Raw genomic sequence first — 55966 nt, 5'->3', positions numbered from 1 at the left:
GCCAGGCGGTCGTGGGGCGGGGCGCGGTGAGCACGGGCGCATCTTGTCCGGACGACCTGGCGAGACGGTTAACGAGGCTTCACGTGCCGTTCATCTCCGCGGGGCCGGCGCGTCGTCGCGCGCTCCCAGACTCCTGTCCGGCGCCGGGATCGGCGCCCCCGCCGCCCGCCATCGACCGGAGACGACATGAAGACCACCAGGACGACCCTCGCCGCCGTGGCGCTCGCCGGCGCCGCGGCCCTGACACTGTCCGGCTGCGGTGCCCTGGGCACGGCGTCCGCCGGCGGCGGCACCACCGACCAGGGCTTCCCGGAGGTGCTGCGCCTCGGCGCCATCCCGGCGGAGAACTCGACCAACCTCGCCGAGGGCTACGACCCGATCATCGCGATGCTCGAGGACGAGACCGGCGCGACGGTCGAGGTCAGCCAGGCCTCCGACTACGCGGGCGTCATCGAGGGGCTCATCGCCGACAAGGTGGACCTCGCCTTCCTCGGGTCGTTCGGGTACGTGCTCGCGACCCACAACGACGCCGCGATCACGCCGCTGGCCTCCGTCATCGCGGAGAAGGGCGCCGAGCCGGGCTACTACTCGCTCGGCATCACGCAGGGCGACAACGACGCCGTGGACGGCCTGGAGGACTTCGCGGGGAAGTCGGTGTGCTTCGTCGACCCGGGGTCCACGTCCGGCTTCCTGTACCCGAGCGCCGGCCTGATCGACGCGGGCGTCATCGCCTCCGGCACGGAGAAGGACGTCGCCGCGGGCGTGGAGCCGGTGTACGCGGGCGGGCACGACGCGTCCGCGCTGGCCGTCGCGTCCGGCGACTGCGAGGTCGGCTTCGCGATGCAGTCGATGGTGGAGGAGACGCTGCCCGCCGCCGGCGACCTGAAGGAGGGCGACCTCAAGGAGGTCTGGAAGTCGGAGACCATCTCGGGCTCCCTCTTCGTCGGCAACGACGCCCTCGGCGCCGACGTCAACGAGAAGCTGCGCACCCTGCTCACCGAGAAGGCCAACGCCGACTACCTCAAGGAGCACGGCTACTGCGACGGCGACTGCCTGCTTACCGACGAGGACGCGTGGGGCTTCGTGCCCGCCGAGGACGCGGACTACGACGGCACCCGCGAGGTCTGCACCATCACCAAGTCCGACAAGTGCCAGGAGGGCTGACCGTGCACGCCGGCGACGAGCCCCTGGTGCGGGTCCGCGGCCTCCGCAAGGAGTTCGACGGGACGACGGCGCTCGCGGGGGTGGACCTGGACGTGGCGCGCGGCGAGCTCGTCGTGCTGCTGGGGCTGTCCGGCTCCGGCAAGTCGACGCTGCTGCGCTGCCTCAACGGGCTGCACCGGCCCAGCGAGGGCGAGGTGACGGTGGCGGGCACGCGCGTCGACCGGGCGTCGGCCCGGGAGCTGCGGCACCTGCGCACCGACGTCGGCTTCGTGTTCCAGCAGTTCAACCTGGTGGGCCGGCTCACCTGCCTGGAGAACGTGCTGATCGGGGGCCTGGGCCGCGTCCGCGGGCCCCGCTACGGCGTCTCGACGTACTCGCGGCGGATGCGCGCGGAGGCGATGGCGCACATCGAGCGGGTCGGGCTGGCCGACCAGGCCTACCAGCGCGCCGACACGCTGTCCGGGGGCCAGCAGCAGCGCGTCGCCCTCGCCCGGACGCTGATGCAGCGGCCCCAGCTGGTGCTCGCGGACGAGCCGGTCGCGTCCCTCGACCCCGAGAACGCCGGCACCGTGATGGACCTGCTCGTGCGCGTCTGCGCCGAGGAGGGCCTGACCGTGCTGTGCACCCTGCACCAGGTGGACCTCGCGCTCGGCTGGGCCGACCGGCTCGTGGGCCTGCGGCAGGGCGAGAAGGTGCTGGACCGGCCCGCGGCGGGCCTCACCAAGGACGAGGCGATGGCGATCTACCGGCGGGTCGAGCCCGCGGCGGTGGCGGCATGACGGCGGCCCCGGTGGCGCCCGCGCAGTCCAGGACGGCGCCCGCCCGGCGCGACGGCGGCCCCGCGGGCACCGACGGGCCGGGCGGTCCGGGGCGGCGCCGCGACCCGCTCCGCCCGCCGGCGGACCCCGGCCGGCGGGTGATCCGCTGGCTGGCCGGCGGGTCCGTCGTGCTGGCGCTGGTGGCGTCGTCGGCCATCGGCCTGGACCTCCCGACGCTCGTCGCGGGCGGGGAGGACGTGGCGAACCTGCTCGGGCGGATGGTGCCGCCGGAGCTGTCCGACCCGGCCCGCATCGCGACCCTCGCGCTCGACACCGTGCTCATGGCGTTCCTCGGCACCGTGCTCGCGACGGTGCTGTCCGTGCCGCTGGCCTTCCTCGCGGCCCGCACGACGACGCCGCACCCCGCGGTGGCGGCCGTCGCCCGAGGGATCATCACGTTCTGCCGCGCCGTGCCCGACCTGGTCTTCGCCGTGCTGTTCGTCCGGGCGCTGGGGCTCGGCGTGCTGCCCGGCGTGCTCGCCCTGGCGCTGCACTCCGTGGGCATGCTGGGCAAGCTGTTCGCCGACGCCGTCGAGGGCGCCGACCCCGGCCCGCGCGAGGCCGTGCGCGCCGTCGGCGTGGGGCGGGTGCGCGAGCTGCTGAACGGCGTCGTGCCGCAGGTCGTGCCCGCGTGGGTGTCCGCGTTCGTCTACCGCGTCGACATCAACCTGCGCACCTCCGTGGTGCTCGGCTTCGTCGGCGCGGGCGGCATCGGCTTCGCCCTGCAGGACGCGCTGCGCGGCCTCGTCTACCCCAAGGCCATGGGCATCGTGCTGGTGATCCTCGTGCTGGTGGCGGGCATGGAGCTGCTGTCGGTGGCGATCCGCCGCACGCTGCTCGCGCCGAAGCACCCCCGGTACGCGCGGGACCGTGCGGTCCGGTTCGTCTCGGCGACGGCGGCCGCCGCGCTGCTCGTCGTGTCGTTCGTGCGCCTCGACATCGACCCGCTCGCGCTGGTCACGTCGATCCCCGACCTGCTCGCGGTGGCCGGGCGCACCGTCCCGCCCGACCTCACCACGCTGGGGCCGGCGCTGTGGGAGGCGCTGCTGCAGACGCTCGCCATCGGCCTGTCCGCCACGGGCATCGGCGTGCTGCTGTCCCTGCCGCTCGGCCTGCTCGCCGCGCGCACCGTGGCGCCCCACCCGCTCGTGTACGCGGCGGCCCGCACCGTGATCCTCGTGGTGCGCGCCATCCCGGAGCTGATCCTCGCCGTCGTCTTCGTCGCCGCCGTCGGGCTCGGGCCCGTCGCGGGCGCCGTCGCGCTCGGCATCGGGTCGATCGGCTTCCTCGGCAAGCTCGTCGCGGACGCCGTCGAGGAGATCCCGCCCGGCCCGGCCGAGGCCGTCCGCTCCGTGGGCGGCGGCTGGTGGAAGGTCCTGTTCTCCGCCGTCCTGCCCCAGGGGATGCCCGCGATCGTCGGGTCGGGGCTGTACCTGCTGGACGTCAACATCCGCACGTCGACGATCCTCGGGATCGTCGGCGCCGGCGGCGTCGGCTTCCTGCTCTTCGAGGCCGTCCGCACCCTGCACTTCCAGGTGGCGGGCGGGATCGTGCTGCTCGTCTTCGTCGTCGTCCTGCTCATCGAGAGGCTCTCCGGGTGGATCCGCGCTCAGCTGTCCTGACCACCGTCGCGCTGTGGGAGGGCGGCGACGCCGTCCGCCTCGTCGACGTGCCGCTCCCCGCGCCCGGGCCGGGCGAGGTGCTCGTCCGCGTGCTCCTCGCCACCGTGTGCGGCAGCGACCGGCACACCGTCTCCGGGCGGCGGTCGTCGCCGTCGCCCTCCGTGCTGGGCCACGAGGCCGTGGGCGAGATCGTCGAGGTCGGTCCCGGCGGCGCCGTGGGCGACGACGGCGGCGCGCTCGCCGCGGGCGACCGCGTCGTGTGGGGCGTCACCGTGGCGTGCGGCGCGTGCGACCGCTGCCGGGACGGCCGGACCGCCAAGTGCCGGTCGGTGCGCAAGGTGGGGCACGAGGCCTTCGACTCGGGCTGGCCGCTGTCCGGCACGTACGCGCGGCACGTGGTGCTGCCGGCCGGGGCGACGGTCGCCCGCGTGCCGGTGACCGTGCCCGACTCCCTCGCCGCCCCCGCCGGGTGCGCCACCGCGACCGTCATGGCGGCGGTCGAGGCAGCAGGCCCGCTGGCCGGCCGCCGCGTGCTCGTCAGCGGCGCCGGGATGCTCGGCGTGGCGGCCGTCGTCGCGGCCCGCGACGCCGGGGCGGCGGAGGTCGTCGTCACGGACCCGGAGCCCGGCCGTCGTGCGCTCGCCGCGCGGTTCGGTGCCACCGTGGCGCTGGGTCTCGACGATGACGTCGCTTCCGTCGACGTCGCGATCGAGCTGTCCGGGGCGAGCCCGGCCGTGGCCCGCTGCCTCGACGCGCTCGACGTCGGCGGGCGCCTCGTGCTCGTCGGTTCGGTCGCGCCGTCGCCCGCCGTGCCGCTCGACCCGGAGCGCGTCGTGCGGGGCTGGCTCACCGTGACCGGCGTCCACAACTACGAGCCGCGGCACCTGCGGGCGGCGCTCGACCTCCTGGACCGCACGCGCGACGCCGTCCCGTGGGGCGAGCTCGTGACGCCCGCCGCACCGCTCGCCGAGGTGGGCGCCCTGCTCACCGGCCCCGCCGGGACGGCGCCGCGCGCGGCGGTGGTGCCGTGAGGACCGCGTCAGGCGTCGCGGGCGGTCCCCAGCTCCAGCACGACGCGCACCGCGTCGGCGCGCACCCACCGCTCGGTGAACAGCAGCGGCCGGCCGTCGGCGCCGTCGCGCGCCAGGCTCACCATGAGCCACGCGGGGTCGCCCGGACGGCAGCCCAGGCCGTCGCTGGCCTCCTCGGGCGCCGGCTCCATGCTCGCCCGCGTCCACGCCCGCTCGGGCCGCGCCCCGGCGGTCTGCCGCAGGATCGCGTCCAGCGACTCCTCGAGGCGCAGCGCGGCGGCGAGCTCCGGCACGAGGTCGTGGGTCAGCCACTCGACCCCCCACGCGGCGGGCATCTCGTCGATGTGCGACCGGCGCACCAGCCGGAACCCGCGGGTGCCGGGAGCGGCCTCGAGCGACGCGGCGACGTCGTCCGGCAGCGGGACGTCGTCGCAGGCCAGGACGACGGTGCGCGGCGAGGCGCCCGCCTCCCGCAGGGTCCGGCTCCACGACGGCGCGCGGCCGGGCGCGACCAGGTAGTCGACGCGACGGCGCGTGAACGTGCCGAGGCCCTGGATGCGGCTCACGAGCATGCGGCGCTCCAGCTCGCCCAGGGCCGCACGCGCCGCGGCGCGGCCGACGCCGAAGCGCCGGCCGACCTCGGCCTCGGACGCGACGCGCGTGCCCGACGGCAGGCCCGCGAGCTCGTCCGCGAGCACCCGCACGATCTGCGCCGACGGCCCCGTCTCCCTGCTCACGCCCGGACCGTACCGGCCCCAGGTGGCCGTCCGGTGAACGACCCCGCACCCGCCCCGGCCGCACCCCAGGAGGGACCCCAATGACCGGCTCCGCCACGACCACCCCGACCGCCCCGACCGTCACCCCCGACCGCACGACCGGGCGCCGCGTCGTCGTGGTGGGCGCGGGCGTCGTCGGGCTCGGCGCCGCCGCCGAGGCGCACCGGCGCGGGCACCAGGTGACGGTGGTCGAGCAGGCGTCCGGGGTGGTGGGGTCCTCGGTGCAGAACTTCGGGCACGTCTGCACGACCCCGCAGGCCGGTGACGCACGTCGGTACGCGCTCGCGGCCCGCGAGCGCTGGCTGTCCCTCGGCTCCGCGGCGGGGTTCGACGTCGCCCCGGTGGGCACGCACGTCGTCGCGCGGACCGCCGCCGAGCAGCGGCTGCTCGGCGAGCTCGCGGCCGAGCGGGGGCCCGACGAGGTGCGGCTCCTCGACGCGGCGGAGACGCGGGAGGCCGTGCCCGTCCGCCCGGGCCCGGTGGTCGGGGGAGCGCACCTGCCGCTCGACCTGCTCGTCGACCCCCGCGCGGCCGCGCCCGCCCTGGCCCGGTGGCTGGAGAGCCGGGGCGTGACGTTCCGGTGGCGGACGGCGGCCCGTGCCGTGGCGCCCGGCCGGGTCGAGACCACGCGCGGCGTGCTCGAGGCCGACGTCGTCGTGGTCGCCGCGCATCACGACCTCGACCGCCTGCTGCCGGACCTCGCCGAGGAGGTGGGGCTGCGGCGCTGCCGGCTGCACATGCTGCGGGTGGCGCCCGCGACGCCGCACGGCCTCGCGACCCCGCTGCTCACCGGCTGGTCGATGGTGCGGTACGCGGCGTTCGCCGCCTGCCCGTCGGCCACCGACGTCGCGGCCGAGCTCGCCGCCGGCGACCCCGCCGCCGCGGCCTGGGACGTCAACCTCATGGCCACCCCGCAGGGCGGCACGCTGATCCTCGGCGACACCCACGCGCGCGCCGACGACGCCCCCGTGTTCCAGGACGAGGAGGGCTTCGACGTGCTCCTGCGCCTGGGCCGCGACCTGTTCCGGGACGACCTCCTCGGCCCGGCACCGCGCGTCGTCGAGCGCTGGCAGGGCACCTACGCCACCGCGCCCGGCCGGGAGTTCCTCCTCGCCGAGCCCGCGCCCGGCGTGCACGTCGCCACCGTGACCACCGGCATCGGCATGACCACCGGCCTCGGCCTGGCCGCCGACGTCCTCGACCGCGCCGGGCTCGCCGCCTGAGCGCAGCGCGCACCCACCGACCCCGCTCGACCCACCGGAAGGACTCCCATGATCGACCTCGCCGCCCTGGACATCGCCGGCACCACCGTGGAGGAGGGCAGCGCCGTCTACCGCGCGCTGCACGACGCCGTGCGCCGGCACGGCAGCACCGCCGATGTCGCGGACGTCGCCCGGTGGATGGGCGCGGACAAGCGCACCGCCATCCGCGCCCTGCTGGCGCTGGGCGGCGACCCGTCCGCCGTCGAGCCCGCGTTCGCCGACTTCGAGCGCCTGCTGCGCGAGGCCTACGACGCCACCCCGCCCACCGCGATGCCGGGCGTGCTCGACGCGTTCGCCGACCTGCGCGACCGGGGCGCGCGCATCGCTCTGACCACGGGCTTCTCCGCCGACGTCACCGGCCTGCTGCTCGAGCGGCTGGGCTGGGCCGACGGGGTCGTGGACGCCGTCGTGACCACCGACGACGTGCCCGCCGGCCGCCCCGCGCCGTACATGGTGCACCGGGCGATGGAGCGCACCGGCGTCACGGACGTCGCCCGGGTGCTCACCGTCGGCGACACGGTGCTCGACCTCGAGGCCGGGACGAACGCCGGCGCCCGGCTCGTCGTCGGGGTGCTCAGCGGGGGAGCGCCGCGGGCCGTGCTCGAGGCCGCGCCGCACACGCACGTCGTCGACAGCGTCGCCGACCTGCCGTCGGTCCTGGCCGGCGCCGAGCCGCCGGCCGCGGTCACGGCCTGACGGGCTCGACCACCATCGCCGCGCCGCCGCCGCGGCGCCGCGGCTCGGAGACCGCGGTGAGCAGGCCGCCGTCGCCGATCTGCACCGCCGTGGCGGCGCCGATCTCCGCGGCGGACGTGAACGCGTCGCCCGCCGGCACCAGCGTGTGGCCGTACTCCTCGAGCGCGGGGCCGTAGGCGGCGATGAACTCGGGCTCCGCGGTGACGGTCGCGGTGTTGCGCTGCGCGGCCCGCGGTGCGGAAAGCGCGTCGTCGATCGGCATCCCGCGGTCGAGGTGGTTGGTGAGGGTCTGCAGCACGGTCGTGATGATCGTGGAGCCGCCGGGCGACCCGAGCGCGAGCACCGGCTCGCCGTCGCGCAGCACGATCGTCGGCGCCATCGACGACCGGGGCCGCTTGCCCGGCTCGATGCGGTTGGGGTCGTCCGCCGCCCACACGGTGGAGAAGTCGGTGAGCTCGTTGTTCAGCAGGAAGCCGCGGCCCGGCACGAGCATCCCGGAGCCGCCGGTCTGCTCGATCGTCAGCGTGTACTCGACGACGTTCCCGTCCTTGTCGACCACGGTGAGGTTCGTCGTCGAGACGTTCTCCGTGTCCGAGTCGGCGGGGGCGATCGTCTCGCCGCACGCCGCGTCGTCGGCGTCGACGTCGCCGGGGGCGACGGGCTTCGTCGCGGCCGTCTCCGGGTCGAGCAGGCACGCCCGCTCGGCGGCGAAGTCGTCCGACAGCAGGGTGTCGAGCGGGACGTCGACGAACGCCGGGTCGCCCACGTACGCGCCGCGGTCGGCGAACGCCAGCGCGCTCGCCTCGAGGTAGTGGTGCAGGTAGGCGGCGTCGTCCATGCCCGCGAGGTCGAACGTCTCGAGGATGTTCAGCGCCTCGCCCACCGTGGACCCGCCGCTGGAGGACGGCGCCATGCCGTAGACGTCGTAGTCGCGGTAGTCGGACACGGCCGGGTCCTGCACCAGCGCCTCGTACCCGGTCAGGTCGTCGAGGTCCAGGTACCCGGGCGGCACGGGCAGGTCGGTGTCGGGGGAGGTCTGCGGGCGCTGCACGACGTCCACCATCTCGGCCGCCAGGTCGCCGCCGTAGAACGCGTCCGTGCCGTGCTTCGCCAGCAGGTCGTACGTGTCCGCCAGGTCGCGGTTGCGGAACGTGCTGCCCACGGCGGGCGGCTCGCCGCCCGGCAGGTACAGCTCCGCCGTGGCGGGGAAGGCGGCGAACCGCTCGGCGTTGTCCGCCGTCTGGTCGTGGAACGTCTGGTCGACGACGAACCCCCGCCGCGCCAGCTGCGTCGCCGGCTTCAGCGCCTTCTTCAGGGAGTAGGTGCCCCACTCGTCCAGCGCCGTCTGCCACGTGGCGGGCGTGCCGGGGGTGCCGACCGAGACGCCGCTGGTCACCAGCTCCGGGGTGAACGGGTACGGCTCGCCCGTGGCCGGGTCGACGAACGCGTCGTTCGGCATGTCCGCCGGCGCCGTCTCGCGGCCGTCGATCGTCTGCACCTCGCCGCTCGACGCGTCGTAGTACACGAAGTACCCGCCGCCGCCGACCCCGGCGCTGTACGGCTCGGTGACGCCGAGCGCGGCCGCCGCGGCCACCGCCGCGTCGACCGCGTTGCCGCCCCGGCGCAGCACGTCGAGGCCGACGCGGCTCGCCTCCGGGTCCACCGTGCTGATCGCGCCGTCGTACCCGACGGCGGTGGGCACCTTGACGTCGTCGCGCGGGTCGGCGCTCGCTGTCGTGGTCGTGGCCGCGGCCGTCCCGACGACGGCGGTCGTGGCGGCGAGGACCCCGGCGGCCACCGCCGCGGCGGTGCGGGTGGGACGACGGTGGTCCATGGCTGCCTCCCGAGGCGGATCGCAGGGTCACGCTCCGTCCACACTGGCCGAGATCGGTCGTGGCCGCCCGTCGAACCGCCGGGACGCCGCCGTGCGGCACCCGTGTTGCGCAGACGGGCGCCGACTGGCGACGGTATGCCCATGACGACACCGGTCGCGGGCTTCGCGCTCCGCACCACGGACGCCCAGGAGGCCGAGCAGGCGCTCGCGGCGGTCTTCCCCCGCGTGCACCTGCGCGCGCCTCGGGAGGCGTTCCAGTTCTCCATCCGTTCCGCGGCGGTCGAGCACGTCGCCTGGACCGACCACACGCTCCCCATGGCCGGCACGTCGGCGCTGGACGAGCCGGAGCCGATCGTCGTGCTGCAGCTGCGCGGCGACATCCGGCTGGAGCACGCCGGGCAGGCGTTCGGCCCGGGGCCCGTGCTGCTCGACGCGCCGCAGCGCGCGACCGCGGCCTGGGAGACGGCGCGGACCAGCGGGTTCGCGATCGACCGGGAGTACGTGCGGGCGGTGGCGACGCGGCGGACCGGGCGGAACCAGCCGAGCCACCTGTTCCGCTCCGGCCGTCCGCAGGGCCCGGCGGAGGCGCGCGCGTGGAAGGCGGCGTCGCGGTACGCCGCGCAGTCGCTGACGGAGGGCAGCGAGGCGCTGTCGTCGGAGGCGCTGCAGCGCTCCCTCGTGCACCATCTCGTGCTCACCCTGCTGCACGCGTTCCCCAACACGGCCCTCGACGACCTCCGCCGCGGCACCGAGCGGGTGCTGCCGCCCGTCGTCCGCCGGGCGACGGCGTACATCGACGAGCACGCCCACGAGCCGCTGACGGTCGACGACGTGGCGGCCGCCGTGCACGTCTCCACCCGGGGGCTGCAGGCGGCGTTCCGGCGGTCGCTGGGGGTCACCCCCGGGGAGGCGCTGCGCCGGGCGCGCCTGGACGGGGTGCGCCGGGAGCTGCTCGCCGCCGACCCGGGCGAGACCACCGTCGCGGCGGTGGCGCACCGGTGGGGCTTCCTGCACCTCGGCCACCTCGCCGACGCCTACCGGCGGGCGCACGGCGAGCTGCCGTCCCAGACGCTGCGACGGTGACGCCGACTGCGGTCAGGACCCCACGGGGGGACGGTCCGCCGCCGGCCGGTCGAGGACGAGCAGGTCGTCGAGGACCTGCCGCGCCGCGGCGCCGTGGCGGCCCACGGCGTCCAGGACGGCGGCGGCGAGGTCGCGCACTTTGACGTTGCGCACGTTCGACGTGGTCCGCAGGGCCGTGAAGGCGTCGTCGTCCGCGAGGCCGTAGAGCACCCTCAGCGCCCCCTTGGCCTGGTCGATGGCGGCGCGGCTCCGCGCGGCGTCGGCCACCTGGCGCGAGGCCTCCCGCGACGCCCGCTCGCCGATCCCGGAGGTCACGTCCGTGACGAACCCGCGCAGCTCCTCGGCCGCGGTCCCGTCCTGCGGGCGCGCGACCTGGCCGGTGAGCACCACCGTGCGCTCGTGCCCTCGCGCGTCCATGATGCGGTGCAGGCTGGCGAAGGGGGCACGCGAGCGCCGGGCCCCGGCCAGGAGCTGCCGCACCCGTTCACGGTCCTCGGGGTGCTTGTGCGCGAGCACCAGCGCGGTCGTGGGCACGACGTCCCCGGGCTCGAACCCGTGGATCAGGTACGTCTCGTCCGACCACCACCACGCCTCGTCGGGCAGGCGGCAGCGGAACGACCCGGTGAGCTGGTGCGCCGGGGCGGCCAGGTCGCCAGGAACGGGGTCGACAGGGGTGGCGTCGACACGGGCGGCGTCGAGGAAAGAGCGGTGGGTGTCCACAGGCACCTCCTGGGCATGCGTGGCCCCGGGACACCGGACCACGGTCTGCTCCGGACCGCTTCTCGATGCCGGTGAACCACCACATCACGCCCGCGCAGCGGCACGGGACGCGCGTGCGGGTCAGGGACGTGGGTGTGCGCCCGGGGGACAGGCCGCCCGCCCGCCGGGGCCGTTCGCCCTGTCCGCCGGGGGCGGCCTATCCTCGGACCATGAGCGACTTCCAGGTCAACCCGCGCGTCAAGTCCGAGCCCACCGGTGCCGTCCTCGGCCGCTTCCTCGGCGCGCTGGTGCTCTTCGTGGGCGGCCTGGTGCTGCTCGGCTCCGGCGCCTCCGGCGGGAACCCCGCCATCGACCCGTACATGGTCGTCGGCGGTATCCTCGCCGTCGCGCTGGCCTTCGGCCTTCCGATGATCGGCGCGCACGAGCGCGGCTGACCACCGTACGCACTGCCGAACAGGCGGTTGGCACCGGTATCGGGCGATATTGCGTCCCATACCGGTGCCAACCGCCTGTTCGGCGTCCGGGCTACCGCGTCACGGAGAGGATCTCCGAGACGTTGCCGGCCCGGTCGGTGGCGCGCGCCTCGACGCGGTCGCGCGGACCGATCCGCACCGCCTCGCGATAGGGGGCCCAGTCGCCGCCGCCGACCCGGTACTCCAGGAGCGCGACGCCGGACGCGTCGTCCGTCGCGTCGAGCGTCAGGGACTTCCGGTTCGGGTGCGCCCACGCTGACGTGACGACGGGGGCGGTGACGTCCGGCAGCAGGTAGGCGCCGACGCCCTGGGCCGCCGTCCGGGTCGTGTCCTCCAGCAGCCACCGGGTCGCGTCGGCGGGGTCGGACAGCGTGAGCGAGACGCCGGAGGTCGTCCGGCCGTCGACGTCGAGCGCGCCGCCGGTGGCCGCGTTGACCAGCCGTCCGTCGTACGGCTCGTCCGCGGTGGAGGCGTCCGGCACGAACGTCCAGCGCTGCCGCGCGTCCTCCGGGTCCGGGGTGATGCCCGCGTACCGGACCTCGGTGTCGGAGACGGCCGCGAGCGCCCCCGAGCCGTCGGACGCGGCGATCGTGTACGCGCCGCCGCCGGCCGGGGCGAGCGACCAGACGCCGTCGCCCCACCGGGACCACACGACCACGTCGCGCTCGGGGTGGTCGCCGTCGCCCGCGTACCGGTCCACCTGGTACTCGGTGCCGATCCCGTCCGTGACGATGCGGAAGGCGTCGGCGGCGAAGTCGACGTCCTCGGCGGTGGCACGCTCGGGCCGCTCCGGCACCTGGGTGTAGTCGCCGTGGTGGACGTCGGGCGCCGGCTCGTCCCACGGCGCGGGGAGCGTCAGGTCGGCGGGGTACACCTTCGCGAGGAGCTCGTACGCCTGCGGGTCGTACTCCTTGAGCTCCGCCCGGGTGTTGATCGGGCTGCGCACGCCGTCGCTCCAGTCCGGCTTCTCGGCCATGACGTCGAACCAGATCGCCGACAGCGTCGCGAAGTACTCGTCGATGTTGCTGATCGCGTAGGTGTTCGGCCACCGGCCGGTCGCCCAGGAGTTCTCGTACGCGTCGTAGAGCTCGTCCGAGAGGCTCGGGTCCGCCAGCGTCTCGATGCCCACGAGCCGCACGGCGTGGCCGAACTCGTGCACCAGGATGTTCTCGTTCGGGTAGCCCGTGTTGAGGAACGCGTTCTCGTCGCCGCGCGTGCGCAGCACGTTGCGCTCGGAGATCGACGACACGCACCCGTTCCACTCGCTGCCGCCGTAGCCCTCGACGTCGTACATCTCCGGGTCGTAGCCGGCCCGGTGCTCGGGCACGAGGTAGGCGTTCTCGCGCGCCGCGTACACGGCGAGCGAGCACCCGAAGTCGGCCATGCGGGCCGCGATCCCGTTGTCGGCCTTGCCGAGCTGCACGTCCACCTGGGCCGCGGCCAGGTCCAGCGTGGCCGGGTCCACGCGCGGGTTCGCCTTGACGACGATGCCCGTCTTCGTGGTCACCGACTGCGTGTAGTAGTCGAGCCGCGGGACGCCGGTGTACGTGACGTCGCGAGCGGGGCGCCCCTCGGCGTCGGCGATCTGCGACCCGTCGACCGTGACGGTGAGCGGCTCGTCCGGGTCCAGCTCGCCGGTGTAGGCGATGCTCGCCAGGTGCAGGTCGGCGGGCAGGCGTTCCATGCTGTTCGCGTCCGAGGCCGCGATCTGCTGGTTGTCCTTGTCGAAGAAGATCGTGTCGGTGGGCCCGGTGGCGGGCTTCGGGGTGAGCTCCACGGTCGTGTCGCCCTGCGTGAGCGTGACGTTCTCGGGGCTGACGGCGGCGGTCTCGTCCACGTACCGGTCCCAGGAGATCTCGAGGAACTTTCCCTCGTTGATCACGCGGACCTCGGTGACCTGCGGGCCGTCGAAGCCCGGGTCCGTGGCGACGGACCCGTCGGCCGCGACCGGGACGGTGCCCGTCTCCTCGGCCGTGGCGGGCGCCGCCCCCGCGAGCAGCGCCACGGCCGTCGCCGTCGCGGTGAGCGCGGCGGCCGCTGCCGTCCGGCCCGATCGTTCTCGGATGGTCTTCACACCAGTGTTCCCTTCGTCTGCGGAGGTCCTGCCTGACGTTGGTCGTGCGGTGGTGCAGACCCCACCCGGGGCGGGGCGTCCCTCAGGCGCCGGCGGGCAGCCGGGCCGCGGTCCAGGCCTCGACGCCGGCGGCGTCGATGGGCAGCGCGTCGGACAGCACCTCGTGCCCGTCCGCGGTGACGAGCAGGTCGTCCTCCAGCCGCACGCCGATGCCGCGCAGCTCCGGCGGCACGGTGAGGTCGTGGGCGTGGAAGTACAGGCCCGGCTCGACGGTCATGACGACGCCCGGCTCGAGGTCGGCGCCCATGTAGTCCTGCCAGTCGCTGTGCGCGCAGTCGTGCACGTCGAGGCCCAGGTGGTGGCCGATGCCGCACACGAGCCAGCGGCGGTGGTGCTGCCCCTGCGGCGACAGCGCCTCGTCGACGGACACGGGCAGCAGCCCCCAGTCGTGCAGGCCCTGCGCCAGCACCTCCATGGCCGCGAAGTGGAAGTCGAGGTAGTTCACCCCCGGCCGCACGTGCGCCATGCCGGCGCGGTGGCTCTGCTCCACGAGGTCGTGCACGGCGCGCTGCTCGGCGCTGAACCGGCCCGACGGCGGCACGGTGCGCGTGACGTCGGCGGTGTAGAGGGTGGTCGTCTCGACGCCCATGTCGAGCAGCAGGGCGGCGTCGAGCAGCACCGGGCCGTCGCAGCGCACCCAGTGCAGCGTGGGCGCGTGCGGGCCGCTGCCGACGATGCTCGCGTAGCCGGGGCCGTTGCCCGCGGTGCGGGCATGGCGGTCGAACGTGCCCTGCAGCCAGCGCTCGCCGCCGGAGCGCACGGCGGCGGGGATCTCGCGGGCCACCGCCTCGAAGCCGCTCACGGTGTGGTCGACGGCGGCGCGCAGCTGCGCCACCTCCCACGCGTCCTTGACCATGCGCAGGTCGGAGCAGGCGCGGGCGAGCTCCGCGGACGGCTCCAGGCCGTGCCGCGTCACGACGTCCGCCGGCACGGCCCGCCCGGCCCACCAGCCGGAGCCGTGGGCGAGGGCCTCGTCCAGCTCCGCGAGCGGGCGCACCGGGACGCCCAGCGCCCGCTCCCACTCGCCGAGCCCGGGGGAGGCGCCCACCCACAGCTCGCCGTGCATCGCGTCGGAGAAGAACGCGGGGTCGCCGGGGCGGGCGGGCGGCGGCAGGTAGAGGACGGCGTCGGCCCCGTGCAGCACGAGGACGCCGTCCTCCACCTGGCAGCCCGTGAGCCAGACGAAGTCGCTGTCGGCGCGGAAGTCGTACGACGTGTCGTTGCTGCGCACGGGCGCGCGACCGGCGCCGACGACGACGGTGCGGCCGCCGACCCGCTCGGCCAGCCGCGCCCGGTGCGCCGCGGCGGCCTCGGCCGCGCCGTCGGCCACGCGGGCCTCGACGACGTCGGTGCCCCAGCCCTCGGCGATCATCGCGCCGAACGCGGGCACCTCCGTGAGGCGCGGCGGGCGGGTGCCCGCGTGGGGCGGGCGGTGGAGGTGGTCGGGGGCCTGCGTCATCGTCGTTCTCCTCCCGCGTCCCGCATGAGCTCCCGCAGGCGCCGCAGCACCCGGGGGTCGCCGAGTCCGTCGTGCTCGTACTCGTTGGTCACCCAGGCGTGCGAGCTCCCCAGCCTGGACAGGGTGTCGAGCTGCAGGCCCGAGTCCACGTACATGTCGTCGAAGTAGACGGCGGCGGCCAGCGGCACGTCGTTCGCGGCGAGGCGCGCGACGTCGTACAGCGGGCTCCACTCCGTGCGGGCGGCCAGCTCGTGCACGGCGGGCGCGAACGGCCGCAGCAGCCGCACCTCGTCGAACATCCACGGGAACGCCATCTCGCCGGTGAGGAGCAGGGGCCGCTCGTCGGGCCCGAATTGCGGGCGCTCGTCGCGGGCGCGCTGGGCGGCCCACGCCGTCGGGCCGTTCGCCCCGTCGCCGTAGATCGACTCCTGCAGCGTCCAGAACAGCGGGTTCGACGCCGACGAGGAGCGCACCATGACCTGCTCGAGGAAGCCGTGCGACAGCCGGCCGGGGCGCACGAACGCCTCGTCGACCAGCCAGTGCATCCGCTCCGACCCGGGCTTCATCCCCAGGTCGATCCCCAGGGACTGGAACCGGTGCACGGTGAGCGCGTCCCCGTCAGGGAGCCGGACGTCGCCCTCGGCGAGCCGGTCGGCGATCGCGGCCACCGCGTCGACGTCCTGCGGGTACAGGTCGTAGAACCGCCGCGTCTTGGCCTCGGCGCGCGCGAACGTGCGCCGGTACACCTCGTCGGCGCTCGCGGGGGTGCCGGGGATGCCGCCGGTGACGTAGCAGGCCGCCAGCCCCTCGGGCGCCGTCGACAGGTAGGCGAGCGTGATCCAGCCGCCGAACGACTGGCCCAGGCTCGCCCACCGGCGCCCGTCGTACCGGGTGCGGCGCACGTGCTCGAGGTCGGCCACGATCGAGTCCGCCCGGAAGCACGCCAGGTAGTCGGCACCCGCGACGCCGTCCCCGCGTGCGGCGACCTCCTCGCCGTCGAGCGGCGTGCTGCGGCCGGTGCCGCGCTGGTCCGGGAGGATCACGCGGTAGGTCGCGAGGGCCTCGTCGAGCCAGCCGTCCCGCTTCAGCGGGCGCGGCGACGCGCCGCCCGGCCCGCCCTGGAGGTACACGAGCAGCGGCAGGTCGTCGCCGCGCCGCTCCGGGTCGACGACCTCGCGCCAGAACACGGAGATCTGCTCGCCGTCAGGCCGCGACCAGTCGAGCGGCACGGTCGTGCTCCGCTCGGTGACGTGCAGCCCGGGCAGGTGGTAGGTGGTCACGCGGTCGTCCCCTCCTCGGGGTTCGCAGGCTCGGGGTTCGCAGGCCCGGGGTTCGCGGCCCGGGCCGCGGCGGCCTCGCGGCGCGCCCGCTCCCACTCGGGGCGGATGCGCGGCACGGCGGACAGCAGGGTGCGGGTGTACTCGTGCTGCGGGGCGTCGAAGACGGCGTCGCGCTCGCCCTGCTCGACGATGCGCCCCTTCGACATCACGGCGACGCGGTCGGCGATCTGCCGCACGACGGCGAGGTCGTGGGCGATGAAGAGGTAGCTGAACCCCTCCTCGCGCTGCAACCGGCGCAGCAGGTTGATGATCTGCGCCTGCACGGACACGTCGAGCGCGGACACCGCCTCGTCGCAGACCACCAGCCGCGGCGACACGGCGAGCGCGCGGGCGATGCCGATGCGCTGCGCCTGCCCGCCGGAGAACTGCGACGGGTAGCGGCGGTGGTGGTCCGGGTCCAGGCCCACGCGCTCCATGAGCTGCTGCGTGAACGCCGTCGTGCCGCCGGGGACCTTGCGCCCCTGGTAGACCAGCGGCGCCGTGACGATCCGCTCCACCGTGTGCCGCGGGTTGAGCGACGAGTACGGGTCCTGGAACACGACCTGCACGTCGCTGCGGAACCGCCGCAGCCGTTCGCCCTTCGCGTGCGTGACCGGCTCGCCGTCGAAGACGATCTCGCCGGACGTCGCGTCCATGAGGCGCGCGACGATCCGCGCGGTCGTCGACTTGCCGGACCCCGACTCGCCGACGAGCGCCAGCGTCTCCCGGGCGCGCACCTCGAGGCTCACGCCGTCGACGGCCCGGAACGTGTCGGCCCGGCCCAGCAGGCCGCCGGTGCCGGGCACCGCGAACTCCTTGACCAGGTCGGTGGCGTGCAGCAGCGGCTCGGCGGACGGCGTCGTCGCGGCCGCGGGGGCGCCCGCGGTGGCGGTGCTCAGCGTGCTCATCGTGCTCATGCCTTCCCTCCCACGCCGGCGGCGCTGTCGAGGCTGTCGATGCCGCGCAGCTCGCCGATCTCGTCGTCGATCCTCGGGACGGCGTCGAGCAGGGCCCGCGTGTACGGGTGGCGCGGGTCGGAGAACAGGCGCTCGGCGGGGGCCTGCTCCACCGCGACGCCGTGCCGCATGACGACCACGTCCTCGGCGATCTCGGACACGACGGCGAGGTCGTGCGAGATGAGGATCAGCGCCGTCCCGGTCTCGCGCCGCACCTCCTGCAGCAGGTCGAGGATCTGGGCCTGCACGGTGACGTCGAGGGCCGTCGTCGGCTCGTCGGCGATGAGCAGGTCCGGCTCGGTGGACAGCGCCATCGCGATCATCACGCGCTGTCGCATGCCCCCGGAGAACTGGTGCGGGTAGTGGTCCACGCGCCGGGCGGCGTCGGCGATGTGCACCCGCTCCATCGACTCGACCGCGACCTTCCGGGCCTGGCGTCGGGTGACGCCGGGACGGTGGGCGCGGTAGGCCTCCTCGATCTGCATCCCCACCGTGTAGTAGGGGTTCAGCGAGGACAGCGGGTCCTGGAAGATCATCGCCATGCGGTCGCCGCGCAGGCGCCGCACCTTGGACTCCGGCAGCGCGGTGAGCTCGGCGCCGTCCAGCGACACCCGCCCGGTCAGGCTCGCCGTCGGGGGCAGCAGCCCCATGACGGCGAGCGACGTCATCGACTTGCCGGAGCCCGACTCGCCGACGATCCCGAGCGACGCGCCTCGCTCCAGCGTGAACGAGAGCCGGTCGACGACGTCGACCGGTCCCTGCGCGGTCCGGAAGGTGATGGTGAGGTCCTCGACCTCGAGCAGCGCGCTCATGCTGTCCCCCTCATGCCCTGGCTCCGATCCGGACGCGCGGGTCGATGGTCGTGTAGACGATGTCCACGATCACGTTCCCGACGATCACGAGGAACGCCGCGACGAGGGTGACGCCCATGATGACCGGCTGGTCGTTCTTGGTGATGGAGTCGGACGCCATCTTGCCGACGCCGTTGAGGCCGAAGACGGTCTCGATGATGATCGCGCCCCCGAGCAGGCCGGCGAAGTCCATGCCGAACAGCGTCACGACCGGGGTCAGCGCGGGCCGCAGCGCGTGCCGCCGCCACACGAGCCGCGGCGCGAGGCCCTTGGCGCGGGCCGTGCGGACGAAGTTCTCGTCGAGGGTGTCGAGCACGTTCGCCCGGGTGAGCCGCTGGTACATCGACGCGTACGTGAACGCGAGCACCAGCCACGGCATGACGAAGTTGAGGAACCACTGCCCGGGGTCGGCGCCGAACGGCACCGCCTGCGGGAACGGCAGCCAGCCGAGCTTCACCACCAGCACGTACTGCAGCACCAGGGCGAGCACGTAGTTGGGGATCGAGACGCCGCCCAGCGCGGCGCCGGTGGCGGCCCGGTCGAACCACGTGCCCTTCTTGATGGCCGCGAGCATGCCGCCGGCCACGCCCATGAGCAGCCACAGCACGGCCGCGCCCACGGCGAGGGTGGCCGAGACGCCGAAGCGCTGCTCGAACATCTCGAGCACGGGCTGCCCGGTCTGGAACGAGTAGCCCAGGCACGGGGCCGCGCAGTCGATCGCGTTGGCGCCGGTGCCGTACGTCGTCCCGACGAACAGCCCGGACAGGAACCCGAGGAACTGCTCGTAGAACGGCCGGTCCAGGCCCAGGTTGGTGCGGATCTGGTCGATCAGCTCCGGGGTGCAGTTCTTGCCGCAGATCTGCACCGCGGGGTCGGGGGAGAGCGCGAAGAAGATCGCGTACGTGAACAGGACGACGAGGAACAGCACGCCCACCATGCCGGCGAGCCTCGTCACGAGAAAGCGGACCATCAGCGCCTCTCCCCCGCGTCGACGACGTCCTTGAGCCGGTCGCCGAGGACCGTGAAGGACAGTACGAGCAGGAACAGGAAGGTTCCGGGGATCAGGAAGTACATCGGGTCGACGGCGTACCAGCCCATCGACTGCGCGATCATCTGCCCCCACGACGGGGTCGGCGGGACGACGCCCACGCCGAGGAAGCTCAGCCCGGCCTCGGTGCCGATGTACCCGGGCACGGCGAGCGTGGTCATGACGATGATCGTGGAGCGCAGGTTCGGCAGGATCTCGAGGAACACGATCCGCCAGCCCGACGCCCCGGAGGCCCGGGCCGCCTCGACGAACTCCCGCTGCGTGAGCGTCATCGTCTGCCCCCGCACGACGCGCGCCAGGTACGGCCAGCCGAACACCGAGATGACGAGCACCAGCAGCGGCGCGCGGTTGCTCGCGGGCAGCGCCGACAGGATCGCGATCATGAAGATCAGGGCGGGGAACGCCATGAGGAAGTCCATGACGCGCGACACGACCTGGTCGACCTTGCCCCCGTGGTACCCGGCCAGGAGCCCGAAGAGGACGCCGAGCAGGGTGGTGAGCGTCGTCGCGGCGAGCGCGATGAGCATGGACGTGCGCGCGCCGTAGACGATGCGCGCGAACAGGTCGCGGCCCGTGCCCGGCTCGACCCCGAACCAGTGCTCGGCACTGATCCCGCCGAGCGGGCCGACGGGCAGGCCGCCCAGGTTCGGGTCGATGGCCGCCTGGTCGAAGTCGTACGGGCCCCAGCCCGAGAGCTTGACGACGAGCGGCGCGGCGACGGCCAGGAGGGCGACGAGCGCGATGTAGGACAGGGCCAGCACCGCTCCGCGGCTGCGGAGCAGGTGGTGCCAGACGCCCTGCCGGGGCGCCGGGGGCGCGACGCCGACGGACGGCGCGCCCCCGGTCTCAGCCTCGAGCGTGGTCATGCTGATGGTCATGGATCAGCCCTTGCTCGGGTCCTTGAGCCCGACGCCGGTGTAGTCGAGGCCGCCGGTCGCGACGCCGGGGCTGGAGTACACCCCGGTGACGTTCTCGCCGGGCAGCAGCACGACCTTCTCCACCAGCAGCGGCACGATCGGCGCCTGCTCGAGCACCTGCTCGTCGAGGTTCCCCCACGCCTCGTTGGCGGCGGTCGGGTCGGTGATGGCGAGCGCGTCGTCGATGGCGGAGTTGATCTTCGGGTCGTCGATCTGCGCGAGGTTCGAGTTGCCCTTCGCGGTGATGCGGCGCCCGTCGAACAGCGGCGGGATCACGGTGCTCGCCGACGACGCCCAGTCCGGGCACCAGCCGGTGATCGCGGCGTCGTTCTGCAGCTTCGGCGTGCCGATCGTCTCGTAGAACTTCGAGGTGTCGATCGGGTTGAAGGTGACCTTGATGCCCACCCGGGCCAGCGACTGCTGCACGGCCTCGGCCTGCGCCTGCAGCTTGGGCTGGGTGCGCATGTCGAGGGTCATCTCGAACCCGTCGGCGTAGCCGGCCTCGGCGAGCAGCTTCTTGGCCTTCTCGACGTCGCCCGTGCTGCCCTCGCTGGGGTAGAGGTCGAAGTCCTTGTGCCCGGCCACGGCCGCAGGGATGGTCGTGTTCGCGATGTCGGCGAGCATGGTGCCGCCGGTGCCGTTCTGCACGGCCGCCTTGTCCACCGCGTACGAGATCGCCTGCCGCACCTTGACGTCGCTCAGCGGCTTCTTCGTGGTGTTGAGGCCCATGTACGTGGTGCAGACGCCGGGCCAGTCGACCAGGCGGTCCTTGTACCTCGGGTCCTGCAGCCGCGCGAGCGTGGCCGGCTGGAGGTTGCCCGCGATCGCGTTCACGTCCGAGCCCTGGCCGGCGAGCAGGCGCTCGTCGATGGTGGCGGGGTCGAGGCCGAGCTGGAAGTGCCAGCCGTCCGGCTTGGCCGTGCGGACCTCGTCCGTGGCCGGGTCCCAGTTCTCGTTGCGGACCAGGTTGATGACGCTGCCGGGGGTGTACTCGTCGAGCGTGTACGGGCCGGAGGCGACGATGTCGTTGAGGAACTCGTCGCCGGCGCCGGAGCCGACGGGGAACGGCGCGAAGTTCGGCTGGGACGCCACGGCCGGGAAGTCGGGGAACGGCGCCTTGAGGTGGAAGACGATCGTCTTGTCGTCGGGGGTCTCGATGGTCGGCAGGTCGCCGGAGACGTACGGGCCCTGGTAGTCCTTCGGCGCGTCGATGACCTGCTTGGCGTACGGCGAGCCGATGCCGATCTCGGGGTCCCAGGCGCGCGAGACGCCGAACTCGACCTCCGCCGATGTGATCGGGTCCCCGTTGTCGAACTTCAGCCCGTCCTTGAGCGTGAACGTCCAGGTGAGGCCGTCGTCGGACACCGTGCCGGTGTCGGTGGCGAGGTCCGGCACGATCTCGTTCGGGTCGTCCGCGCTGCCGGGCGCCGGCGTCGTGAGCGTGCGGTACACGAGCCGGTAGAAGTTGTTGACGCCGCCGTCCCAGCCCTTGGCCGGGTCGAGGTAGGAGAAGTCGGCGTTCTGCAGCACCTGGACGACGCCGCCCTCGGCGGGCTCGCCCTCGAGCCCGCTGGTGCTGCTCGCCGTCGAGGTCGAGCCGCCGCCCCCGCCGGAGCAGGCGGCGAGCAGGAGGACGGTCGCCGTGCCGAACGCGGCGGCACGGAGGGCGGGGCTGGTCACGCGTCTGGTCACTCGTCGTGTCATGGGAGGCCTCCCGGGGTGTGGGTGGTGCGGAGTGGGGAGCAGAGCGGTGGATCCGGTCAGGACAGCCGGAGGAAGACGCGCATGGCGCCCACCTCGCGGTTGCCCCACAGCGCGTAGGGCACGAGGGCCACCGGCGCGCGGTGCGTGGCGGGCGCCGTGGCGCCCAGCGGGGGGTAGGGGTCGTCGCCCGTCGGCGGCGCGACGGCGAGCTCGCCGCGCAGCACCCGCCACGGGTGGGTGTCGTCGACCCTCAGGCGGGCCACGTCGTCGGCCGCGAGGAGCAGGTCGTCCACCGGCGCGGGGGAGTCCTGCTGCTCCACGCAGTACACGAGCGGCCCGCGCAGGACGGCGGCGGTGCCGCGGGCGGCGTCCAGGTGCGGGTGGGCGGTCACGGCGCGCACCGGCATCGGCAGGTCGAGCACCACCGTCTGCCCGGGCGCCCAGTCGCGGGTCACGCGGAGCCAGCCGTCGGCCGGGCGCTCGGCGAGGGGCTCGCCGTCCAGCGTGGCCGACGCGCCGTCCGCCCAGGCGGGCACGCGCAGCGCCAGCGTGGCGGGGCCGGCGGACGCCCGGCGCACGCGCACCGCGACCCGGCCGTCCCACGGCAGGTCCGTCGTGACGTCGACGTCGAGCGCGGGGGAGTCGATCGCGGCGCTCGCGTACAGGGCCAGGGTGAGGGAGTCGTCGTCGGCCACCGCGAGGTGGTCCTGGAGCTCGGACATCCACCGCACCACGTTGGGCGGGCAGCACGGGCAGCCGAACCACGCCCGGCGCAGCAGCTCGCCGTCCTTCTCGGCGCCCGAGCGCTGCTCGTGGTCGGGGCGGCGCTGGAGCGGGTTGTCGTAGAAGAAGGCGGCGCCGTCCTCCGACAGCCCCACGGCGTACGCGTTGTGCAGCACCCGCTCGACGTGGTCGAGCACGTCGGCGCGGCCGGTGGCGAGGAAGAGGCGCCAGCCCCACTGCGCCGTGCCGATCGCGGCGCACGTCTCGGCGTACGCGCGCTCGGCGGGCAGCTCGAACCGGTCGCCGAACGCCTCGTCGGAGTGCCGGGAGCCGATCCCACCGGTCAGGTACGACTTGCGGGCCACCATGTCGTCCCACAGCCGCTCGAGGTGGGCGACGAGCGCGTCGTCGCCCGTCTCCTGGGCGACGTCGGTCGCGCCGGCGGCGAGGTAGACCATGCGCACGGCGTGCCCGGTGACGGACCCGAGCTCGCGCAGCGGCACGGCGTCCTGGAAGTAGTCCGCGGGGAAGATCGTGTGCTCGAGCGTCCCCGCCCCGCGGCGGTCGACGAACAGCCGGGCCTGCTCCAGGTAGCGACGGTCCCCGGTCTCGCGGGCGAGCTCCACGAGCGCCATCTCCACCTCGGGGTGGCCGCAGTACGCGGCCTCGCCGTCGGGGCCGTACCGCTCGACCACGAGGTCGGCGAACCGCGTCGCGACGTCGAGCAGGCGCCGGTCGCCGAGCTGGCGGGAGGCGGCGACGGCGGCCTGGGCCAGGTGGCCGAGGTTGTACATCTCGTGGCCCCAGGACAGGTCCTGCCAGGGCTCCTTGGGGCTCTGCGGCGACTGGTAGAACGTGCCGAGGTAGCCGTCGGCGCGCTGGGCCCGCTCGATCAGGGCCACCGACTCCTCGTAGAAGTCGCGGGCGGCGGCCAGCGCGGCGGCCTCGTCGTCGTCGGCCGGCTCCCGCGCGAGCTCGTAGGCGATGCCCTCGAGCGTCTTGTAGACGTCGGTGTCCAGGAACGGGTAGCGACCGCGGTAGTCGCCGACCGACGGGTCCTCGAGGCGGCGGAAGTTGTCGAGGTTGCCGGCGCGGCGCACCTCGCGCACCACGTGCGGCACGGTGACGACGCGGTTGCGCCGCTGCCAGTCGTGCAGCAGCCCGGCGGTGAGCCGCACGCGGTCCGCGCCGAGCGGCGAGCCGACGCGCCCGGTGGCCGCGGCGACGGCGGCCGCGCGGGTCGGCGGGGGAGTCAGGTGCGGGGCGATGGCCACGGAATCTCCTCGGTGGTATATCACATTGCATATGGACGCCTGCGTCGCCCAGGGGCGACCGGCGTGACGTCGTCGTCCGCCTGTGCTGCTGGCGCCCGCGTCGTCGCGTCCGTCAGGTCGGCCGGGTTCCGGAACTTCCCCAAAACCGCGCTGTTCCTGCAGGTGGGCCCGGGTGCCGGGTCGCGGTCCCTGTGCCCTCGCCGGGCGGGTCGTCTTGACCTGCCTGCCGATGTGGGCGGTAACATATCACGCAGTACTGTGATGTCCACCACCCCCGGAACAGCTCCTTGAGGAAGTGCCCATGTCGGAAGCCGTCGCGTCCTTTCGCCGCATCGAGGCGCCGGTGAGCCTGCGCGAGACCGTGTCGCGCGCCCTCACCGCGGCGATCGTCTCGGGCGACCTCGCCCCGGGCACGCTGGTGTCCGTGCCGTCCCTCACCGCGCGCTTCGCCGTGTCGGCGACGCCGGTGCGCGAGGCGATGCTGGACCTCGAGAAGCGCGGCTTCGTCACCGCGGTCCGCAACAAGGGCTTCCGCGTCACCGAGGTGTCCCCGGAGATGCTCAGCCACATCGCCGAGGTGCGGGCGCTGCTCGAGCCGCCGGCGATGGAGAAGCTGGCCGGCCGCTTCCCGCAGGGCGCGCTGCCCGCGCTCCGCGAGCAGGCCGACGCCATCGTCACCGGTGCGCGGTCGGGCGACCTGGTCACGTACCTCGAGGCCGACCGCGCCTTCCACCTGCGGCTCACGACGCTGGCGGGCAACCCCCTGCTGGTGGACGTCGTCGCCGACCTGCGCAGCCGGGCCCGCCTGCTGGGGCTGTCGCAGATGGTGGCCACGGACCGCCTGGAGCAGTCGGCGGCGGAGCACCACGAGCTGCTCGACCTGCTCGCGGCCGGCGACGCCGCCGGCGCGCGCGACCTCATGCACCGCCACATCGGCCACACCACGGGCTGGTGGGCGGGGCGCCCGGAAGAGGACTGACCCGGCGGGCGCTCGGCGACGTGGCCGACCCGCACCCTGTGCTGGTATGTGACATATTACGGAAGGAGCTGCATGACCGTCGACGTCGTGGTCGTGGGGGCGGGGATCGTGGGCGCCGCGTGCGCCCGTGCGCTCGCCCGGCGCGGTCTCGCGGTGACCGTGCTCGACCGCCGGGGCGCCGCCTCGGGCACCACCGCCCACGGGGAGGGCAACCTCCTCGTCTCGGACAAGGAGCCGGGCCCCGAGCTCGTGCTCGCGCAGCACGCGGCGCGGCGCTGGCCGTCGCTCGTCGCTGAGCTGGACGAGGAGCTGGACGACGAGCTGGAGGAGGAGCGGGGCGGCGAGCGGGGCCGCCCCGGCCGCGGGTTCCCGCCGCTCGAGTACGACCCCAAGGGCGGCCTCGTGGCCGCGACCACGGCCGCGGGCGCGCAGCCGCTGCGGGACTTCGCCGCCCGGCAGCGGGGCGCCGGGGTGGACGCGCAGGAGATCGACGTCGCGAGCGCGCTCGAGCTCGAGCCCGCGCTCAACCCGGCGCTCACCGCCGCCGTCTGGTACCCGGAGGACGCGCAGGTGCAGCCCGTGGCCGCGGCCGAGGCGCTGCTCGCCTCCGCCCGGCGCGCGGGGGCCACGGTGCGCACCGGCGTGGAGGTCGTGGGCGCGCTGCGCGACGGCGACCGGCTCGTAGGGCTGCGGACCACCGGCGGCGACGTGCCGGCGGGGGCCGTCGTGCTCGCCGCGGGGCCGTGGTCCGGCGTGGTCGCCGCACGGCTCGGCGTCTCGTTGCCCGTGCGGCCGCGCCGCGGCATGGTGCTGGTGACCACGCGCATGCCGCACGTCGTGCGGCACAAGGTGTACGACGGCGACTACGTGGGCGCCACCCAGTCCGGCGACGCGGCCCTGCAGACCTCGAGCGTGGTCGAGTCGACCGCGGCCGGCACGGTGCTCATCGGCTCCAGCCGCGAGCAGGTCGGGTTCGACGAGCGGCTGCGCGTCGCGGTGCTGCGGGAGATGGCCGCCCGCGCGGTGCGGCTGTTCCCGTTCCTCGCCGACGCCAGCGTCATGCGCTCCTACCTGGGCTTCCGCCCCTTCGTGCCCGATCACCTGCCGATCGTCGGGCCTGACCCGCGCACCCCGGGGCTGTGGGTCGCGACCGGCCACGAGGGCGCCGGCATCGGGCTGGGACCCGTGAGCGGCGAGCTGCTCGCCGACCTGTTCACCGGCGCGGCGCCCGCCGTCGACCCCGCGCCGTTCCGCGTCGACCGGCCGGCGGTGCTCGCCGGCGACGTCGAGACCACCGAGGAGGCCTCATGACCACGCACCGGCAGGACGCCGGACCGCGGCCGCTGACCATCACGCTTGACGGCGAGCCGTTCGCGGGCACGGAGGGGCAGACGATCGCCGGGATGCTGCTGGCCGCCCGGCGCCGGTCGTGGCGCACCACCAGCGCCGAGGGCGCGCCGCGCGGCGTGTTCTGCGGCATCGGGGTGTGCTTCGACTGCCTTGTGACGGTCAACGGCGCGCGCGACGTGCGGGCCTGCCTGCGGCGGGCCGCCGACGGTGACGTCGTCGAGACGCAGCACGACCCGCTGCCGGGGGTGACGTCGTGAGCCGGCGCACCGTGGTGGTGGTCGGCGCGGGGCCGGCCGGGCTCTCCGCCGCGCGCGCCGCGGCCCGCGCCGGGGCCGAGGTGACGCTGCTCGACGCGTCCGACCAGGTGGGCGGGCAGTTCTGGCGCCACGGCGTCCGGCCCGCGCCCGACGAGCACCGCTACCACCACGGCTGGAGCACGTTCACGGCGCTGCGCGACGTCGTCGCCGGGCACCCGCGGGTCACGCTGCTGACGTCCGCCCAGGTGTGGGCGCTCGAGCGGCTCGACGACGGCGTGCGGCTACGCGTGCTGGTCGGGCCCGCCGACGCCGGCGGCCGCGAGCACCTCACCCTGACCCCCGACGCCCTCGTCCTCGCCACGGGCGCGCACGACCGCACGCTTCCGTTCCCCGGCTGGCAGCTGCCCGGCGTCACGACGGCCGGCGCGGCCCAGGCCCTCGCCAAGGCCGAGCGTGTGGCCGTCGGCGACCGCGTCGTCGTCGCCGGGGCGGGGCCGTTCCTGCTGCCCGTCGCGACGTCGCTGCTGCGCACCGGCGCACGAGTGCTGTCCGTGCACGAGGCGGCGACGCCGGCGTCCCTGGCGCGCGGCTGGGGCTCCCGGCCGGCGGGCCTGCTCGGTGCCGCGCACAAGACGGGCGAGCTCGGCGGGTACGTCGCGACGCTCGCGCGGCACCGCGTGGCGTACCGGCTCGGCGAGGCGGTGGTCGCCGCCCGCGGCGACGGCCGGGTCGAGGAGGTGACCGTCGCGAGGGTCGACGCGCGGTGGGCGCCCGTCCCGGGCACCGAGCGCACCGTCGCGGCCGACGCCGTGTGCGTCTCGCACGGCTTCACCCCTCGTCTGGAGCTCCCCGTCGCCGCCGCGTGCGCGATCTCGCCGGACCGGTTCGTCGTCGTGGACGACCGGCAGCGCACCACCGCGCCCGGCGTGTGGGCCGCCGGCGAGCTCACCGGCATCGGCGGCGCCGAGGCCGCGCTCGCCGAGGGCTGGGTCGCCGGGCACGACGCGGCGTCCGGGGCGGTCGACGACGCCGGCCTGGCCCGCGCGGTGCGCCGCCGCGACCGGTCGGCCGACTTCGCCCGCCGGCTCGAGGCGGCGCACGGCATCCGGGGCGGCTGGACCGGGTGGCTGCGCGACGACACCCTCGTCTGCCGCTGCGAGGAGGTGGACGCCGGCACCCTGCGTGCCGCGGCGTGCGCCACCGGCTCGAGCGACCTGCGGTCCGTGCGGCTCACCAGCCGCGCCGGCCTCGGGCCGTGCCAGGCCCGGATCTGCGGCCGCACGGTCGCGGACCTCGTCGGCGCCGAGACCGCGGCGACGCCCGGCGCCGAGGCGCCGCCCGCCGTCCCCGACCGCCGGCCGCTCGTCGTGCCCGTCCGGCTCGGCGACCTCGCCGCGCTGCCGGCGGACCCCGACCCGACCTGACCCGACCATTCCCGACCATCCCGTCCCGACCCCCACGCGTCCCGAGCCCGTGACGCGCGAACCGAGAGGAACCACCCGCATGAGCTCCCAGAAGATCGACCTCGGCGGCGTCGTCGTCGCCACGACGCTGCCGTTCACCGCCGACCCCGCCGCTCCCGCCGGGCTCGCCGTCGACTACGAGGGCTACGCCGCGCACGTCGACCACCTGATGGGCGCGGGCTGCCGCGGCGTCGGCCCCAACGGCTCCCTCGGCGAGTACTCGTCGCTCACCGACGACGAGCGCCGCAAGGTGGTGCAGACCGCCGTCGAGGCCGTCGCCGGCCGCGGCATCGTCATCGCCGGCGTGCACGGCGTGGGCTGGCACCAGGCCAAGCACTGGGCCGAGCTCGCGGCGGAGGACGGCGCCGACGCCGTCCTGCTGCTGCCCCCGACGATCTACCGGGCCAACCGGCGCGAGATCGTCGAGCACTACACCCGCGTGAACGAGGTCGGCCTGCCGATCATGGTGTACAACAACCCGTTCGACACCAAGGTCGACCTCACGCCCGACCTCGTGGCGGAGCTCGCGCAGCTCGAGAACGTCGTGGCGATCAAGGAGTTCTCCGGCGACGTGCGCCGCATCTCCGAGCTGCGCGAGGTGGCGGACATCGACGTCATCGCGGGCGCGGACGACCTGCTGTTCGAGTCGCTCGTCATGGGCGCGACCGGCTGGTTCGCCGGCTACCCGAACGCGATCCCGGAGGTCGCCGTCGAGCTGTACGAGCTGGTGCGGGCCGGCAAGATCGCCGAGGCGCGCGACCTGTACGAGAACGTGGTCGCCATGTTCCGCTGGGACTCGCGCACCGAGTTCGTGCAGGCCATCAAGCTGTCCACGCAGATCGCCGGGCGCCCGTTCGGCATCGAGACGCGCCCGCCGCGCGGCCCGCTGTCGCCCGAGCAGGAGGCCGCCGTCCGCCGCGACACCGAGAAGGCGCTGGCGTACATCGCCAACCGCTGACCCTGTACATCACGTCCGTCACCACCGGGCCCCGCCGGGCCGTCATCCAGGGAGGCCGACCATGCGATCGTCCCGGACCTACACCGCCGTCGACTCGCACACCGAGGGGATGCCCACCCGGGTCGTCACCTCGGGCGTGGGGGTGATCCCCGGCGCCACCATGAACGACAAGCGGCTGCACTTCATCGAGCACCTCGACGACGTGCGGAAGCTGCTCGTCAACGAGCCGCGGGGGCACGCCGCGATGAGCGGCGCCATCCTGCAGCCGTCCACGCGCGACGACTGCGACTGGGGCGTCGTGTACATCGAGGTGTCCGGCTGCCTGCCGATGTGCGGGCACGGCACCATCGGCGTCGCGACCGTGCTGGTGGAGACGGGCATGGTGACGGTGACCGAGCCGACGACCACCATCCGGCTGGACACGCCGGCCGGGGTGGTCGTCGCTCGGGTGGAGGCGCGCGACGGGCACGCCGAGTCGGTGACGATCGAGAACGTGCCGAGCTTCGTCGTGCGGCTCGACGACGAGGTGGACGTGCCCGGCCTCGGCACCGTGCCCTACTCGCTGGCGTTCGGCGGCAACTTCTACGCGATGGTCGACCTCGACGCCGTGAAGCTGCCGTTCGACCGCGCCCGGCAGCAGGACATCCTGGCCGCCGGGCTCGCGATCATGGACGCCATCAACACGACGGCGCCGCCCTCGCACCCGACGATCGCGGGGGTGGACCACTGCCACCACGTCGAGTTCATCGCGCCGGGCTCCACGGCGGAGCACTCCCGGCACGCGATGGCGATCCATCCCGGGTGGTTCGACCGGTCGCCGTGCGGCACCGGCACGTCCGCCCGGATGGCGGAGCTGTGGGCCCGGGGCGAGCTCGCGCTCGACACGGACTTCGTCAACGAGTCGTTCATCGGCTCGCGGTTCGTGGGCCGGCTCGTCGGCCGGACCGAGGTCGCCGGGATCCCCGCCGTCCTGCCCACCATCACCGGCCGCGCCTGGGTCACCGGGCTCGGCACCTACCTGCTCGACCCGAGCGACCCGTTCCCCACCGGCTTCCAGTTCTGAGGTGCAGACGATGACCACCCCCACAGGCACCCCGACCACGACGGCGCCCGCGCAGCCGGAGGAGGCGGCGCGCGCCGCTGCGGCGGCCGCCCCGACCCTGGCCGACCTGCCGCCGTCCACCCGCGCCGACGCGCTCCGCGCCGTCGCCGACGTCCTCGGCGCGCACGAGGACGAGCTGGTCGCGCTGGCCGCGGCCGAGACCCGGCTGGCCGAGGCACGGCTGCGCGGCGAGCTGAAGCGCACCCGCGTGCAGCTGCGGCTGTTCGCCCGCGTCGTCGAGGACGGCGCGTACCTCGACGTGCGCCTCGACGCCGCCGACCCGGACTTCGTGCTCGGCCCGCGCCCCGACCTGCGCCGCACGCTGTGGCCGGTCGGCCCGGTGCTCGTGTTCGCGGCGAGCAACTTCCCCTTCGCGTTCTCCGTGCCCGGCGGCGACACGGCGGCCGCGCTCGCCGCCGGCTGCCCGGTGGTCGTCAAGGCCCACCCCGGGCACGTCGAGCTGTCCCGCCGCGTGGCCGACCTCATGACCGAGGCCCTCGCCGGCGCCGGGCTGCCCGACGGCACGTTCGCCCTGGTCGAGGGCGACGACGCCGGTCGTGACCTGCTGGCGCACCCCGCCGTCCGGGCGGCCGCGTTCACCGGCTCCACGCGCGTGGGCCGCCTGCTCGCCGACGCCGCGGCGTCGCGCCCCGACCCGATCCCGTTCTACGGCGAGCTCGGCTCCCTCAACCCGGTGCTCGTGCGGCCGGCCGCCCTCGCCGACCGGGGTGAGGAGATCGCCCGCGGCTGGGTCGGCTCGGTGAGCGGCTCGGCCGGCCAGCTGTGCACCAAGCCGGGCTTCCTGCTCGTCCCCGAGGGGCACGGCCTCGGGCCGGTTGTGGCCGACGCGGCCGCCGCGGTGCCCGAGCACGCGCTCCTCAACCCCCGCGTCGGCGCGGGGTACGTCGCCGGGCGGTCGGCCGTCCTGGGCACGCCCGGCGTCGAGGTCCTGGCCGAGGGGACCGCCCGGACGGGGGAGGACGGCGTCGTGCGCGCGACGCCGACGTTCGTCGAGACCGACCTGGCCTCCCTCCGCGAGCACCGCGACACCGTGCTGGAGGAGGTGTTCGGGCCGTTCGCCGTGCTCGTCACCTACCCCGAGGGCACGGACCTGGGCGCCGTCGTCGCCGAGCTGTTCCCCGGCGAGCTCACCGCGACCGTGCACCGCGGGCCGGAGGAGGGGGCCGAGGTCGCCGGGCTGCTGGCGACGCTGGGCCGGCACGCCGGGCGGGTGCTCGTCGACGGCTGGCCCACGGGCGTGGCCGTCACGCCCGCGATGCAGCACGGCGGGCCCTGGCCGGCCACGACCACCGACGCGACGTCCGTGGGCACCGCGGCGATCGGCCGGTTCCTGCGCGGCGTCACGTACCAGGACGCCCCGCAGGCCGCGCTGCCCGCGCCGTTGCAGGACGGTAACCCGTGGGGGGTGCCGCAGACGCGCTCGGGTGTGGCAGAGTCGGCGCACTGGTAGGCAGCGAGGCCACGACCAGGCGCTTCACGGGAGGACCCACCACGTGCTCATCGCCGAAGAGCTGCTGCTCCTGGCCCACGACGACCTGCGCACCGGCCCGTCGCTGTTCGACGACGCCCCCTACCGGCTCGCGGGCGCGCTGCTCGTCGAGCTGGTGATCGCCGGTCGCGTGGCGCTGCCCGCGGCCCCGGGGGACGACGGGCCGGTCGTGGTGCTGGACGGCGCCCCGACGGGCCGTGCCGAGCTCGACCGCGTCCTCGACGCCGCCGCCGCGTCGCCGCGGCGGGCGGCCGAGCTCGTCGACGTGCTGGCCCGCCACGTCGAGCGTCCCCTGCTGGACGGTCTCGTCGCCCAGGGCCTGCTCCGGCGGGAGGACCGGGCCGTCTGGGGCCTGCTCCGCAGCACGCGGTGGCGCACGGTGGACGGCCCGGCGGTGTCCGCCCTGCGCCGTCGCGTCCACCGCGTCCTGCTGGACGGCGCGGCGCCCGGCGACCGGACCGCCGCGCTGCTCACCCTCGCCGAGGGGTCCGGCTGGCTCCAGCCCCGCGTCCCGCGCGAGCGTCGCCGCGAGGCGGAGGCGCGGATGCGCGAGCTGGCGGCGACGTGGTGGCGGGGGAGCGCGGTCCGTGAGGAGGCCGGGACGGTCGCCGCGGCCGTGGTCGGCGTCGTCGGCTCGGCGGCGTTGGTGCTGCCCGCCGGCACCTGACGGCCCGCCGCTCCGGAGCTCACGCGTCGTCGAGCCGTCCGAGCAGGTCGACGGCGGCGCGGGCGTAGTCGCCGATCCACCGGTCGTGGAGGCGTTTGATGGGCAGCGGCGCGAGCGCGAGGTGGCGCTCGCGCCCCACCTTGCGGCCCGTGACGAGCTCCGCCCGCTCGAGCACGCGCAGGTGCTGCAGCACCGTGGTGCGGTCCAGCTCGGGGAACAGCGCGCAGAGCTCGCCGGTGGTGCGGGTGGACTCCTTGAGCGCGTCGAGCATGCGCCGGCGCACGGGGGCGGCGAGGGCCTTGAACACGAGATCGTCGTCGGACGCGTCGTCCGGATCCCTGGGCGCCTGGCGATTCATGTGATAAAAATACAACATGAACGAGAAGCAGGCACTCTCCGAGCTCACCTTCACGGTCTCGGGCCGCGTCTCGCGCCCCTGCCGTGACGTCTACGAGGCCATCGCGGACCCCGAACAGCTCTCCCGCTACTTCACGACCGGCGGCGCCCGCGGGCGCCTCGAGCCCGGGGCCGACGTGTCCTGGGACTTCGCCGACTTCCCCGGCCGCTTCCCCGTCACCGTCGTCGCGGCCGACCCGCCGCGCCGCATCGTCATCCGGTGGGAGGGCGGGCACACGGCCGACGGCTCCGGCTCGACCACGACGACGTTCGAGCTCGAACCGCTCGACGACGACACCCGCACCCTCGTCACCATCACCGAGTCCTCGTGGGCCGTCACGCCCGACGGCGCGACGTACGCCTTCGGCAACTGCGAGGGCTGGACCGGCATGCTCGCCGCGCTCAAGGCATGGCTGGAGCACGGCATCAACCTGCGCGAGGGGTTCTACCGGTAGCCCGCTACGCCTGCTCGGCAGCGGCCGGCGCGGGTCAGGCGGTGCGGCGCACCTCGTCGAGGAAGGCGCGGGAGCGCTGGCGCAGCCCGGCGACGCGGCGCTCGACGATCGCCTCGCGGAGGCCGTCGTCGTCCCGCCCGGCCTCGGCGAGCGTGGGCCGGCGTCGGACGTTGCGGCTGCAGCGGAAGTCGCCGCAGATCAGCGTGCCGATCGTGTCGCCCTTGCGGCCGGCGGCGCCGCCGCGCCGGGCGACGTACAGCTGCACGTCGCGGGTCTCGACGACGTCCTCGCACCACGCGCACATGGCGGCGCGGCGCGGGCCGGTGCGCTCGGTGGCGCGCAGCAGGATGCCGACGGGCTCGGCGTCGGGCGCGTCGTCGAGCGTCATCACGACGTACGCGGCCAGGGGCTGCTTGCGGTCGCGCCAGCCCAGGTAGTCGAGGCGGTCCCAGTCCGCCGCCGTCATGGAGGCGAGGTCGGGGACGATCATGCGCTGCCGCTCGCTGCGGGTGGCGTTGACGAGGGAGGCGCGGAGCTGCTGCTCGGTGAGCGGGGTCATGAGGAATCGGCTTTCAGGTGAGCGGGCGGGGGCAGGTCGAAGCCCCGCACCGCCTCACCTGCCGGTCCGTCGGAACGCTCGATCCGTCGGGCTCAGCGGGAGGCGGTGCTGGGGCAGGCGGGACTGCCCGAGCAGGCCTGGTGGCCCACCCCGCTCCCTGCGACGCCCGGCATCGCGCACTCCTCGCTCGTGGAAGGTCTCGCTCGTGAAGTCTGGTCCGCTCGTGCCTCCGGGGCACGACCGGCCCGTCCATGGTGGCACGGGACCGTCGCCCGGGTCGACGAGAATTCGTCACCCGGGCGACGGCGCCGGTCAGAGCGTGGCGCGCACCTCGCGGGCGGCGGCGACGAGGCGGGCCAGCGCCGGCTCCACCTCCGCGTACTTGCGGGTCTTGAGGCCGCAGTCCGGGTTGACCCACACCAGCGCGGGGTCGATCGCCTTGACGGCGAGCGTCAGCAGCTCGGTGACCTCGTCCGACGACGGCACACGCGGGGAGTGGATGTCGTACACGCCCGGCCCGATGCCGCGGGAGTAGCCGGCGTCGGCGAGCTCCGGCACGATCTCCATGCGCGAGCGGGCCGCCTCGACCGACGTCACGTCGGCGTCCAGGCCGTCGATCGCGCCGATCACCTCGCCGAACTCCGAGTAGCACAGGTGCGTGTGGACCTGGGTGGCGGGCTCGACGCCGGACGTCGCGAGCCGGAACGACCCGACGGACCAGTCGAGGTACGCGGGCTGGTCCGCGCGCCGCAGCGGCAGCAGCTCGCGCAGCGCGGGCTCGTCCACCTGCACGACGGGGATGCCCGCGGCCTCGAGGTCCGCGATCTCGTCGCGCAGCGCGAGGCCGACCTGGTTCGCGGTGTCGCCGAGCGGCTGGTCGTCGCGCACGAACGACCACGCGAGGATCGTCACCGGGCCCGTGAGCATGCCCTTGACCGGCTTGTCGGTGAGCGACGCCGTGTACGCGGACCACTCGACCGTGATCGGCGCCGGCCGCTGCACGTCCCCCCACAGGATCGGCGGGCGCACGCAGCGCGAGCCGTACGACTGCACCCAGCCGTTCGCCGTCACCGCGAAGCCGTCGAGGTGCTCGGCGAAGTACTGCACCATGTCGTTGCGCTCCGGCTCGCCGTGCACCAGCACGTCGAGGCCCAGCTCCTCCTGCAGCGCCACGACGCGCGCGATCTCGGCCCGCATCGCGGCGGAGTAGTCGGCGTCCGACAGCTCGCCCTTGGTCCACGCGGCGCGCGCCTTGCGGATCTCGGGCGTCTGCGGGAACGACCCGATCGTCGTCGTCGGCAGCGGCGGCAGGTCCAGGCGCGCGGCCTGGGCGGCGGCGCGCTCCGCGTACGGGCCGCGGGCGAAGTCGGCGTCGGTCAGTGCGGCCGCGCGCTCGCGCACCGCGGGCACGACGACGCCGGCCGCCGTCGCGCGCGAGGCCACGGCCGCGGACGACGCGGCGAGCGCGTCGGCGACGGCGTCGCGGCCGCCGGCCAGCCCGCGGGCCAGGGTCGCGACCTCGCCGACCTTCTGGTCGGCGAACGCCAGCCAGTCGCGCAGGCGCGGGTCGAGGGTGGTGCCCGGACCGCCACCGAAGACCTCGTCCTCGACGTCGTGCGGCACGTGCAGCAGCGACGTCGACGTGCCGACCGCGAGGGCCCCGGCGCCGAGGCCGCGCAGCGACTCGACGACGTCCAGCTTCGCGGCCAGGTCGGCCCGCCAGACGTTGTGCCCGTCGATCACGCCGGCCACGAGGGTCTTGTCCTCGAGCCCGGGCACCGGCCCGCCAGGAGCGGCGCCCTTGACCAGATCGATCGCGACAGCGTCGACGTCGGTGCCCGCGAGCACGGCGAGGCCGTCGTCGCCGAGGCCGCCGAACGGCGCGGCGACGAGGATGGCGGGCCGCTCGCCCGCGGTGTCCTCAGAGGCAGTGTCGTCGGTGGCCGTCGCGAGGTCGGTCGCCAGCGTGCGGTACGCCGAGGCGATCGCCGCGTGCAGCCGCTCGGCGGGCACGTCGAGGGAGTCGGTGACGAGGGCGGGCTCGTCGAGCTGCACCCACGGCACGCCGACGGCGGCCAGCGCGCGCAGCAGGTCCGCGTACGCGGCGACGACGTCGTCGAGCCGGTCGAGGGGGTGGAACCCGTCGCCCGCCTCGTCGGCCGCCTTCGACAGCGCGAGGAAGGTGACCGGGCCGACGAGCACCGGGCGGGTCGTGACGCCGGCCTCCTTGGCCTCGGCGTACTCGCGCACGATGCGGTGGTCGGCGAACGAGACCGGCGTCGTCTCGCTGATCTCCGGCACGAGGTAGTGGTAGTTGGTGTCGAACCACTTGGTCATCTCGAGCGGGGCGTCCTCGCCGCGGCCGCGGGCCACGGTGAAGTAGCCGTCCAGCTCGAGCGAGCCGTCCTCGTCGTCGAGCAGGTCGCGGAACCGCTCGGGGACGGCGCCCAGCAGCGCGACGACGTCGAGCACCTGGTCGTAGTAGGAGAACGACCCGGGCACGGAGCCGTCGTCGGGGTTCAGCCCGAGCTCGACGAGGCGGCGGGCGGTCTCGCGGCGCAGCGCGCCGGCCGTGACCTCCAGGTCGACGGCGTCGGTGCGGCCGGCCCAGAACGACTCGACGGCCTTCTTGAGCTCGCGGCGGCGCCCGATGCGCGGGTAGCCGAGGACGGTGCCGCCCGGGAAGGCGGGGGAACTGGTGGACATGAGCACTCCAGAGGTCGGGCGCCCGTCAGACGACGGGAGCCTGGGTCGGGATGCTCGGTACCCACGGCCTTCTGGCCAGGTCCGCGCCGTCCGACGAGGCGTCGGAGGGCGCCGGTCCGCCGAGGTGGACACCCTCGAGCAGGTCCAGAGCGGGACGGTACTTGTTGAACGTGTACACGTGGATGCCGGGGGCGCCCGCGTCGAGCACGCGCTGGGCGAGCTCCACGGCGCGCGCGGTCCCGTAGGCGTGCTGGGCCTCCGGGTCCGGCTGGGCGTCGAGCGCGTCCAGCAGGTGCCGGGGCGCGCGGACGCCGGTGAGCTCCTCGACGCGACGGAGCCGGCGCGGCTCGGTCGTGGGCAGCTGCCCGGCGAGGATCGGGATCGTCACCCCGGCCGCGCGGGCCTCGGCGACGAAGTCGGTGTAGGAGTCGGCCTCGTAGAACAGCTGCGTGATGGCGAAGCTCGCCCCCGCCTCCTGCTTCTCCTTGAGGCGCCGGACCTCCTGGGCCCGGGTGGTGCCGGCCTGCACGTTGCCGTCGACGAACGTCGCGACGGCGATCGTCATCGGGCGGGCGGCCCCGCGCAGCGCGGCGCCGGGGTCGGTCGCGCAGCGCCGGGCCTCGACCTCGCGCAGCAGGTGCACGAGCTCGATCGAGGACGCGACGCCGTCGGCGGGAGGCTCCCAGTCCGGCTGGTCCTTCGGCGGGTCCCCGCGCAGGGCGAGGAACGCCCGGGTGCCGGCGTCGAGGAAGTCGTCGATGACGGCGGAGACGTCCTCGCGGTGCGCGCCGACGCAGGTCAGGTGGGCCACGGGCAGCACGGGCGTGCCCTCGAGCAGGGTGGACACGACCTGGCGTGCGGTCGCCCGGTCACCGCCGCCCGCCCCGTACGTCACGGACACGAAGTCCGGGCGCGCGGCCACGAGCCGGCGCGCCGTCTCCCAGAACTTGGGGGCGGCGTCCGGCCGGCGCGGCGGCATGAGCTCGAACGAGACCGTCGGGCGTGCCGGCAGCGCCGGCTGGGCTGCCGGATGAGCTGCCGGGTTGGGCGAAGGGGATGCCTCTGCGACCATGCGTCACTCCATCGATCCTGGCGTGAGCACCTTCGTCCTCGGGAGGCTTCCGTCGGAGAACGGGTTGCTGCGGCGTCGTCGAGCCAGGACTCTCGGCCGCTCTGGATGGCTTGTCACGCGATCGTACGCAGCATCCGCGATGCGGTCGAGGATGAGACCGCCTGCTGAGACGGCCGCCGAGGCCGGGCGGGCGGGAACGCCCTGCTCAGGGCACCAGCACGACCTTGCCGCCGGGATGCCCGGACTCGACGAGCGCGTGCGCGCGGGCCGCGTCGGCCAGCGGCAGCACCGCGCCGACGGCGGTCACGAGGGCGCCGCGGGCGAGGGCGGCGACGGCCTCCGCGAGCTCGCCGGCGTCGCGCTCGGACCGGGAGCTGAACTCGACGCCGAGGTCCGCGGCGGCGTCGTCGGCGATGGTGACGATGCGGTCGGTGCCCCCGCGCAGGGCGATCGAGTCGGGCAGGACGCCCGCGCCGGAGGCGTCGAGGACGGCGTCCACGCCGTCCGGGGCGAGGGCGCGCACCCGCTCGACCAGGCCGGCGCCGTAAGGGGTCGGCGTCGCGCCGAGGGCGGCGACCCGCTCCTGGTCCCGCGGCGACGCGGTGCCGATCACGCGGGCGCCGCGGCGCACCGCGAGCTGGGTGGCCAGCGCGCCCACCGCCCCCGACGCGCCGTGCACGAGCAGCATCTCGCCGGGCCGGACGCCGAGCCGGCGCAGCACGCGGGTCGCGGCCTCCGCGGCGACGGGCAGGGTGACGGCGTCCGTCGCGGCGAGGCCGTCGGGCACGCGCGCGAACACCTTCGTCAGCGCGAGCTCCGCGTACCCGCCGCCGACGGCGAAGCCGACGACGCGGTCGCCGGGGGAGACGTCGGTCGTGCCGCCCTCGACCGGTAGGCCGACCTGGTCGACGACCCCCGCCACCTCCAGCCCCGGCACGACCGGCCGCGCCGGCGCCGGCGCCCCGGTGGCGCCCGCGCGGGACTTCACGTCCCAGCCGTTGACGGCGGCGGCCTCGACGCGCACGCGCACCTGACCGGGCCCGGCCTGGGGGTCGGGGACGTCGGCGAGGTGCAGCACCTCGGGGCCGCCGTGGGACTCGAACACGATCGCGCGCACGCGGCCATCCTGGCGCAGCGGCCGGGGTCGTGCCCGCCCGGTCAGCAGCAGCGGGAGCCGGGGTTGCGGTCCTGCTCGGCGTAGTGCTCGCGCCAGAACTCGCGCTCGCCCATCGGCTCGCGGTCCGGGTGGGCGGACCGCTCGTGCGCGACGTACGTGCGGTAGGCGTCGTCCCCCATCACCTGCCGCACGTACCAGCGCAGGTTCCGCGCCGCGGTCGACGTCGCCCGGGCCAGCGCCCGGGCGACGTCGTGCACGCTGCCGGCGCGGGCGTCAGTGGTGCCCGGCACCGCTGGACTCCCGCAGGCCGGCGTCGGCCCACCGCTTCTCGATCTGCTTCTCGGTGCCGGAGGCGAACAGGCCGGCCGGCGCGAACCGCCGCGACACGACGGGCGGGTCCTCGTGGTTCTCCCCGCCGCCGGTGCGGAACGCCTTGATCGTCACGACCAGCGACGCGAGGATCACGACGATCGACAGCACCACGAACACGATCGACAGGGTGCCCTGGACGAAGGTGTTGCGGACCACGGCCTCCATCGCGGCGACGTCGGGCGCCGTCCCGAACGACGTCTCGCCGGCGGCGAGCGCGTCCTTGAACGCCCGGTGCTGCGCCCAGTACCCCACCGCGGGCACGTCGGAGAAGATCTTCTCGAACGACGCCCAGATGGTGATCAGGGCGGTGAACGCCAGCGGCACGGCCACGATCCACAGCCACGCCCAGTACGCGCGGCCCCGCTTCGCCACGATGGCGAGCACGACGGCCAGCGCGATCGCCGCGAGCAGCTGGTTCGCGATGCCGAACAGCGGGAAGAACGTGTTGATGCCGCCGAGCGGGTCGGTGACGCCGAGGTAGAGGATCGTGCCCCAGCCCGCGACCATGATCGCGGTGCAGATCCACACCCCGGGCCGCCAGCTCACGTCCTTGAACCTCGGGGCCACGTTGCCGATGGTGTCCTGCAGCATGAAGCGGGCCACGCGCGTGCCGGCGTCGACGGCGGTGAGGATGAAGAGCGCCTCGAACATGATCGCGAAGTGGTACCAGAAGCCCATCATCGCGGTGCCGCCCACCAGCTGGTGCATGATGTGCGCCAGCCCGAGCGCGAGCGTCGGGGCGCCGCCGGTGCGGGACACGATCGACGGCTCGCCCACCTGGCTGGCCAGGGTGCTCAGCGTGTCGGGCGTGAGGTTCACGCCCGCGAGGCCGAGCGAGTTCACGAACGCGACCGCGCCCTCGATGGTGCCGCCGGTGGCGGCCGCCGAGGAGTTCATCGCGAAGTACACGCCGCGGTCGATCGAGATCGCGGCGACCAGCGCCATGATCGCGACGAACGACTCCATGAGCATGCCGCCGTACCCGATGAAGCGCGTCTGGCGCTCCTTCTCGACGAGCTTCGGCGTCGTGCCCGATGAGATGAGCGCGTGGAACCCGGACAGGGCACCGCACGCGATGGTGACGAAGAGGAACGGCCACAGGTTGCCGGCCACGACCGGGCCGGTCTCGGAGCTCGCGAACTCGCTGATCGCCGGGACGGAGATCTCGGGGCGCACGATGACGACGGCGCCGGCGAGCACCAGGATGACGCCCACCTTCATGAAGGTGGACAGGTAGTCGCGCGGGGCGAGCAGCAGCCAGACGGGCAGGATCGCGGCCACGAAGCCGTAGACGATGACGCCGACGGCGATGGTGGTGCGGTCGAGGTGGAAGAACTCGGCGCCCCAGGCGGTGTCGGCCACCATGCCGCCGCCGATGATCGCGGCGAGCAGCAGCACGAAGCCGATGAGGGAGACCTCGGTGATCTTGCCCGGGCGCAGGTAGCGCAGGTAGACGCCCATGAACAGGGCGATCGGCACGGTCATGGAGACGCTGAACACGCCCCACGGGCTCTCCCCGAGGGCGTTGACGACCACGAGGGCGAGGATCGCCACGATGATGATCATGATCAGCAGGGACGCGACGATCGCGGCGACGCCGCCGATGCGGCCCAGCTCCTCGCGCGCCATCTGGCCGATGGTGCGGCCGCCGCGGCGCATGGAGAAGAACAGCACCGTGTAGTCCTGCACGGCGCCCGCGAGCACCACGCCCACGATGATCCAGATGGTGCCCGGCAGGTAGCCCATCTGCGCGGCGAGCACCGGGCCCACCAGCGGGCCGGCGCCCGCGATGGCGGCGAAGTGGTGGCCGAACAGCACGCGGCGGTCGGTGGGGACGAAGTCCTTGCCGTCCTCGCGGGTCTCGGCGGGGGTGGCGCGACGGTCGTCGGGGCGCGTGATGTACCGCTCGATCACCTTCGAGTAGAAGCGGTACCCGATGAGGTACGTGCACACCGAGGCGAAGACGAACCAGATGGCGTTGATCGTCTCGCCGCGCACCAGCGCGATCATCACCCACGCGATGCCGCCGAGCAGGGCGATCGCCACCCAGAGGGCGATCTTCGCCGGCGTCCAGCGGGGCTTGAGGTCCTCGGCCGGGACGGCCGTCGGGGGGAGCGCGGGGTCGGGGACGATCTCGTCCGTCGCCGTGGCGGCTCCGGATTCTGCTGACAAGGTGAGCCTCCAAGGCGTCGCGTCGTCGGGACCCGACACAGGATAGGGGGTGAGGAATCGCGCCGTCGTCCCCGCTGGCTAGGCTGCGGGACGTGCTGATCGCCTCCCGCCGCGCCGCGCTCGCGTACCGGATCGCGTGGACCCTGGTCACGGTGCTGGCGCTGGGACGGGTCTGCGGCCTGCTCACCGGGTCGTGGGCGCCGGGCGCCTTCGCCTACTTCACGGTGCTGAGCAACGCCCTCGTGCTGGTGTGGGCCGTCGCGCAGACGGTGCGCACCGCCGTCGACCTGCGCCGGGACGGCCCGCGCGGCGCGTCGACGGTCTCCGCGCGCGGCACCGGGTACGTGACGATGGCGATCCTCACCACGATGCTCGTGTACTGCGTGCTGCTGGCCCCGCTCTCGTTCACGATGGGCGACGGCGCGGGCGCCGTCCTCGAGCTCACCAACCTGCTGGTCCACGTGGTCGTGCCGCTGCTCGCGATCGGCGACTACCTGCTCTTCGGGCCCAAGGGCACGTTCCGCGCCTACGACCCGCTGTGCTGGGCGCTCGTGCCGTACGCCTACCTCGTGTTCGCGTTCGTGCGGGCCGAGGTGGGCGGGCCGCTCTCGGGCGGCGGCATGTACCCCTACCCGTTCATGGACGTGGACGCCCTCGGCTGGGGGGCCGTCGCCGTGAACCTCGTCGGCATCACCGTCGCGCTCGAGGTGGTGGCCTACGGGCTGTTCTGGGTGGACCGGGCCCTGGGGCAGCGGGCGCGCGGGCGTGTCGCCGCGCCGTAGGGTGACGAGCATGGACACCGAAGAGCGCCTCGCCGTCTTCCTCGACTACGAGAACCTGGCGCTCGGCGCCCGCGACCACCTGGGCGGCATGCAGTTCGACTTCAAGCCCATCGCGGACGCGCTCGCCGTCCGCGGCCGGGTGGTGGTGCGGCGCGCGTACGCGGACTGGTCGTACTTCGACGAGGACCGGCGGATGCTGACCCGGCACCAGGTCGAGCTCATCGAGATGACGCAGCGCATGGGCGCGTCCCGCAAGAACGCCGCCGACATCAAGATGGTCGTCGACGCCATCGAGATGGCGTTCGAGCGCGAGTACATCACCACGTTCGTCATGTGCACGGGCGACTCCGACTTCTCCCCGCTGGTGCACAAGCTGCGCGAGCTCGACAAGCGCGTCATCGGCGTCGGCGTCGAGAACTCCACGTCGCGCCTGCTGCCGCCCGCCTGCGACGAGTTCCTCTTCTACGACCGGCTCGAGGGCGTCGACGTGCCCGACGAGTCCGAGGCGCCCGCCCCCAAGCGGTCCGGGCGCGGCGGCACCCGCGGCACGGGCCGCTCCGGCGGCGGCCGCGGCGGCCGCGCCAAGACGCCCGCCCCCGCCGAGGCCCCGGCCGAGACGACCGGGGCGACCGAGACCGCCCCTGCGGAGGAGGCCGTGCCCGCGGCGTCCGCCACGACGAGCTCCCGCCGCCGCAAGAAGGCGCCCGCCGAGGAGGTCGCCGTCGAGCCCGCGGCCGAGCCCGCCGTGGAGGCCGTGGTCGAGACCGACCTCGAGCACGACGACGCGGCCGCCTCCGCGGGCGAGGACGCGACGATGGAGGTCCGGGTGGCGCAGACGCTCGCCGACCTGCAGGCCTCGACCAGCGGCTCGGTCACGGCGTCGATGCTCAAGCGCACCATGGTGCGCAAGGACCCCACGTTCAGCGAGTCGGACTACGGCTTCCGCACGTTCGGCGAGTTCCTGCGGTTCCTCGCCGACCGCGGCTTCGTGGTCCTGTCGCCCGGGCCGTCGACCGGCGACCCGGAGGTGGCGCTGCCCGAGCAGGAGGACACCGAGGGCGCGTTCGGCCTGCTGCGCACGGCCGTGCAGGGCGCGGGCGGTACCGCCGCCCTGTCGGGGCTGAAGAACGAGGTGCGCAAGCGCCGCCCCGACTTCTCGGAGAAGGCGCTCGGCTACCGCGGCTTCCTGCAGTTCGTGAAGGGCGCCGCCGCCTCGGGCGCGGTGGGGCTGGCCTGGGACGACGACGCCGAGGACTACCTCGTCACCGTGGCGTGACACGCCGCCTCGGCGAGGCCGGGCGGAGCAGGGGGCACAATGGTGCGGTGACCTATCGGTTCCTGCGCCTCGTCCTGTCGCTCCTGGTGTACGTGCTGCTGCGCCCCCAGGTGACCGGGCTGCACAACATCCCGCGGCGCGGCCCGGTGATCCTGGCGAGCAACCACCTGTCGTTCATCGACTCGATCATCATCCCGCTCGTCGTGCCCCGGCACGTCACCTTCATCGCTAAGGCGGAGTACTGGACGGGCCGCGGCCTCAAGGGCCGGGTCTCGCGCTGGTTCTTCACCACGATGGGCCACATCCCCGTGGACCGCGAGGACCCGCGCGCCGGCCAGCGGTCGCTCGACGACGCGCTCGTCGTGCTCAAGCGCGGCGGCGCCTTCGGCATCTACCCCGAGGGCACGCGCTCCCGCGACGGCAAGCTGCACCAGGGGCACACCGGCGTCGCCTGGCTGGCCCTCGCGGGCTCCGCGCCCGTCGTCCCGGTGGCCCTGCGCGGCACCGACAAGGTGCAGCCCGTCGGCAAGCGGCTCCCGCGCCCGACCCGTGGCATCCAGGTGCACTTCGGCGCCCCGATCGACCCGTCGCGGCAGCTCACCGCCGGGGCCCGCCCGGCCCAGGTGCGCCGGGAGCTGACCGACCACGTCATGTCGTCCATCCACAAGATGAGCGGCCAGGAGCTCGCCGCGTGACCCAGCCCTCGCCGCACGGCGAGGAGGTGCAGCGCCTCTTCGACACGGTCCCCGGCTACTACGACCGGATGAACCGCCTCATGACGCTGGGGCGCCACGCCGCCTGGTGCCGCGACGTCGCGCGCCGGGCCCAGCTGCCCGACGGCGGGTCGCTGCTCGACATCGCCACCGGCACCGGCGTCATCGCCCTCGAGGCGGCCCGCCGGTACCCCGGCGCGACGATCCACGGCGTCGACTTCTCCGAGGGGATGCTGGAGGGCGCGCGCGCCAAGCCCGGCGCCGACGCCGTGACCTGGCAGTTCGCCGACGCGAACGCCCTGCCCTACGACGACGCCTCCTTCGACGCCGTCACGCACGGCTACCTGCTGCGCAACGTGGAGAACGCCGAGCGTGTGCTGGCCGAACAGCTGCGGGTGCTCAAGCCCGGCGGCCGCCTCGCGCTGCTCGAGACCTGCCCGCCGCGCGGGCTGCTGCGCGTGCCCGTGACGCTGGGCGTGAAGGTCGTCGTCCCGCTGCTCGGGCAGCTCGTCGCGCGCGACAAGGAGTCGTACACGTACCTCGAGGAGACGACCCTGGGGTTCATGTCGCCCGAGCAGGTCGCCTCGATCCTCTGGCGGCTCGGGTTCGACGACGTCACCTGGCGCCGCCGGTTCCTCGGCACCCACATGATCGTCAGCGCCCGCAAGCCATAGCTGCGGGTTCCCCCGGGCGGGGGAGGCGCACGGCCGCGTCGCCGGGAAGACTGGCGGGCATGACGGCGCGGACGACGGCGGGCGGAGGGCGGCGCACGCTGCGCTGGGCGCTGACGCCGCTGACCAGCGCGTCCACGGTGCGGGCCGGCGTGTACCTCGTCATCGGCGGCGTGCTGGCGGGTGCGTACGTCGCGCTCGCCGCGGGATTCGTGCAGATGTTCGCCGACCCGGCGACGCCGCGGGTCGCCGTCGGGGTGCTGGCCCTGGTCACCGCGGTGATCGTGGGCTCGCCGCCGTTCCTCGCCCCCGTGCGGGCGCTGGAGGTCGCCGCCGTGCGCACGTTCCTCGACGTCGACGCGCGCACCCTCCCCGACCCGGTCGGGTCGCCCACCGTCGCGACGCGGTGGCGCGGGGCCGCGTGGTTCGCGCTGCATCTCGTGCTGGGCGCGCTGGTCACGCTGGGGCTGCTGGTCGCGGTGCCGCTGGCGACGCAGCTCGTGCTGTCCGCCTTCGGCGTCGACCGGGCGTTCCTCGTGGACGTCTCCCCGGCGCTCTCGCAGCACCCCGCCTGGTGGGTGGCCCTGGCGGTGCTCCAGCTGCTCGCGCTGCCGTACGGCACGGCGCTGGCGCGGCGGCTGCTGCGACAGTCGGCCGAGCCGCTGCTCGGCCCGGACCAGACGGCACGCGTCGCCGAGCTCGAGGCGCGGGCGGACCGGCTCGCCGAGCGCGGGCGCCTCGCGCGCGAGCTGCACGACTCCGTGGGGCACGCCCTGACCGTGACGACCCTCCAGGCGGCGGCCGCGGCCCGGCAGGTCGAGGCCGACCCGGACGCGGCGCGGCGGTCGCTCGCCGCCATCGAGGAGGCGGGCCGGTCCGCGATGGCGGATCTCGACCACGTGCTGGGCCTGCTGCGCGCGGGCGACGACGCACCGGCTGCCGCGACCCGCGCGCCCGCGCGCTCGCTGGACGACCTGCCCGCGCTCGTCGACGACGCCCGCCGCGCCGGGACCGACGTCGGCCTCGAGCTCGGCGACGGGGCGACGGGCGCGCTGCCGCGCGCGACGTCGCACGAGGCGTACCGCGTGGTGCAGGAGGCGCTGACCAACGCCGTCCGGCACGCCCCGAGCCGGCCGGTGACGGTGCGGGTGTCCGTCGCCGACGGTGCCCTCGACGTCGAGGTGGCGAATCCGCTGGTGGAGCCTGTCGAAACCCCGCTCGCCGGATCTCGACAGGCTCAATCGCCGGACTCGATCGGCGGGCGTGGCCTGCGCGGCATGGCGGAGCGCGTCCGCCTGCTGCGTGGCGACCTCGCCGCCGGGCCGGACGGCGGCGCGTGGGTGGTGCGGGCGCGGTTCCCGCTCGACGACGGCGGGGCGCCGCGCCCGCACCGTCCTTAGCGCGTCGCGGCCAGCTGCGGGTAGACGGCCTCGAGCGGGGCCGAGAGGCCGGCCTTGGCCTGGACGGAGGTCTCGTCCGCCAGGACCTCCAGCTTGCCGGCCTCGGTCGCGTCGAGCACCGTCGAGACGAGCACGGCGGGGTCGAGCTTCGGGTCGGTGGTGGCGGCCGCCATGGCGGTGTCGACCCACCCGACGTGCACCCCGACCACCTGGACACCGGCGGGCTGGAGCTCGAGCCGCAGGGAGTTGGTCGCGGACCACAGCGCGGCCTTCGTGGCCGAGTAGATCCCGCCGACGGCGTACCAGGCGAGGGCCGAGTGGATGTCGATGATCGCCGCGTTCCCGCCCCGGGCGGACAGGAGCGGCGCGTAGGCGCGGGCGAGGAACAGCGGGCCGAGGAAGTTGGTCTCCACGTTCCGGCGGATCTCCTCGTCGGTGTGCGTGAGGATGCCCATGCTGGACACGCTCGCGCCGGCGTTGTTGATCAGCACCGTCACGTCGGGGGCGGCCTCGACGGCCGCCCGGACGGAGGCCGGGTCGGTGACGTCCAGGGTGAGCGGCACGACGCGCTCGTCGTCCCAGTCGCGGGGGGTCCGGGCGGTGGCGTACACCTTTGCGGCGCCGCGGGCGAGCGCCTCGCGGACGAAGTGGGTGCCGATGCCGCCGTTCGCGCCGGTGACGAGGACGACGGCGCCGTGGAGCGAGGTCATGGTGGTTCCTGTTCTCTGAGGGGGTCGGTGGTTGCGGGCCTGGGGGTCAGGCGTGGGTGAGGACCGGGTAGTCGGTGTACCCGGTGGCGCCGCCGGTGTAGAGGGTGGCCGGGTCGACCTCGTTGAACGGCGCGTCCTGCTGGAGCCGCTCGACGACGTCCGGGTTGGCGAGGGCGAACCGGCCGAGCGGCTCGACGTCGGCGAGCCCGGCGTCGATGTCCGCCCCGATGCCGTCGCGCTCGCGCCCGTACCGGACGACGAGGACCGCGGTCGGCCACACGTCCCGGAAGGACCGCAGAAGCTCGTCGTCGCCGAGGTGGTGCACGTGCAGGTAGCCGAGGTTCAGCGGGGCGAGCTCGCCGACGAGGTAGCGGTACTGGGCACGCACGGCCTCGGCGTCGCCCTCGTCGAGACCGCCGAGCGGGAACGCGGGGGAGATGCGGATGCCGGTGCGGTCCGCGCCGATCTCGTCGGCCACGGCGCGCGCGACCTCGATGACGAACCGCGCCCGGTTCTCGACCGACCCGCCGTAGGGGTCGGTGCGCTGGTTGGCGTTCGGGGCGAGGAACTGGTGCAGCAGGTACCCGTTGGCGGCGTGGATCTCCACCCCGTCCGCCCCCGCGGCGACGGCCGAGGCCGCCGCGTGCCGGAACTCGCCGATCACGTCCTGGATCTCCTCGCCGCTGAGCTCCCGCGGCACGGGCGTCTTCTGGGGGCCGGTGGGCGTGTAGATGTCCTGGTCGGCGGAGATCGGCGACGGCGCGACCGGCTGCCGGTGGTGCGGGGTGTTGTCCGGGTGGGAGATCCGGCCGACGTGCATGAGCTGGACGAACAGGTGGCCACCGCCCGCGTGCACGGCGTCGGCGACCCTCCGCCACCCGTCGACGTGCTCGGGCGTGTAGATGCCCGGGGTGTTGACGTACCCCTGCCCGTCCTCCGACGGCTGCGTGCCCTCGGTGATCAGCAGACCCAGGGAGGCCCGCTGGCCGTAGTACTCCGCGGCGAGCTCCCCGGGGGTGCCGTCGGGGTGGGCGCGGTTGCGGGTCATGGGGGCGAGCGCGAGCCGGTGCGGCAGCTCCAGCTGGCCGAGGGCGAGCGGCTGCCAGAGAGAGGGGGAGGTCATCCGTGCGGTTCCTTGTCGTCGAGCGGGTCGTCACTGCCTGCGGCGCAAGACCGTGGTGGTCCGGCACCGGGGTGGGAGGATGACCAGGGCCGTATCCGAGCCCACGCGACAGTGACTACACTCAAAACTGAGGCGAGTCAGAGACTATTCCCGGGAGGACCGATGCCGGTGGCGCCCCAACCGCTCGGGCGACGCGAGCGGAACAAGCAGGCCAAGCTCGAGCGCATCACCGCGGCCGCGAGCGAGCTGTTCGCCGAGCGCGGGGTCGACGACGTCACCACCCAGCAGATCGCGGACGCGGCGGACATCGGCACCGGCACCCTGTTCCTGTACGCGAAGACCAAGGGCGAGCTGCTGCTCCTGGTGCAGAACGCGCACTACTCCGCGGCGCTCGAGCGTGGCCGCGCCGCGGCCGCGGACGCACCGACGGTGCTGGACGGGGTGATGGCCCTGGTGGAGCAGATCGCGGAGTGCAACCGCGTCCAGGTCGACAACGGCCGCACCTACCTGCGGGAGATGGTCTTCGGCGACCCGAGCGAACCGCACCACGCCGAGGCGCTGGCCATCGTCGCCCGGACGGAGGAGGCCGTCGCCGATCTTCTGACGAGCCGGGCGCAGGTGCCCGCCGCGCAGGCGGCGACGTTGGCCCACGTCGTCTCGGCCATCCTGTTCGTGGAGCTGGGCGCCAGCCCGAACGCGGGCGCGAGCATCCCAGAGCTCCTCGAGAGCATCCGCACGCAGGTGGCCGCGATCCTCCCTCGCTGACCCGGGGCGGTCACGGGGCGAGGAACCTCGCGGCGACGGGGGCGAAGGTCTCCCAGTTCTGGAAGATGCCGCCGTGCCCGGAGTTCGGGTAGATGATCAGCTCGGATCCCTTGATCCGCTGGTGCAGGTCGGCCGAGAGGATCGAGGGCACCATGCGGTCGTGGTCGCCGTTGGCGATCAGGGTGGGCTGGGTGATCACCGACAGGTCCGACGGGGCGGAGCGCCCGTACCGCTGGATGGCCTTCAGCTGGGTGCGGAACGCCGTGAGGCTGATGTCCTTGTCGCGGTCGACGGTGCGCTCCTGGAGCCGCGCGACGAACGCCTTCCCCGCCCGCTTGCCGTCCTTGTCGCGGGGGAAGAACAGGAACTCCTTCGGGTCCGACCGGGTGAGGGTCGCGCGGAGGACGTCCCAGTAGGTCACGCCCACGACCTTGTCGATGTTCCTCCCGCCGCGGGGCCCCGTGCCGGTGAGGACGAGCCTGCGGACCAGGTCGGGGTGCTTGACGATCAGGTCCTGCGCGATCATCCCGCCCATCGAGAACGCGAAGACGTCGATCGTGTCGAGGCCGAGCGCCGTGACGAACGCGTAGGCGTCGTCGGCCGCCTCCTCGATGGTGCCGGGGACGGTGCCGGACGAGGCGCCGACGCCGCGCTGGTCGAACGTGATCACCCGACGGGTCTGCGCGACGGCGTCCACGAGGCGCGGGTCCCAGTTGTCGAGGGTCGCGGCCAGGTGCACGAAGAACACGACGGGGATCCCGTCGTCCGGGCCGAGCTCGCGGTAGGCGAACGTGACGCCGCCCGCGGTGACCGACCTGGTCGGGGCGTGCGCGTACGAGGTGATCGGTGCCTCGGTGCTGTCGGTGTCGTCGGTGCTGCTCACGATGGTGGCTCCTTCGATCGGTCGTCGAACCGTTCTGCTGGTGGCCGCTGCGGCCCGGCGGAGGATCAGGGGCCGGTGACCACGACCTTGCCGCGGAGGCCGCCCGCGCCCAGGGCGTCGAGGGCCTGCGGGGTCTGGTCGAACGGGAGGGTCTTCCCGACCACGGGGCGCAGGACGCCGTCGTCGACGAGCGCGGCGATCTGCCGGAGCTGCTCGCCGCTGGCGTGCATCCACAGGAACTCGTAGGTCACGCCCAGCTTCGTGGCCTGCCGGCGGACCTTGCGGCTCAGCGCCGCGATCGCCAGCCGCAGCACCGGGTTCAGCCCCTTCTCCCTCGCGTAGGCCGGGTCGGGCGGCCCGGCGATCCCGATGACCTTCCCGCCCGGGCGCAGGACGCGGAGCGACCCGGCGAGGTTGTCGCCGCCGAGGCTGTCGAGGACCAGGTCGTAGCCGGAGAGCTCGGCCTCGAAGTCCTGGGAGCGGTAGTCGACGACGACGTCCGCCCCGAGGTCGCGGACGAAGTCGGCGTTCTTGGCGGAGGCGGTGGTCGCCACGTGGGCGCCCAGGTGCTTGGCGAGCTGGATCGCGATCGACCCGACGCCCCCGGCGCCGGCGTGGACGAGGACCTTCTGCCCGGGCTGCACGTTCCCCCTGACCACGAGCGCCTGCCACGCGGTCAACGCCACCAGCGGCAGGGACGCCGCCTCGACGGGGCTGAGCCGCGCGGGCGCGTGGGCGAGGTCCGCCTCGTCGATCGCGATGCGCTCGGCGAACGTCCCGATCCGGCCGTCCCGCGGCCGGGCGAACACCTGGTCGCCCGGCCGGAACCCGGTCACGCCGGCGCCGACGCGGATGACGGTGCCGGCGACGTCGTGCCCGAGCGTCAGGGGGGTCTTGGCCGGCAGGATCGCCTTGAACTCGCCCTCCCGGATCTTCTCGTCGAGCTGGTTGACGCCCGCCGCGGTCACGCGGACGAGCACGTCGTGGTCGCCGACGCCGGGCTCCGACACCTGCGCCTCGTGGACGGGCTGCTGGTACGTGTCGAACACGAACGCTCGCACGGTCTCTCCTCGGTCGAGTGGTGGCGGTCGGCGGTGCGGGGATCCGCGGCTGCCGAGTTGACTCAAGACTGAGTCTACTCATATATCCCTACCGCCGCCGACGGAGGAGTCGAGGGCGACGGCGTTCGCGGGCGGCCGCCTCCGCCCGCGCCTGCTCCTGCGCCGCCTCCGCGCGCCGGGCCGCGCGGCGCTCCGCCCAGGCGGCGACCGTCGCGTCGACGTCGCGCGGCATGGTGACCAGGGGCGGCCCGGCCGGCGGCTGGTAGCGGCCGCGGCGGACGCGCAGGTTGAACTCCTCGACCTCCTCGCGCACGTCCTCCTCGCTCCACAGCTCGTCGAGGCGCGCGTCGAGCGCGGCGTCGTCCTTGCGCAGCTGGATGGAGGGTGGCAGCAGCACGAGCTTCTCGCGGATCAGCAGCCTCTTCAGCCACCAGTCGGGATCGTGGCGGTCGGACAGGTCGAGCGGCTTGCCGCTGCCGGGCAGGTCGTCGAACTCGCCGCGTTCCATCGCCCTGCGGATCTGCAGGTCGGCGAGCAGCGCGATGGCCACCTCGTCGTCGATCGCGACCGCGTACGGGTTGAAGAACGCGGCGGGCGGGTGCTGGTCGGTCATCGTCCCTCCTGTCCGGACGGGTTACCAGTCAAGTGTATTGTGTCGGCCGTAGGCCAGACGGGAGGGGTCGAGGTGCCGAAGCTGGTGGACCACAGGGAACGACGCGAGGCGATCGCGCAGGCGCTGTGGCGCGTGGTCGACCAGGACGGCTGGACCAGGGCGACCATGCGCGAGGTCGCCCGCGAGGCGGGGGTCTCGCTGGGGCACCTGCAGCACTACTTCCCGTCCCGCGCGGCGCTGCTGGCCTTTGCCATGGAGCTCACCGCCGCACGGACCTCCGACCGCGTCGCGCGGGGGCTGGCCGCGCTCGACCAGCCGCCGCACCCCCAGGACGTGCTGCGCCTGGTCGTCGCGGAGATGCTCCCGCTGCACCCCGACGCCCGCGCGTCGTCCCGGATGAGCGCCGCGTACGTGCTCGAGGCGCTGCACGACCCGGCGCTGCGGCAGCAGGCGGGCCTCGGGCTGCGCGAGGGCCGCGCCATGGTCGAGCGGCTCGTGCGCCAGGCGATCGCGCAGGGGGAGATCGCCCCCGACCGCGACCCCGACGTCGAGACGGACCTCGTCCTGGCGCTGACCGGGTTCACGCCGCTGCTCGAGCTCGGCGTCGTCGAGCCCGAGGCCGCGCTGGCGGCCGTCGACCAGCACCTGGACCGCCTCTTCGCCGGGGCGCCGTGATCCCGTGGGGCGACGCCGCGCCGGGCGTGCGGCAGGATCGTGCGGGTGACCGCCCCCGGTAGCGCCGCCGTCGTCCGTGTCGTCCTCGTCGACGACGAGCGCCTGGTGCGCGCGGGGCTGCGCGTCATCCTCGACGCGGAGCCCGATCTGGAGGTCGTGGGGGAGGCGGGCGACGGGTCCGAGGTGCCGCAGGTCGTGCGCGAGGCGCGGCCCGACGTCGTGCTCATGGACGTGCGCATGCCGCGGGTGGACGGGATTGCGGCCACCCGCGCGGTCGTCGCGACGGGACGGCCGGACGCGCCGGCGCCGCGCGTGCTGGTGCTGACCACGTTCGAGAACGACGACCACGTGCTCGACGCGCTGCACGCGGGGGCGCAGGGCTTCCTGCTGAAGCGGGCGCGCCCGGAGGAGGTGGCGCACGCGGTGCGGGTGGTGGCGCGCGGCGACTCGCTGCTGTTCCCGGACGCCGTCCGGCGGCTCGTCGCCGCGCACGGGCCGGACGCGTCGCCGGGCGACGGGCTCCGGTCCGTCGGCCTCACCGACCGCGAGGCCGAGGTGCTGCGCCTCGTCGCCGCGGGCCTGTCCAACGCCGAGATCGCCGCCGAGCTGTACCTCGGCGTCGAGACGGTGCGCACGCACGTCGGGAACGTCCTGGCCAAGCTGAACGTGCGCGACCGCACCCAGGCGGTGGTGCGCGCCTACGAGTCGGGGTTCGTGCCGCTGCGCCGCTGACGCAGGTCGGCGACGTCGGCGAGCCGCTCGCCGAGCTCCCACCCGTCGGCCCCGCGCACGAGCGGGGCGCCGGGGTCGGGCCGGCCGCGCGCGGGCCGGAGCCTGGCGCGCTCCACCCGCCGGATGGCGATCGCGACGACCCTTCCGGGCCAGCGCGCCGACGCCCGCACGTACACGTCCTCGTCGAGCTGCCCCGCGTCACCGATCAGCAGCCACCGCACGCGCGGGAACGCGATCATCAGCCGGTCGAGGCTGTCGCCCTTGTGCTGCGGCCCGCTGCGGAACCAGCCGGTCTGCGTGGGCCCCCAGTCGGTGAGCAGCAGGGGGCCGTCCGGGAAGCCGTGCCGGTCGAGGAACCGGGCCAGCGTGCCGGCCGTGTTCCAGGCGCCGTTGGAGAGGTAGACGAACGGCGCGTCGGGGTGCTCGGCGGCCAGCCGCCGGTACAGCTCGGCCATGCCCGGCACGGGGCGGCGGGCGCTCGCCCGGGTGACGAACGTGTTCCACGCCGCCACGAACGGCCGCGGGACGGCGGTGACCATCGCCGTGTCGTCGATGTCGCTGACCACGCCGACCGTCGCGTCGTCGCCGACCACGACGACCGGGGCGACGACGGGCGCGGCCGATCCGGGGCGCAGGGCGGTGAGGGTCGCGTCGTGCCGGCCGGGTGCCAGGGGAGCGTCGCCCGGCAGCGGCACCTCGACGTCGACGTAGCCGGCGCGGTCCGTCGCGACGTCGGCGGCGGCGCCACCCACGGCGACGCGCACCGGCTCGCCCGGGGCCGGCAGCGTGAGGTAGCTCCGCAGGGGCCGTCGGTCCGGGTGCCGCACGGGGGAGAGCGGGCCCCTGGTGCGCGACGGCGGCACCAGCAGCACGCGCGCCAGCACCCGCACGCCGCGCGGCGTGCCGTACCCGGTGTAGGGCAGCAGCCGCGGCACCCAGCCGCGGCGGCGCAGGAACGCCCCCGCCACGGTGCACCACCAGTCCTCGACCAGCGCCGCGACGTGGGGCCGCTGCGTGGGCCGCGGGGCGGGGGGGCTGCGTGGCTGGCGGTGTGGCGGGGGCGTGCGGGCCGGGCATGTCCCGATCGTCCCTGTTCCCTCGTGGCGCCGCGCGTCGGGCACGCGGCGCCACGAGGGTCACCGGGGTCCGGCGGGGGTCATTGCGCCTTGACGGTGTCCTGCACGTACTGGAACCACTGGTCCACGAACTGGTCCTCGGTGAGGTTGCCGTACTCCATCTCCTCGGACAGCCGGGCCATCTCGAGCTCGATCTCGCCGTAGCCCTCCACGGGCACCGGCGCGGGCTCGGTCACGTCGTCGGCGTGCTCGTCCTCGTACGTCAGGAGACGGTCGTCCGGGGTGCCGTCGTCCACCGTCATCGCGTCCTTCTGCGCCTGCGTGGAGGGGACGCCCTTGCTCGTGCCGAAGATCTCGCCGACCTGCGGGTCGTTCGTCATGAAGTCGATGAACGCGGCCGCGGCGTCCGGGTGCGAGGAGCTCGCCGACGCCGACAGCATGACGCCGGAGTGCCAGTACATCTTCTTGCCGTCGTCGCCGGTGGGGATGGGCAGCAGCTTCAGGTCGTCGCTGCCGAGCTCCGCGGTGTAGTTCGGCATGAGCGTGTCCCAGTTCGCCTCGGCCACGACCTCCGCCGAGTTCAGGCCCGTCTTGGGCTCGAGCTGCGCCTTGCGCTGCGCGGGGAAGAACGCCTTCTGCTCGCGCAGCGGGGCCCACAGGTCGGCCCACGCCTGGACGTCCTCCTTGGTGAACGCGATCTGCCCGTCGTCGGTGAACGGCGCCTTGCCCTGCTGCACCAGCCACTGCAGGAACCACGGGTTGTTCCCTGTCATGTCGCCGACGGGGTAGACCTGCGGGTCGTGCTTCGCGCCCGCCTCGGCGACGTCGGCGAACCACTGGACCAGGTCGTCCCAGGTGTAGCCGTCGGCGGGCGGCTCGACGCCGAGCTCCTTGAGGAGCTTCGCGTTGTAGATGATCGACTGGGTGTTCAGGCTGACGGGCACGGCGTAGGTCTTGCCCTCGATCTGGCCCGAGGCCAGGGCGGTGTCGTCGACGCCGTCGGTGTCGAGGTTGACGCCGACCTGCCCGTCCAGCTCGGCGAGCTGGCCCGTGGCGCCGTACTGCCGCACGTAGCCCGCGTCCATCTGGACGACGTCGGGCAGGGCGCTGCCCGCGGCCTCCGTGGAGCGCGCGGTCCAGTAGTCGTCCCACGACTGGAACTGCGTCTGGACGGTGATGTTCGGGTGCTTCTCCTCGAAGGCGTCGATCGCCTTCTCGTACCGGGCGGCGCGGTCGTCGTTGCCCCACCACGCGAACGTCAGGGTGATGTCCTCGTCGGTGGAGACCGGGGCGGCCGGGCCGGCGTCGGCGCCGCCGTTCCCGCAGGCCGCGGTCAGTCCCACCGTGACGGCGATGGCGGCGACGGCGCCGGAGAGTCGTGCGAGCTTCATGGTTCCTCCGTCCCGCAGCTCTGCGGGGGTCGGGCCCGGGCGGTCTGGTTGCCGCGGGCTGGTCGGTCGGTGCTGTGGTGCGTCGAACGAACGGGGGGCGTCAGCCCTTGAGGCCTTGGGTGGCGACGCCGTCGACGATGTAGCGCTGGAAGAGGATGAAGAAGAGCATCACGGGCAGCAGGGCGAGGACGGCCATGGCCATCTGGGCGCCGTAGTCGGACACGGATGTTTGGTCGACGTAGAGGCGTAGCGCGATGGGCAGGGGGTAGAGGTCGGGCTTCTTGAGGTAGAGCAGGGGGCCGAGGAAGTCGTTCCAGGACCAGATGAACGCGAAGATGCTGGACGTGATGATGGCGGGGCGCATCAGGGGCAGCATGATCGAGCCGAAGATGCGTCCGTGGCCGGCGCCGTCGATGCGGGCTGCTTCGTCGAGCTCGCGGGGGAGGTTGCGCATGAACTGGACCATGAGGAACACGAAGAACGCTTCCCCGGCGAGGAACTTCGGTGCCAGCAGCGGGATGAACGTGTTCACCATGCCGAGCTCGTTGAACATGATGTATTGCGGGATGATCACGACGTGGAACGGCAGCAGCAGGGTGCCGATCATGATCGCGAAGAAGATGCCCCGGCCGGGGAAGTCGATCCGCGCGAACGCGTACGCGGCGACGGTGGAGGACAGGATCACCCCGACCACCGACGCGACGGCCAGGATCATCGAGTTGCCGAAGAAGGTCCAGAACCCGACCCCGCCGATCCCGGACAACGCGGTGGCGAAGTTGGACAGCGAGAAGTTGTCCGACCACAGGCTGATGTTCCCGATGATCTCGTTGGACGGTTTGAACGAGGACATGAGCATCCACGCCGCGGGATACAGCACCACGATCGTGCAGACGACCATGAACGCGTGGAACCCGACCGACCGGGCCCCCCGACGCCGCTTCGCCGCCTGACGTGAGGAGGTGTCGACCGGGCCTGCCGGGCGGGACCCGCCGCCCCCGGTGGCGATTCCTGTCGCGGCCGCCTGGGCCGACAGAGGCGGTGTCGTGATGTGCGCGCTCATCGGTTGTCTCCGGAGTAGTGGACCCAGGCGTTGGAG

The 55966-nt window shown here is 74.4% G+C and carries 53 protein-coding genes and 1 riboswitch (1 of these 54 cut by a window edge); of the genes, 25 read left to right on the top strand and 28 right to left on the bottom strand.

Annotated features, from left to right (window positions below; genetic code table 11):
* A protein-coding gene (locus AAG589_RS18495; RefSeq protein WP_430568766.1) for an alpha-D-ribose 1-methylphosphonate 5-triphosphate diphosphatase crosses the window boundary here: on the bottom strand, positions 1 to 34 show its 5' portion. 1157 nt of this gene lie to the left of the window's left edge; the window shows 34 of its 1191 coding nt (coding positions 1-34); its start codon is at positions 32 to 34; the stop codon falls past the left edge of the window.
* Positions 35 to 186: 152 nt separating this feature from the next.
* Between AAG589_RS18495 and AAG589_RS18490 the strand changes: the two genes are divergently transcribed.
* Genes AAG589_RS18490 through AAG589_RS18475 form a run of 4 tightly spaced genes read left to right on the top strand, consistent with a single transcriptional unit; the run spans position 187 to position 4635 of the window.
* Positions 187 to 1164 (top strand): phosphate/phosphite/phosphonate ABC transporter substrate-binding protein, encoded by a 978-nt coding sequence (locus tag AAG589_RS18490; RefSeq protein ID WP_430568765.1) that lies wholly within the window; start codon positions 187 to 189, stop codon positions 1162 to 1164.
* Positions 1165 to 1166: 2 nt separating this feature from the next.
* Positions 1167 to 1943 carry a phosphonate ABC transporter ATP-binding protein gene (gene phnC, locus AAG589_RS18485; protein ID WP_430568764.1) on the top strand — a complete coding sequence of 259 codons (777 nt, stop codon included), beginning with the start codon at positions 1167 to 1169 and terminating at the stop codon, positions 1941 to 1943.
* Positions 1940 to 3604: a phosphonate ABC transporter, permease protein PhnE gene (phnE, locus tag AAG589_RS18480; protein WP_430568763.1), complete on the top strand. Its 1665-nt coding sequence runs from the start codon at positions 1940 to 1942 to the stop codon at positions 3602 to 3604. Before phnC ends, phnE begins: the two co-directional genes overlap by 4 nt.
* Complete coding sequence (locus AAG589_RS18475; RefSeq protein ID WP_430568762.1) at positions 3580 to 4635, top strand: zinc-binding dehydrogenase; 1056 nt, start codon at positions 3580 to 3582, stop codon at positions 4633 to 4635. Before phnE ends, AAG589_RS18475 begins: the two co-directional genes overlap by 25 nt.
* A gap of 8 nt (positions 4636 to 4643) precedes the next feature.
* Here AAG589_RS18475 and AAG589_RS18470 read toward each other — a convergent pair whose 3' ends face one another.
* A complete protein-coding gene (locus AAG589_RS18470) occupies positions 4644 to 5372 on the bottom strand; it encodes a GntR family transcriptional regulator (protein ID WP_430568761.1) in 729 nt (242 codons plus the stop codon).
* 80 nt (positions 5373 to 5452) lie between these two features.
* On the opposite strand from AAG589_RS18470, the gene AAG589_RS18465 reads away from it, so the two are divergent.
* Positions 5453 to 6634 carry a TIGR03364 family FAD-dependent oxidoreductase gene (locus AAG589_RS18465; protein WP_430568760.1) on the top strand — a complete coding sequence of 394 codons (1182 nt, stop codon included), beginning with the start codon at positions 5453 to 5455 and terminating at the stop codon, positions 6632 to 6634.
* Positions 6635 to 6682: 48 nt separating this feature from the next.
* On the top strand, positions 6683 to 7369 hold the full coding sequence (locus AAG589_RS18460; RefSeq protein ID WP_430568759.1) for a phosphonatase-like hydrolase: 687 nt from the start codon (positions 6683 to 6685) through the stop codon (positions 7367 to 7369).
* Here the strand turns inward: AAG589_RS18460 and ggt are convergent.
* Complete coding sequence (ggt, locus tag AAG589_RS18455; protein WP_430568758.1) at positions 7359 to 9203, bottom strand: gamma-glutamyltransferase; 1845 nt, start codon at positions 9201 to 9203, stop codon at positions 7359 to 7361. The genes AAG589_RS18460 and ggt overlap by 11 nt on opposite strands.
* Positions 9204 to 9344: 141 nt before the next feature.
* Between ggt and AAG589_RS18450 the strand changes: the two genes are divergently transcribed.
* The gene (locus tag AAG589_RS18450) at positions 9345 to 10286 is read left to right on the top strand and encodes an AraC family transcriptional regulator (RefSeq protein ID WP_430568757.1); all 942 of its coding nucleotides are present in this window, start codon (positions 9345 to 9347) and stop codon (positions 10284 to 10286) included.
* Positions 10287 to 10298: 12 nt separating this feature from the next.
* Here the strand turns inward: AAG589_RS18450 and AAG589_RS18445 are convergent, their stop codons facing one another.
* A complete protein-coding gene (locus AAG589_RS18445) occupies positions 10299 to 11006 on the bottom strand; it encodes a PAS and ANTAR domain-containing protein (protein WP_430568756.1) in 708 nt (235 codons plus the stop codon).
* 209 nt (positions 11007 to 11215) lie between these two features.
* Between AAG589_RS18445 and AAG589_RS18440 the strand changes: the two genes are divergently transcribed.
* On the top strand, positions 11216 to 11440 hold the full coding sequence (locus AAG589_RS18440; RefSeq protein ID WP_430568755.1) for a hypothetical protein: 225 nt from the start codon (positions 11216 to 11218) through the stop codon (positions 11438 to 11440).
* A 91-nt stretch (positions 11441 to 11531) separates the two neighbouring features.
* On the opposite strand, the gene AAG589_RS18435 is transcribed toward AAG589_RS18440, so the two are convergent.
* The 9 genes from AAG589_RS18435 to AAG589_RS18395 form a co-directional block, all read right to left on the bottom strand.
* On the bottom strand, positions 11532 to 13553 hold the full coding sequence (locus AAG589_RS18435) for an OmpL47-type beta-barrel domain-containing protein (protein WP_430568754.1): 2022 nt from the start codon (positions 13551 to 13553) through the stop codon (positions 11532 to 11534).
* Between the two features lie 82 nt (positions 13554 to 13635).
* A complete protein-coding gene (locus AAG589_RS18430; protein WP_430568753.1) occupies positions 13636 to 15072 on the bottom strand; it encodes an aminopeptidase P family protein in 1437 nt (478 codons plus the stop codon).
* Positions 15069 to 16352, bottom strand: coding sequence for an alpha/beta hydrolase family protein (locus AAG589_RS18425; RefSeq protein ID WP_430568752.1), 1284 nt, complete (start codon positions 16350 to 16352; stop codon positions 15069 to 15071). Before AAG589_RS18425 ends, AAG589_RS18430 begins: the two co-directional genes overlap by 4 nt.
* On the bottom strand, positions 16349 to 17308 hold the full coding sequence (locus AAG589_RS18420) for an ABC transporter ATP-binding protein (protein WP_430568751.1): 960 nt from the start codon (positions 17306 to 17308) through the stop codon (positions 16349 to 16351). The genes AAG589_RS18425 and AAG589_RS18420 overlap by 4 nt, the downstream gene beginning before the upstream one ends.
* Positions 17305 to 18159 carry an ABC transporter ATP-binding protein gene (locus AAG589_RS18415; RefSeq protein WP_430568750.1) on the bottom strand — a complete coding sequence of 285 codons (855 nt, stop codon included), beginning with the start codon at positions 18157 to 18159 and terminating at the stop codon, positions 17305 to 17307. The genes AAG589_RS18420 and AAG589_RS18415 overlap by 4 nt, the downstream gene beginning before the upstream one ends.
* 10 nt (positions 18160 to 18169) lie before the next feature.
* Complete coding sequence (locus AAG589_RS18410) at positions 18170 to 19168, bottom strand: ABC transporter permease (RefSeq protein WP_430568749.1); 999 nt, start codon at positions 19166 to 19168, stop codon at positions 18170 to 18172.
* Positions 19168 to 20124, bottom strand: a complete 957-nt coding sequence (locus tag AAG589_RS18405; protein ID WP_430568748.1) for an ABC transporter permease — start codon at positions 20122 to 20124, stop codon at positions 19168 to 19170. The genes AAG589_RS18410 and AAG589_RS18405 overlap by 1 nt, the downstream gene beginning before the upstream one ends.
* 3 nt (positions 20125 to 20127) lie before the next feature.
* Positions 20128 to 21843, bottom strand: a complete 1716-nt coding sequence (locus AAG589_RS18400; RefSeq protein ID WP_430568747.1) for an ABC transporter substrate-binding protein — start codon at positions 21841 to 21843, stop codon at positions 20128 to 20130.
* A gap of 80 nt (positions 21844 to 21923) precedes the next feature.
* On the bottom strand, positions 21924 to 23864 hold the full coding sequence (locus tag AAG589_RS18395; protein ID WP_430568746.1) for a glycoside hydrolase family 127 protein: 1941 nt from the start codon (positions 23862 to 23864) through the stop codon (positions 21924 to 21926).
* Between the two features lie 301 nt (positions 23865 to 24165).
* On the opposite strand from AAG589_RS18395, the gene AAG589_RS18390 reads away from it, so the two are divergent.
* The 8 genes from AAG589_RS18390 (at position 24166) to AAG589_RS18355 (ending at position 32150) form a co-directional block, all read left to right on the top strand.
* Positions 24166 to 24843, top strand: coding sequence for a GntR family transcriptional regulator (locus AAG589_RS18390; protein WP_430568745.1), 678 nt, complete (start codon positions 24166 to 24168; stop codon positions 24841 to 24843).
* A gap of 72 nt (positions 24844 to 24915) precedes the next feature.
* Positions 24916 to 26154 (top strand): NAD(P)/FAD-dependent oxidoreductase, encoded by a 1239-nt coding sequence (locus AAG589_RS18385; RefSeq protein ID WP_430568744.1) that lies wholly within the window; start codon positions 24916 to 24918, stop codon positions 26152 to 26154.
* Complete coding sequence (locus AAG589_RS18380) at positions 26151 to 26450, top strand: (2Fe-2S)-binding protein (protein ID WP_430568743.1); 300 nt, start codon at positions 26151 to 26153, stop codon at positions 26448 to 26450. The genes AAG589_RS18385 and AAG589_RS18380 overlap by 4 nt, the downstream gene beginning before the upstream one ends.
* Positions 26447 to 27874, top strand: coding sequence for an FAD/NAD(P)-dependent oxidoreductase (locus tag AAG589_RS18375; protein ID WP_430568742.1), 1428 nt, complete (start codon positions 26447 to 26449; stop codon positions 27872 to 27874). The genes AAG589_RS18380 and AAG589_RS18375 overlap by 4 nt, the downstream gene beginning before the upstream one ends.
* A 79-nt stretch (positions 27875 to 27953) precedes the next feature.
* Positions 27954 to 28871 carry a dihydrodipicolinate synthase family protein gene (locus AAG589_RS18370; protein WP_430568741.1) on the top strand — a complete coding sequence of 306 codons (918 nt, stop codon included), beginning with the start codon at positions 27954 to 27956 and terminating at the stop codon, positions 28869 to 28871.
* A 61-nt stretch (positions 28872 to 28932) separates the two neighbouring features.
* Entirely contained in the window at positions 28933 to 29934 is a 1002-nt protein-coding gene (locus tag AAG589_RS18365; protein ID WP_430568740.1) for a proline racemase family protein, read from the top strand.
* A 10-nt stretch (positions 29935 to 29944) separates the two neighbouring features.
* Positions 29945 to 31444 carry an aldehyde dehydrogenase (NADP(+)) gene (locus AAG589_RS18360; RefSeq protein ID WP_430568739.1) on the top strand — a complete coding sequence of 500 codons (1500 nt, stop codon included), beginning with the start codon at positions 29945 to 29947 and terminating at the stop codon, positions 31442 to 31444.
* A gap of 43 nt (positions 31445 to 31487) precedes the next feature.
* Entirely contained in the window at positions 31488 to 32150 is a 663-nt protein-coding gene (locus AAG589_RS18355) for a GOLPH3/VPS74 family protein (protein WP_430568738.1), read from the top strand.
* Positions 32151 to 32169: 19 nt separating this feature from the next.
* Here the strand turns inward: AAG589_RS18355 and AAG589_RS18350 are convergent, their stop codons facing one another.
* Positions 32170 to 32508 carry an ArsR/SmtB family transcription factor gene (locus AAG589_RS18350; protein ID WP_430568737.1) on the bottom strand — a complete coding sequence of 113 codons (339 nt, stop codon included), beginning with the start codon at positions 32506 to 32508 and terminating at the stop codon, positions 32170 to 32172.
* A 16-nt stretch (positions 32509 to 32524) separates the two neighbouring features.
* On the opposite strand from AAG589_RS18350, the gene AAG589_RS18345 reads away from it, so the two are divergent.
* The gene (locus tag AAG589_RS18345) at positions 32525 to 33001 is read left to right on the top strand and encodes an SRPBCC family protein (protein ID WP_430568736.1); all 477 of its coding nucleotides are present in this window, start codon (positions 32525 to 32527) and stop codon (positions 32999 to 33001) included.
* A gap of 34 nt (positions 33002 to 33035) precedes the next feature.
* On the opposite strand, the gene AAG589_RS18340 is transcribed toward AAG589_RS18345, so the two are convergent.
* From AAG589_RS18340 to AAG589_RS18315, 6 genes are all read right to left on the bottom strand, one after another.
* Entirely contained in the window at positions 33036 to 33560 is a 525-nt protein-coding gene (locus AAG589_RS18340; RefSeq protein ID WP_430568735.1) for an FBP domain-containing protein, read from the bottom strand.
* A gap of 312 nt (positions 33561 to 33872) precedes the next feature.
* A complete protein-coding gene (metE, locus tag AAG589_RS18335) occupies positions 33873 to 36266 on the bottom strand; it encodes a 5-methyltetrahydropteroyltriglutamate--homocysteine S-methyltransferase (protein WP_430568734.1) in 2394 nt (797 codons plus the stop codon).
* Positions 36267 to 36291: 25 nt separating this feature from the next.
* Positions 36292 to 37338: a methylenetetrahydrofolate reductase gene (locus tag AAG589_RS18330; protein WP_430568733.1), complete on the bottom strand. Its 1047-nt coding sequence runs from the start codon at positions 37336 to 37338 to the stop codon at positions 36292 to 36294.
* A 5-nt stretch (positions 37339 to 37343) separates the two neighbouring features.
* Positions 37344 to 37450, bottom strand: a riboswitch (SAM riboswitch).
* A 93-nt stretch (positions 37451 to 37543) separates the two neighbouring features.
* Entirely contained in the window at positions 37544 to 38455 is a 912-nt protein-coding gene (locus AAG589_RS18325) for an NADP-dependent oxidoreductase (RefSeq protein ID WP_430568732.1), read from the bottom strand.
* 41 nt (positions 38456 to 38496) lie between these two features.
* Positions 38497 to 38745: a YbdD/YjiX family protein gene (locus tag AAG589_RS18320; protein WP_430568731.1), complete on the bottom strand. Its 249-nt coding sequence runs from the start codon at positions 38743 to 38745 to the stop codon at positions 38497 to 38499.
* Entirely contained in the window at positions 38729 to 40999 is a 2271-nt protein-coding gene (locus AAG589_RS18315) for a carbon starvation CstA family protein (protein WP_446719765.1), read from the bottom strand. Before AAG589_RS18315 ends, AAG589_RS18320 begins: the two co-directional genes overlap by 17 nt.
* A gap of 92 nt (positions 41000 to 41091) precedes the next feature.
* Between AAG589_RS18315 and AAG589_RS18310 the strand changes: the two genes are divergently transcribed.
* The 5 genes from AAG589_RS18310 to AAG589_RS18290 are packed head-to-tail and all read left to right on the top strand — an operon-like array spanning position 41092 to position 45841.
* The gene (locus AAG589_RS18310) at positions 41092 to 41781 is read left to right on the top strand and encodes a Pr6Pr family membrane protein (RefSeq protein WP_430568730.1); all 690 of its coding nucleotides are present in this window, start codon (positions 41092 to 41094) and stop codon (positions 41779 to 41781) included.
* Positions 41782 to 41791: 10 nt separating this feature from the next.
* A complete protein-coding gene (locus AAG589_RS18305) occupies positions 41792 to 43057 on the top strand; it encodes an NYN domain-containing protein (RefSeq protein WP_430568729.1) in 1266 nt (421 codons plus the stop codon).
* Between the two features lie 47 nt (positions 43058 to 43104).
* On the top strand, positions 43105 to 43752 hold the full coding sequence (locus tag AAG589_RS18300) for a lysophospholipid acyltransferase family protein (RefSeq protein ID WP_429762715.1): 648 nt from the start codon (positions 43105 to 43107) through the stop codon (positions 43750 to 43752).
* Positions 43749 to 44444 carry a ubiquinone/menaquinone biosynthesis methyltransferase gene (locus AAG589_RS18295; protein ID WP_430568728.1) on the top strand — a complete coding sequence of 232 codons (696 nt, stop codon included), beginning with the start codon at positions 43749 to 43751 and terminating at the stop codon, positions 44442 to 44444. Before AAG589_RS18300 ends, AAG589_RS18295 begins: the two co-directional genes overlap by 4 nt.
* A gap of 59 nt (positions 44445 to 44503) precedes the next feature.
* Complete coding sequence (locus AAG589_RS18290) at positions 44504 to 45841, top strand: sensor histidine kinase (RefSeq protein WP_430568727.1); 1338 nt, start codon at positions 44504 to 44506, stop codon at positions 45839 to 45841.
* On the opposite strand, the gene AAG589_RS18285 is transcribed toward AAG589_RS18290, so the two are convergent.
* Both AAG589_RS18285 and AAG589_RS18280 read right to left on the bottom strand, forming a co-directional pair.
* Complete coding sequence (locus AAG589_RS18285) at positions 45838 to 46551, bottom strand: SDR family oxidoreductase (RefSeq protein ID WP_430568726.1); 714 nt, start codon at positions 46549 to 46551, stop codon at positions 45838 to 45840. The genes AAG589_RS18290 and AAG589_RS18285 overlap by 4 nt on opposite strands.
* 46 nt (positions 46552 to 46597) lie before the next feature.
* The gene (locus AAG589_RS18280; RefSeq protein ID WP_430568725.1) at positions 46598 to 47674 is read right to left on the bottom strand and encodes an alkene reductase; all 1077 of its coding nucleotides are present in this window, start codon (positions 47672 to 47674) and stop codon (positions 46598 to 46600) included.
* Between the two features lie 162 nt (positions 47675 to 47836).
* On the opposite strand from AAG589_RS18280, the gene AAG589_RS18275 reads away from it, so the two are divergent.
* The gene (locus AAG589_RS18275; RefSeq protein ID WP_430568724.1) at positions 47837 to 48439 is read left to right on the top strand and encodes a TetR/AcrR family transcriptional regulator; all 603 of its coding nucleotides are present in this window, start codon (positions 47837 to 47839) and stop codon (positions 48437 to 48439) included.
* A 10-nt stretch (positions 48440 to 48449) separates the two neighbouring features.
* On the opposite strand, the gene AAG589_RS18270 is transcribed toward AAG589_RS18275, so the two are convergent.
* The 3 genes from AAG589_RS18270 to AAG589_RS18260 form a co-directional block, all read right to left on the bottom strand.
* On the bottom strand, positions 48450 to 49322 hold the full coding sequence (locus tag AAG589_RS18270) for an alpha/beta fold hydrolase (protein ID WP_430568723.1): 873 nt from the start codon (positions 49320 to 49322) through the stop codon (positions 48450 to 48452).
* A 65-nt stretch (positions 49323 to 49387) separates the two neighbouring features.
* Positions 49388 to 50383: an NADP-dependent oxidoreductase gene (locus AAG589_RS18265; protein ID WP_430568722.1), complete on the bottom strand. Its 996-nt coding sequence runs from the start codon at positions 50381 to 50383 to the stop codon at positions 49388 to 49390.
* Positions 50384 to 50471: 88 nt separating this feature from the next.
* The gene (locus AAG589_RS18260; protein ID WP_430568721.1) at positions 50472 to 50996 is read right to left on the bottom strand and encodes a DnaJ family domain-containing protein; all 525 of its coding nucleotides are present in this window, start codon (positions 50994 to 50996) and stop codon (positions 50472 to 50474) included.
* Positions 50997 to 51068: 72 nt separating this feature from the next.
* On the opposite strand from AAG589_RS18260, the gene AAG589_RS18255 reads away from it, so the two are divergent.
* Entirely contained in the window at positions 51069 to 51671 is a 603-nt protein-coding gene (locus tag AAG589_RS18255) for a TetR/AcrR family transcriptional regulator (protein WP_430568720.1), read from the top strand.
* Between the two features lie 45 nt (positions 51672 to 51716).
* Entirely contained in the window at positions 51717 to 52403 is a 687-nt protein-coding gene (locus tag AAG589_RS18250; protein WP_430568719.1) for a response regulator transcription factor, read from the top strand.
* On the opposite strand, the gene AAG589_RS18245 is transcribed toward AAG589_RS18250, so the two are convergent.
* From AAG589_RS18245 to AAG589_RS18235, 3 genes are all read right to left on the bottom strand, one after another.
* On the bottom strand, positions 52370 to 53371 hold the full coding sequence (locus AAG589_RS18245; RefSeq protein ID WP_430568718.1) for an App1 family protein: 1002 nt from the start codon (positions 53369 to 53371) through the stop codon (positions 52370 to 52372). The genes AAG589_RS18250 and AAG589_RS18245 overlap by 34 nt on opposite strands.
* A 188-nt stretch (positions 53372 to 53559) precedes the next feature.
* Positions 53560 to 54870: an ABC transporter substrate-binding protein gene (locus tag AAG589_RS18240; RefSeq protein ID WP_430568717.1), complete on the bottom strand. Its 1311-nt coding sequence runs from the start codon at positions 54868 to 54870 to the stop codon at positions 53560 to 53562.
* A 100-nt stretch (positions 54871 to 54970) separates the two neighbouring features.
* Positions 54971 to 55930 (bottom strand): carbohydrate ABC transporter permease, encoded by a 960-nt coding sequence (locus tag AAG589_RS18235; protein WP_430568716.1) that lies wholly within the window; start codon positions 55928 to 55930, stop codon positions 54971 to 54973.
* Positions 55931 to 55966 lie beyond the last annotated feature (36 nt).

Source organism: Isoptericola sp. F-RaC21 (assembly GCF_038593535.1).
Lineage (GTDB): Bacteria > Actinomycetota > Actinomycetes > Actinomycetales > Cellulomonadaceae > Isoptericola.
Note: the sequence above shows the minus strand (reverse complement) of the source record. Positions and strands in the feature narration are given on the sequence as shown.

Bases quoted from the DNA above. Each gene is read 5' to 3' on its own strand.
- AAG589_RS18490 (WP_430568765.1), top strand. From the start codon at position 187: ATGAAGACCACCAGGACGACCCTCGCCGCCGTGGCGCTCGCCGGCGCC.
- phnE (WP_430568763.1), top strand. From the start codon at position 1,940: ATGACGGCGGCCCCGGTGGCGCCCGCGCAGTCCAGGACGGCGCCCGCC.
- AAG589_RS18465 (WP_430568760.1), top strand. From the start codon at position 5,453: ATGACCGGCTCCGCCACGACCACCCCGACCGCCCCGACCGTCACCCCC.
- AAG589_RS18460 (WP_430568759.1), top strand. From the start codon at position 6,683: ATGATCGACCTCGCCGCCCTGGACATCGCCGGCACCACCGTGGAGGAG.
- ggt (WP_430568758.1), bottom strand. From the start codon at position 9,203: ATGGACCACCGTCGTCCCACCCGCACCGCCGCGGCGGTGGCCGCCGGG.
- AAG589_RS18450 (WP_430568757.1), top strand. From the start codon at position 9,345: ATGACGACACCGGTCGCGGGCTTCGCGCTCCGCACCACGGACGCCCAG.
- AAG589_RS18440 (WP_430568755.1), top strand. From the start codon at position 11,216: ATGAGCGACTTCCAGGTCAACCCGCGCGTCAAGTCCGAGCCCACCGGT.
- AAG589_RS18430 (WP_430568753.1), bottom strand. From the start codon at position 15,072: ATGACGCAGGCCCCCGACCACCTCCACCGCCCGCCCCACGCGGGCACC.
- AAG589_RS18420 (WP_430568751.1), bottom strand. From the start codon at position 17,308: ATGAGCACGATGAGCACGCTGAGCACCGCCACCGCGGGCGCCCCCGCG.
- AAG589_RS18415 (WP_430568750.1), bottom strand. From the start codon at position 18,159: ATGAGCGCGCTGCTCGAGGTCGAGGACCTCACCATCACCTTCCGGACC.
- AAG589_RS18410 (WP_430568749.1), bottom strand. From the start codon at position 19,168: ATGGTCCGCTTTCTCGTGACGAGGCTCGCCGGCATGGTGGGCGTGCTG.
- AAG589_RS18405 (WP_430568748.1), bottom strand. From the start codon at position 20,124: ATGACCATCAGCATGACCACGCTCGAGGCTGAGACCGGGGGCGCGCCG.
- AAG589_RS18390 (WP_430568745.1), top strand. From the start codon at position 24,166: ATGTCGGAAGCCGTCGCGTCCTTTCGCCGCATCGAGGCGCCGGTGAGC.
- AAG589_RS18385 (WP_430568744.1), top strand. From the start codon at position 24,916: ATGACCGTCGACGTCGTGGTCGTGGGGGCGGGGATCGTGGGCGCCGCG.
- AAG589_RS18380 (WP_430568743.1), top strand. From the start codon at position 26,151: ATGACCACGCACCGGCAGGACGCCGGACCGCGGCCGCTGACCATCACG.
- AAG589_RS18370 (WP_430568741.1), top strand. From the start codon at position 27,954: ATGAGCTCCCAGAAGATCGACCTCGGCGGCGTCGTCGTCGCCACGACG.
- AAG589_RS18365 (WP_430568740.1), top strand. From the start codon at position 28,933: ATGCGATCGTCCCGGACCTACACCGCCGTCGACTCGCACACCGAGGGG.
- AAG589_RS18360 (WP_430568739.1), top strand. From the start codon at position 29,945: ATGACCACCCCCACAGGCACCCCGACCACGACGGCGCCCGCGCAGCCG.
- AAG589_RS18350 (WP_430568737.1), bottom strand. From the start codon at position 32,508: ATGAATCGCCAGGCGCCCAGGGATCCGGACGACGCGTCCGACGACGAT.
- AAG589_RS18345 (WP_430568736.1), top strand. From the start codon at position 32,525: ATGAACGAGAAGCAGGCACTCTCCGAGCTCACCTTCACGGTCTCGGGC.
- AAG589_RS18340 (WP_430568735.1), bottom strand. From the start codon at position 33,560: ATGACCCCGCTCACCGAGCAGCAGCTCCGCGCCTCCCTCGTCAACGCC.
- metE (WP_430568734.1), bottom strand. From the start codon at position 36,266: ATGTCCACCAGTTCCCCCGCCTTCCCGGGCGGCACCGTCCTCGGCTAC.
- AAG589_RS18330 (WP_430568733.1), bottom strand. From the start codon at position 37,338: ATGGTCGCAGAGGCATCCCCTTCGCCCAACCCGGCAGCTCATCCGGCA.
- AAG589_RS18305 (WP_430568729.1), top strand. From the start codon at position 41,792: ATGGACACCGAAGAGCGCCTCGCCGTCTTCCTCGACTACGAGAACCTG.
- AAG589_RS18290 (WP_430568727.1), top strand. From the start codon at position 44,504: ATGACGGCGCGGACGACGGCGGGCGGAGGGCGGCGCACGCTGCGCTGG.
- AAG589_RS18285 (WP_430568726.1), bottom strand. From the start codon at position 46,551: ATGACCTCGCTCCACGGCGCCGTCGTCCTCGTCACCGGCGCGAACGGC.
- AAG589_RS18280 (WP_430568725.1), bottom strand. From the start codon at position 47,674: ATGACCTCCCCCTCTCTCTGGCAGCCGCTCGCCCTCGGCCAGCTGGAG.
- AAG589_RS18275 (WP_430568724.1), top strand. From the start codon at position 47,837: ATGCCGGTGGCGCCCCAACCGCTCGGGCGACGCGAGCGGAACAAGCAG.
- AAG589_RS18260 (WP_430568721.1), bottom strand. From the start codon at position 50,996: ATGACCGACCAGCACCCGCCCGCCGCGTTCTTCAACCCGTACGCGGTC.
- AAG589_RS18240 (WP_430568717.1), bottom strand. From the start codon at position 54,870: ATGAAGCTCGCACGACTCTCCGGCGCCGTCGCCGCCATCGCCGTCACG.
- AAG589_RS18235 (WP_430568716.1), bottom strand. From the start codon at position 55,930: ATGAGCGCGCACATCACGACACCGCCTCTGTCGGCCCAGGCGGCCGCG.